Raw genomic sequence first — 57,671 nt, 5'->3', positions numbered from 1 at the left:
AGCGAGCAATGTCGGTAGCCTCGCCCTGTTCACCCTGCAGGGGGTGGTGATCTGGCCGGTCGGGCTCGCCATGGCGGTGGGCGCATTTCTCGGTGCGCAGGCCGGCTCCGCCCTGGCCGTGCGGCTCGGCGCTCGGCTGATCCGGCCGCTGCTCGTCGTCATTGCCTGCGCGATGGCCCTGCGTCTGCTGTCGAACCCGACCAACCCGTTGCGACAGGCGGTGATCGGGATGTGGAGCTGAGACGGATCGATCGCGGAAGGTGGTCGGTCCCCGCAGCGCATCGCCTCGCAAGCGTGCGACGGGGCGAGGACTCGCTTCGGTCAACCGAAACGTTTAGAACAGATCATGAACAATGAGCGCGCGCTGTCGGTCAGCGTATTGCCCATGAAGCGCGTAAGAGAGGACACCTGATGGCTTTCAAGCCAAAATCGGCCGCTGAAACCAAAGCCCGCGATCTCGGGATGGCATTGGCACGGATCGCCGAGAGCGAAGGCACGCCGGCCTCGATCGGTGTGGACAGTCTGCGGCGGGCAAGCCCGCGTCTGACGCCCCTCGCGATCGGACAAATGGTGCGCAAGCAGCGCGATGCTGTCGAAGAGACTTTGGCCGAACGGGGGTTGGCCCTGGGCGATTATGCCGATCAGGGGCCGGGGCGGGGCATGGAGTTCACGATCATCGATGCTGCCTAGGCGAGGATCGATGTCGGGCCACCGGCATCATCAGCGCGAACACCGTCGCAGCGAAGACCGCCGCAACTGGCTCGAAGGCATTACTGCCGAAGTGTTGTGAAGATTTGGCTCCCCGAGCAGGACTCGAACCTGCGACAAAGCGATTAACAGTCGCTTGCTCTACCAACTGAGCTATCGGGGATCACCCGGCCGCCTCGGCGGCGCTGGCGGGTCATTAGCCTTCGTCGATTGCCGGCGCAAGGGTCCTGGCGCAGCTTTTTTGCGAAAGATGGTCGATCCGGTCAGGCGCGACGGTTCTGTGACGGAGTCGCCGACAAGGCCGTTGCCGAGACGCCCGAGGCTCTGCTAAGGACGCCTCGCTCCGGGCCGGCCGCCCCGCCGGAGCTTCGCGTCCATCGCGAATGAGGCCTCGTGGCGGAGTGGTTACGCAGAGGACTGCAAATCCTTGCACCCCGGTTCGATTCCGGGCGAGGCCTCCAAGCTTCACAGCAAACCTGTTTCGAAGTGGCTTTGAACGGCCGTGCGAATGGCGCCGGCCGCCCCCCACGAGCTTGGCAATTGCCTTGCATTTCCCCGGACGATCCACGAAAACCCGTGCCGCTCAGGCCGGTCCCGTGCCCGCCTGATCCGGCGGCGAGGGAAAGACGGTTTCATGCTCGATTATGCGCAGGCGCGACGCCTCATGGTCGATTGTCAGCTCCGCACCTTCGACGTGAACGACAACGCCGTGCTCGACGCCTTCGACGCGGTGCCCCGGGAGCGGTTCGTGCCCGCCGGCCGGGAAAATTTCGCCTATATCGACCAGGCATTGACCTTCGCGACGGAGGGTGACGGACCGCGCGTCATGCCCGCGCCGATGATTCTGGCCCGGATGGTCCAGGCTCTGAAGATCCAGCCCGGCACCCGCGTTCTCGATGTCGGCGCCGGTTACGGTTACGCCGCTGCGATCCTGCGCCGCCTTGGCGGAGAGGTGGTCGCGCTCGAATCGGACGCAGCCCTAGCCGGTGCCGCCCGCGAGCGGCTGGGGGAGGGGGCCGAGGTTGTGCAGGGCGGCCTCGCCGACGCGGTAGCCGGAGAGCCGTTCGATGCAATTCTCGTCGAGGGTCGTGTCGAGACCCGGCCGCAAGCGCTGCTCGACCAGTTGCGCGACGATGGCCGCCTCGTCTGCGTCCTCGGGCCCGACCGCAACGCGAAGGTGACCCTGTTCGTCCGCGCAGGCGACGCTTTCGGCGCACGTCCCCTGTTCGACGCCAATCTTCCGGCGCTCAAGGCCTTCGCGACCGAGCCCGGCTTCGCGTTCTAAGGCGTTCTCCGGCGTCATTTCGACCCGCGAAACGCGCTGAAAATCGGTCGAGCCGCGCCGCTTCGTATCGGCCTCCCGCAACGGACCTCCATGCGGCAGAATGCGACGGTCGTTGCGCTGACGTCGATAAGCGGATGACGGCCGAGGGCGGCCCGCAACGCCCTCTACCGAGGCACAGCCACCATCATGGGCCGGGTGTCGCTTTTATGATTCACCCCGCCATCAATCCGGTAACGCAGAAGTGCGAGGCTCTGTCGCTCTGAGGCCAAGCTCGGCTATGCTGCGCCCCGAGGCGGGCAGGCTGTCCCGGCGCGAAAGCGCACGAGTGGCCGAGCCGACGAGCCCCGTACCTCTCTACCGGTCTCAGCCCTCGTCCGAGGGTGTCCGGCAGAGAGAAGACGGGAGCGGTGGCGCGGCGAGACGGCGTATCGAGAAACCGCAAGGGCTGATCGACGTGAGAGAACGGAACCCTGCGGCGCGGTCTTCGCTTCGGCTCGTCGGTGCTGTCGCCACGGCGCTGGCAGTCGCGAGCCCGGCCGCTGCCGAGACCCTCGAGAGCGCGCTGTCCCGCGCCTATCAGGCAAATCCGGCGCTCAATGCCGCCCGAGCGGGGCTGCGGGCGACCGATGAGGACGTGAATCGCTTCCAATCCGGATACCGCCCCAACGCGGCCATCTCTGCCGATATCGGCGTCCAACAGTTCCAGGGGCAGGTCAGCCGCATTCCAATCGGCGGACGCCAGGGATTGACGGTCCCCAGCGGCGCCGGCATCACCATCAACCAGAATCTCTTCGACGGCTTTCAGACCGACAACCGCGTCCGCGCCGCCGAATCGACGGTCCTCAGCACGCGCGAATCGCTGCGTCAGACCGAGATGAACACGCTGTTCAACGCCGCTCAGGCGTACATGAACGTGCTGTCCGACACCGCGACCCTCGAACTCCAGCGCAACAACGTCGAGGTGCTCGAAGAGCAGCTGCGCCAGACCCGCGACCGCTTCAATGTCGGCGAAGTCACCCGCACCGACGTCGCCCAGGCCGAGGCCCGCCTTGCCGGCGCCCGCTCGCAGGTTGCCACCGCGGAGGCCAACCTTCGCGCCTCCATCGGCATCTACCGCCAGATCATCGGCGTCGAGCCCCGCCAGCTCGCCCCGGGCCGGCCGCTCGACCGCTATGTGCCGGGCAACCTCGACCAAGCGATCGCCATCGGACTGCGCGAGCATCCGCAGATTCTCGCGTCCTTGCACGCCGTCGACGTGGCCGAACTCCAAGTGAAGGTCGCCGAGGGTGCGCTGGCGCCTCAGGCGCAGCTCACCGGTGCCGTTCAGCAGCGCTACGATCAACAATTCCCCGGCGATAACGGCGTCACCGCCTCGATCGTGGGCCGGGTCAACATCCCGATCTATCAAGGCGGCGCCGAGTACGCGCTGGTGCGGCAGGCCAAAGAGAATGTCGGGCAGGCACGTTTGGTGGCCGATCGCGACCGCGACACGATCCGCGCCTCGATCGTCCGGACTTGGGGCAACCTCGAAGCCTCGAAGGCGCAGGTGATCGCCTCGCAGGCGCAGGTGCAGGCCAACGAGGTCGCGTTGAACGGCGTTCGCGAGGAGGCCCGTGTCGGCCAGCGCACCACGCTCGACGTCCTCAACGCGCAGCAGGAACTGCTGAATGCGCGCGTCAACCTGATTTTGGCACAGCGCAACCGGGTGGTGAATTCCTACGACGTGGTGCAGGCGGTGGGCCGGTTGACCGTGCGCTTCACCGCGCTGCCGGTCACCCCGTACAGCCCGCGGGAGCATTTCGATCAGGTGCGCGATCTCTGGTTCGGCTTGCGTACCCCCGACGGGCGCTGAGACGCGACGGCTTTTGACCGCGGAATCCTGTTGGCGGCAGCGCGGGCCCGGTTGATGTCGGAAGAGACGATGAAATAGTTGGTTAACCATTTCGTCGTCTTGTCAATCGTCACCGAGTATCGCCCAGATGAGCGCAGCGAGTCTTAAGGTCCAGGACAAGACGCAGGAACCCTCCATGGAGGAGATCCTCGCCTCGATCCGCCGCATCATCGCCGACGATCAGGCCGCCAAGCCCGACGAGGAGCCCGAAGCCCCGGCCGCGCCGGCGCCGATCGAGGATGATGTGCTCGATCTGGCCGAAGTCGCCGAGCCAGTGCGCCGGCCCGAGCCCGTCGCGTTCGACATTCCCGAAATCGATTTTCGCGCCCCCGAGCCCGCGCCGGAGCCAGTGTTCGAACCCGAGCCTGTCTTCGCGCCCGAGCCGGTGGCGGAACCCGAGCCGCCGCGCCCGGCTGAACGGATCCGTGCGGCCGTGGAAGCCGAGGCGACGGAGCGGCTCGTTTCCCCCCGAACGGTCGAGAGCGTCGGTCAGAACTTTCAGCTTCTGGCTCAAACGGTGCTGTCGCAGAACGCCCGCACCCTGGAAGAGATTGTCCAGGAGATGCTGCGGCCGATGCTGAAAGGCTGGCTCGACGAGAACCTGCCGCAGATGGTCGAGCGCCTCGTGCGTGCGGAGATCGAGCGGGTCTCCCGGGGCCGGTAGCCGCGAGGCATGGTTGACGACGGCGGGGCCGCGGGCCGATAGCGGCGACAGCATTTTCCCGTCGCACGCCGAAACGCCCGCTCCGCCCATGATGGACAAGACCTTCGATCCCGCCGCCGTCGAGGCGCGCGTCTCCACGGCCTGGGAAGAGGCCGAGGCGTTCCGCGCCGGCCGCCCGGATCGCGCGGGTGCCGAACCCTATTGCATCATGATCCCGCCGCCGAACGTGACGGGCTCGCTGCATATGGGCCACGCCCTCAACAACACGATCCAGGACATCCTCGCCCGCTTCGAGCGGATGCGCGGCCGCGACGTGCTGTGGCAGCCCGGCATGGACCATGCCGGCATCGCCACGCAGATGGTCGTCGAACGCCGCTTGGCCGAGACGCAGCAGCCGGACCGCCGCACGCTCGGCCGTGAGGAGTTCCTGCGCCGGGTCTGGGCCTGGAAGGAGGAATCCGGCGGGACCATCATCGGGCAGCTCAAGCGGCTCGGCGCCTCCTGTGACTGGTCGCGGGAGCGGTTCACGATGGATGAGGGCCTGTCGCGGGCCGTTCTCAAGACCTTCGTCGATCTCCACGCACAGGGTCTGATCTACCGCGACAAGCGCCTCGTGAACTGGGATCCGAAGTTCCAGACCGCGATCTCCGATCTCGAAGTTCAGCAGATCGAGACCAAGGGCCATCTCTGGCACTTCGACTATCCGGTGGTCGATGAGGCCGGCGCCGAAACCGGCGCGGTCATCACGGTCGCGACGACTCGTCCCGAAACCATGCTGGGCGATACCGCTGTTGCGGTTCATCCCGAAGATGGACGCTATACGGCTCTCGTCGGAAAGCGGGTGCGCCTTCCGTTGGTCGGTCGGCTCATTCCCATCGTTGCCGATAGCTACTCCGATCCGGAGAAGGGCACCGGCGCGGTCAAGATCACCCCCGCCCACGATTTCAACGATTTCGAGGTGGGACGCCGCAACGGGCTTTCTGCCATCAACATCCTCGATGCCGAGGCCCGCATCCAGATCGCCGGCAACGCCGCGTTCCTCGAGGGTGCGGAGCCCGAGGCCGCGGCCCTGGCGCTCGATAGACTCGAGCGCGAGAAGGCCCGCAAGCAGGTGGTCGCACTCATGGAGGAGCGGGGACGCCTGCGCGCCATCGAGCCGAACACCCACGCGGTGCCGCACGGGGACCGCTCGGGCGTCGTTATCGAGCCCTACCTCACCGACCAGTGGTACGTGAACGTCAAGCCGCTGGCCGAGCGCGCCCTCCAGGCGGTGCGCGACGGGCAGACGCGGTTCGTCCCGGACAATTACGAGAAGATCTTCTTTCAATGGCTGGAGAACATCGAGCCGTGGTGCATCTCGCGCCAGCTCTGGTGGGGTCATCAGATTCCGGTCTGGTACGCGGCCGACGGCGAGTGGTTCGTTGCGACGAGCGAGGTTGAGGCTCAGGCGCAAGCGCAGGCAAAGTACGGTCGCGCGGTCGAGCTGACCCGCGATCCGGACGTGCTCGACACGTGGTTCTCCTCGGCCTTGTGGCCGTTCTCGACGCTGGGCTGGCCGGACGCGACCCCGGAACTCGCCCGCTTCTATCCGACCAACACCCTCGTCACCGGCAAGGACATCATCTTCTTCTGGGTCGCCCGGATGATGATGATGGGCCTGCAACTCACCGATCGCGCGCCCTTCGACACGGTCTACCTGCACACCCTCGTCCGGGACGAGAAGGGTGCCAAGATGTCGAAGTCGAAGGGCAACGTCGTCGATCCGGTCGATCTGATCGACCGCTTCGGCGCCGACGCGCTGCGCTTCACGCTTGCCGCGCTCGCCGCCCCCGGCCGGGACATCAAGCTGGGTCCGCAGCGGGTCGAGAGCTACCGCAACTTCGCGACCAAGCTCTGGAATGCGGCACGCTTCGCCGAGCTGAACGGCTGCGCTCTCAAGGCCGATTTCAGACCGGAACAGGCCCGGGAGACGCTGAACCGTTGGGCGTTGACCGAGGCTGCCAAGGCGGTCGCCGAGGTCGCGCAGGGCATCACCGTCTACCGTTTCAACGACGCGGCGGCGGCGGCCTATCGCTTCGTCTGGAACGTCTTCTGCGATTGGTACCTGGAGCTGGCCAAGCCCGTCCTTCAGGGTGAGGGGGTCGATCCGGCAGCACGGGCCGAAACGCAGGCCACCATCGCCTTCCTGATCGATCAGATCGCCAAGCTGCTCCACCCGTTCATGCCCTTCCTCACGGAGGAGCTCTGGGCGATCAAGGGTGAGGCGCTGCCCACACCCCGCGGGTTGCTCGCCCTCGAATCCTGGCCCGATCTCGCGGGACTCGCCGATGCGGAGGCCGAGGCCGAAATCGGCTGGCTCGTCGAATTGATCTCCGAGGTTCGCTCGGCCCGTTCCGAGACCAACGTGCCGGCTGGTGCCCAGGTGCCGCTGATTCTCATCGCCGCCGATGCCACCGTGCGGGCCCGTCTCGACCGTTGGAGCGAGACGCTGATTCGCCTCGCCCGTCTCTCCGAGATCGGTTTCGCGGACGTCGCGCCGAAGAATTCGGTGCAGCTCCTGGTGCGGGGCAGCGTGGCGGCCCTGCCGCTCGAAGGCATCGTCGATCTCGCCGCCGAGGTGGCTCGCCTGAAGAAGGAGGCCGGAAAGGCCAAGGCCGAGATCGCCAAGCTCGACGGCAAGCTCAACAACGCCGATTTCATCGCCCGCGCGCCTGAGGACGTGGTCGATGAGCAACGCGAACGCCGCGAGGCCGAGGCGGTGCGGCTTGCCAAGATGGAGGAAGCGCTGAGCCGTCTCTCCGACGCGTGAGGCGGCTTCGGCGCCTCGCCGGCGGATTCGTCGTCGGAATGGCAGGGCTTCTTGCTCTCGGAGCATTGAGCGCGGTCTGGACGGCGAAACCCGGTGATCCGGCCCTCTTTCCGCCGAGAGGAGCCGATGATGCCGTGACCGTCCTCCTCGTCAGCCACGGCTGGCATTCCGGTGTCGTGCTTCCCCGCGACGCCGTCATGGGGGAGGGGGCCGGCGCCGCCCTGCGGAACGTCGCCATCCGCTTCCGCAATTTCTCGGAACTGGAATTCGGCTGGGGTGAAGCCCGCTTCTACCGGGCGACGCCGACGCTCGCGGCCTTCGACTGGCGTCTCGCCCTTCGCGCCCTGTTCACCCCCGGTGGAAGCGAAGGCGTGATCCATGTGGTCGGCCTCGAACGCCCGGCCCGCGATTCGTTCCCCGCAGCCGATATCGTTCCGGTTCCTCTCTCGCGTGCCGGCCTCGCCCGCCTGCTGGCGCGCCTCGACGCGAGCTTTCGCCTGACCGACGGACAGCCAGTCGAGACCGGGCCGGGTTTGTACGGGCCGAGCCTGTTCTATGAGGCGGAGGGCCGGTTTTCCTTCGCCAATGTCTGCAATCATTGGGCCGCAGGCCTGCTCGACGCGGCGGGCGTCCCGACCACGCCGGTGCTGGACACGCATCCCCTCGGGCTGCTGGCGGATCTCAGATGGCGAGCGGGCGCACCCCCTCTCGCCCGCCCCGCTTTCGACTGAGCCTCCACCTGTCCAAACCGTAATCTCCGCGCCATGCGCGGGTCAGACGGGCCTCCCTAGAACCTCTCTCACGGCCCGCCGCCCCGGCGGCCGGCCCAGAATGTTCCGAGAGAGACCGTCCCATGACACTGACCGTTCGCCGCCGCGCTCTCGCCTCCGTCGCCGCGGCCGCCCTCGTGGCCGGTGGGGCCGCCGGGTTCGGGCTTACCCAGCCCGCGACCCCGGCCTTTGCCCAGGCCCTGCCCCAGACCCCGATCGCCGCGCCGCAGCACCCTCCGGGCTCGTTCGCCGACGTGGTCGACAAGGTGAAGCCCGGTGTCGTCGCCGTGAAGGTGAAGCTCAACGCCGATGCCAGCGATGACGATGACGACGACACCCCCGGCAACGGCAACCTGCAGCAGGTCCCGCCGCAGCTGCGCGAGTTCTTCAAGCGGTTCGGCCAGGGTAACCAGGGTGGTTCGCAGGGACGCAACGCTCCGCAGCAGCGTGGCGAGCGCGGCGCCGTCGGCTCCGGCTTCATCATCTCCGGCGACGGCTACGTGGTCACCAACAACCACGTCGTCGATAAGGCCAAGACCGTGCAGGTGACGCTCGACGACAATCGCACTCTCGACGCCAAAGTCATCGGTAAGGATCCGAAGACCGACTTGGCACTGCTGAAGATCACCGAAGGTGGCACCTACCCCTATGTCCAGTTCGGCAAGGGCGCTCCGCGGGTCGGCGATTGGGTGGTGGCGATCGGCAATCCGTTCGGTCTCGGCGGCACCGTGACGGCGGGGATCGTCTCGGCCCGCGGCCGCGACATCGGAGCCGGTCCCTACGACGACTTCCTGCAGATCGATGCACCGATCAACAAGGGCAATTCGGGCGGCCCGACCTTCAACGTCAACGGTGAGGTCGTGGGGGTGAACACGGCGATCGCTTCGCCGTCGGGTGGCTCGGTCGGCCTCGCCTTCGCGATCCCCGCCGAGACGGTTCAGGCGGTGGTCGACCAGCTCCGCACCGACGGCAAGGTGGTGCGCGGCTATCTCGGCGTGCAGGTTCAGCCGGTGACGAAGGACATCGCCGATGGGCTCGGTCTCGACAAGGCCAAGGGGGCTCTCGTCGATCACGCCGAGAACGGTACCCCGGCGGCCAAGGCAGGGTTGAAATCGGGTGACGTGATCGAATCGGTCAACGGCACGCCGATCAACGATGCCAAGGAACTGTCCCGCAAGATCGCTGGCCTGAAGCCCGGCACCGCGGTGAAGCTCGCCTACCTGCGCAACGGCAAGAACGACGTCGCCACCGTCGAACTCGGCACGTTGCCCACCGACGCGAAGGTCGCGAGCCGCAGCAGCGACGACGACGCCACCAGCGGTCAGCCGCGGCTCGGACTCAGCCTCGCCCCGGCCGGCGATGTCGGCCTCGGCGGCGACGGTGTGGCGGTGATGGAGGTCGATCCCTCGGGCCCGGCCGCGGCCAAGGGCATCGAGCAGGGCGACGTGATCCTGGATGTCGCCGGCACCAGCGTCTCCAAGCCCTCCGACGTGCAGGCGCAGATCCGTGCTGCGCAGGCCAATGGCCGCAAGGCGGTGCTGATGCGCGTCAAGAGCGCCAAGGGTCAGACCCGCTTCGTCGCCGTCGCGCTCTCCAGCAAGGAGGGTTGATCGCCACGAGACGGGGTCGGCGACGACCCCGTCAGCCCGCTTGATTCCTTCCTCGACTCCGCGCCCGCTCATCCCGAGCGGGCGCATTTTTGTCTGACGCCCGTCGTCGGACCCACCGGCCCGCTGACGGGTTGCCCCGTCATTCGGAGGGGATGGTCACCGCAGGAGACAGACATGGCGAGCGTCCAGGGATCGGGTACCTTCGCGATCGGCGGGGATCTGACCGTCCATCGCCTCGGCTTCGGCGCCATGCGCGTCACCGGCCCCGGCATCTGGGGCGACCCGCCTGATCGGGAGCGGGCGAAAGCGACGCTGCGGGCGATTCCGAGTTTCGGCATCGATCTGATCGACACCGCCGACAGCTACGGCCCCTTCGTCAGCGAGGATCTGATCCGCGAGACGCTCCACCCCTATGACGGACTCGTCGTCACGACAAAGGGCGGACTGACGCGCCACGGTCCCGATATCTGGCGCCCGGTCGGAAATCCGGACTATCTGCGCCAGTGCGTCCTGATGAGTCTCCGGCGTTTAGGCCTTGAGCGCATCGATCTGTGGCAATTGCACCGGATCGGCCCGGATATCCCGCGCGACGCGCAGTTCGAAGCCATTGCCCGCATGCGGGAGGAGGGTCTGATACGCCATGTCGGCCTGTCGGAAGTCTCCGTCGCCGAGATCGAGGCGGCGCGCCAATACTTCCCCGTCGCGACGGTGCAGAATCGCTACAATCTCGTCGATCGAACCAGTGAAGCGGTGCTGACTCATTGCGAAGGATTGGGCGTCGGCTTCGTCCCTTGGGCTCCCCTCGACAAGGGCGCGCTGGCGGGGCCGGAATCGGCCCTTTCCACCATCGCCGGCCGCCTCGGTGTCGGGGCAGGGGCGGTGGCCCTCGCGTGGCTTCTCAAACGCTCACCGGTGATGCTGCCGATCCCCGGTACAGGTGATCCCGATCACCTCGCGGAGAACGTCGCCGCTGCCGAAGTGTCTCTGAGCGCGGACGAGTTCGAAACCCTCGATCGGGAAGGTCAGGCTGCCCGGAAGGCCGTCTAGGGAGAAATCGACGCGACCCGCGCTGCCGGCGTGCCGTTCCGCACGCATCTTGCTTTCCAACAGGAACCCGCGGCGGCGCGACGTCTTCGGTTTCCGTTGCGGTCGCCAGACCGTTGCCCTGCCACCCTGCCAGAGACGAGGATCGAGATGTCGAAGCTCCATCGTGCGCTTCTCTGCGGAATGGTGCTGTCCTGTGGGACGCTGGCAGGGCCGTCGCAGGCACGGCCGGGCTGGGTCTCCGGCACCTGGGTCTATGCCGATCTCTGCACCATGCCGGAGGACGGTTCGCAGGCGGGCCGACGCATCACCCTCAAGCGGTCGCCGAACGGTGATGGCCTCGTCTACGAAGGGGCCGGATTGCGAGCGCCGGTCGCGACTTCGGTCACGATCGACGACGCGACCAAGGACGTTGCCTTCCGGATCGAGACCGAGACAGGTTTCGTCAGCTTCCAGGGTACGGCGGGCCCGGATGCCTTGATAGGGACCCTCGACAGCGCCGCCGGATCGCAGCCGGTGCGGCTCAAGCGTGTCCTGCGCTCGCGTGCGCATGAGGCCTGCCCCGGGGAGACGACAGGCTCGATCAACTGATACCCCTCCCACCTCGCTTCGCCCTCCGCCGGCATTGACGCCGGCGCCCCGTGGCGCGACTGAGTCCGTCAGGTCGCGTCGCGGAGGAAGCCTTGGCCGAGAGCAAGCGCAGCTATCGTATCGCCGTCATCCCCGGTGACGGCATCGGCAAGGAAGTCGTGCCGGAGGGCGTGCGCGTGCTGGAGCGGGTGGCCCAGCGCCACGGCTTTACCCTGCAGCAGGATTGGTTCGATTTCGCGAGCTGCGACTATTACGAGGCCCACGGGCGGATGATGCCCGAGGACTGGAAGGCGCAGATCGGCACGCACGATGCGATCTTCTTTGGCGCCGTCGGTATGCCGGATCGCGTGCCGGACCATATCTCGCTGTGGGGCTCGCTGATCCAATTCCGTCGCGAGTTCGACCAATACGTGAACCTGCGCCCTGTCCGCCTCATGCCGGGTGTAAAGAGCCCGCTGGCGGGCCGCGAGCCCGGCGACATCGACTTCTGGGTCGTTCGCGAGAACACCGAGGGCGAGTATTCGAATGCGGGGGGGCGTATGTTTCCCGGCACCGATCGTGAATTCGCCGTGCAGGAATCGGTCTTCACCCGCCACGGCACCGATCGTGTGCTGCGCTTCGCCTTCGAACTGGCCAAGAGCCGCCCGAAGAAACATCTGACCTCGGCGACGAAGTCCAACGGTATTTCGATCACGATGCCGTACTGGGACGAGCGGGTGCGGGCCGTGGCGGAAGCCTATCCCGGGATCCGTTGGGACCAGTACCACATCGATATTCTGACTGCGCATTTCGTGCTGAACCCGGACCGGTTCGACGTGGTGGTGGCCTCCAATCTGTTCGGTGACATCCTCTCGGATCTGGGCCCCGCCTGCACCGGGACCATCGGCATCGCACCGTCCGGCAACATCAATCCCGAGCGACGGTATCCGTCCGTGTTCGAGCCGGTTCATGGATCGGCTCCCGACATCGCGGGACAGGGCCTCGCCAATCCGATCGGGCAGATCTGGTCCGGCGCGATGATGCTGGAGCATCTCGGTGAGCGCGAGGCCGCGGCGGAGATCGTCGCGGCCATCGAGCGTGTGCTTCCGGAACAATCGCTGCGCACGCGCGACCTCGGTGGCACGGCCGACACGACGGCCTGCGGCCGGGCGGTTGAAGAGGCGATCGGCTAGGAGAGGGGATCATGCGGCCCGTCGTCATCACGGTGGCGATCACCGGTTCGGTCGCCCGCAAGGCCGATAACCCGACCGTCCCGATCACGCCGGCCGAGCAGATCGAATCGACTCAGGCCGCCTACGAAGCGGGCGCATCGCTCGCCCACATCCATGTGCGCGACGACGACGAGAGCCCCTCCCACGACCCCGACCGCTTCGCTCGGGTGCAGGAGGGGATACGCCGCCACTGCCCGGGGATGATCGTCCAGTTCTCGACGAGCGGTGCGGAGCCGGACGCCGACCTGCGCGGCGCTTGCCTCGATCATCATCCGGACATGGCCTCGCTCACGACGGGCTCGACCAATTTCGCGGGTGGCATCTACCAAAACCCTGCGTCGCTCTACACGGCGCTGGCCAACCGGATGCGCGCGAGCGGCGTTCGGCCCGAGATCGAGGTTTTCGATCTCTCGCATCTCCACAATGCCCGCCGCTTGATCGATGCGGGCCTCGCTGATGCGAGGGCGCACATTCAATTCGTGCTGGGGATTGCCGACGCCATGCCGGCTGATCCCGTGGCGCTGGACTTACTGCTCGCCGAGGCGCGGCGCTTGCTGCCGCAGGCAAGCTGGGGCGCCTTCGGCATCGGCCGCTTCCAGCGCGAAGCCATCGGTTGGGCGCTCGAGCGCGGCGCGACCGGCATTCGCACCGGACTGGAAGACAATATCCGCCTCTCGAAATCCGAACTTGCTGACGGCAACGCTTCGCTCGTCCGCTTGGCGGTCGAACTCTGTGCCGAACACGATGCGCGACCCGCTACGCCCGCGGAGGCGCGCGCTCTGTTGCATCTCGCCTGATCGCCGTCGCGCGAATGTGACGGCACGGCCATCGGAAGTCGGGTGCGTCCCGGCCATTACCCTACCAATCGGTAGGTTGAAGTGAGCCGCATGACCATCACATGCGCTCCCCCCGCTTCAGACGGGCCATTCGGTACGCCAGCGCGGTTGGTGCTTGGGGACGGTCATGGACCGGCCCTCGCGGTCGAGGATTTCACGGCGGGACCGGTGCATGACGGGCATGTCGGGGGCGGCGCGTCGCCGCCTGAATTGCGGTGCCCCTTCATCAGCGTCGGTGTCACGCCGTTTCTCGGCTTTTCGGTCCTCTACGATACACAACGCTCGGGTCTCGCGGTGCGACCCCGAGCGCCGATACCCGGCGGCCCGGTGACATTTCTCCCGCAATGACGAACATCAGCGTCGGCCTCCGGATTTGAGCGTGATGTTTGATCTTTAGCCAAACCCGTATTTCAGAAGAATAAGCATTGAGCGCAGTGACTATCGCAAGCTCTGCGTTTCCGGGCGAGTTATTGCCAAGGTTCCCCCGCCAAAAGCGCAAAAACTGAGCATTGACGGAACGCTTTCTACGCACTGGCCGTTGCGAGGCCGGTTTCCGCGCCGTGCGTGGCGTCGGGTAGAGGACAGGGACCACGATGAGCAAGTTCTTACGCAGCACGGCCACGGCGGCCATCCTCGTACTCGGTGCGGCGACCGCCTTGGCCCAGGGCGGCGGCGCTGGCGGTGGGGCTGGCGGCGGAGCCGGTGGTGGCGCGGGCGGTGGTGCTGGTGGCGGCGCAGGCGTCGGTGCTGGTGGTGCCGGCGGCGGGGCTGCCGGTGGCGGAGCCGGCGGCGCGGGCGGCGGAGCCGGTGGCGGCGCGATGCGCGGCGGTGAGGCCGGCGGCGCGGGCGGCGCCGGTGGTGCCGGCGGCGGGATGCGCGGTGGCGATTCTGGCGGTTCTAGCGGAGCCGGTGGCGCAATGCGGGGTGGTGAGCCCGGCGGTGCGGGCGGTGCGACCCGCAGCGGTGCGCCGGGCGAGAAGGGTGCACGCGGTGGTCAGAACGCCGGCGAACGCGGCGGCCAAGACGCGGCGGGTGAGCGTGGTGGCCGCGACGGTGCCGAGCGGGGCGGCAGGGACGGTGCCGAGCGCGGCGATCGCAACGGCCGCGATGGTGCCGAGCGTGGCGACCGCAACGGTCGCGATGGCGCCGAGCGCGGTGATCGCAATGGTGCCGAGCGGGGTGATCGCGGTGGCCGTGACGGCGCCGAGCGCGGTGACCGCGGTGGACGCGGCAACGTCTCCGAGGCTCGTGGCGCGACGCGGAGCTTGAATACGACGCAGCGCACCGAGTTCCGCCAGTCGATCACCAGCACCAACGTCCGGTCGGTCAGCAACGTCAATTTCTCGCTGAACGTGGGCACGGCGATTCCGCGGTCGGTCTCGCTGCACCCGCTCCCGCCGACGATCCTGACGCTGGTCCCGGCTTATCGCGGATTCCAGTTCATTCTCGTGCGGGACGACATCGTCATCATCGACCCGGACACCTACGAGATCGTCGACGTCATCCCGGGCTGATCCGACTTCAATAGCCGATCAGGGCGGCGGGGCTTCGGCTCCGCCGCCTTTTTTTATGCCGTCCACGCAGCGCATCGACAGCATCACACGGCCAAGCCGGCACTTGCAGAACAGGATAGGAACGTCTAGCCTGTTCGCGATTTGTTTTCCACGATCCGGCGGCGGCTATGCCGCACGCGACAGCAGGTGCCGCATGCTGACCCGCAAGCAACTCGAACTCCTTCAATTCATCCAGTCACGGATGCAGGAGAGCGGCGTACCTCCGTCGTTCGACGAGATGAAGGATGCTCTCGACCTGAAGTCGAAATCGGGCATCCACCGGCTCATCATGGCGCTCGAGGAGCGGGGCTTCCTGCGTCGGCTGCCGAATCGAGCGCGTGCCCTCGAAATTCTGCGGATGCCGGAGGCACCCGCCGCCAAGCCAGCTGTTCCGACAGCCGAGCTGCGCCGCTTCACGCCGAGTGTGGTCGAGGGCGGACTTGCCGGTAAGCCGGTCGCGCCGAAGGCTCCTCTGCTGCAAGCGCAGGACGGCGAGGGCCGACCGGTCATCGTGCCGGTGATGGGCCGCATCGCCGCCGGTACGCCGATCTCGGCGATCGAAAGCCAGAGTCACACGATTGCGATGTCGCCCGATTTTTTGGCCGGTGGTGAGCATTACGCCCTCGAAGTCCGCGGTGACTCGATGATCGAGGCCGGTATCCTCGACGGCGACTTGGTGGTGATCCACAAGCAGGAAACCGCCAATAACGGCGATATCATCGTGGCCCTGATCGACGACGAGGAGGCGACGCTGAAACGCCTGCGCCGTCGCGGCTCCTCGATTGCGCTCGAGGCGGCAAACCCTGCCTACGAAACCCGGGTTCTCGGACCGGACCGGGTCCGCATCCAAGGCAAGCTCGTCAGTCTCGTGCGCCGTTACTGAAGCGAGTCCATCTCCGTAACGCCGGGATCTACGGCTGATCCTGTCTCTGGTGAGGCTGGATTGGTCGCTGGCGCCACAGCGACCGGTCGAGCTTGCCAAGGCTGTGGCGTCTGACTGCTACGGGCCGTGACAATCTCGGGATGGGGTGCCCCAAGCCGGATCGCTGTCGCTCCGTGTGTTTCAAGATAATTTTTGTCGATTCTCAGGGGTGCGCGACAGTTCGGTGGCGGCCTCAATCGGCTGATGAGGATATCGGCACGGGCGCAATCTTCTTCAAAGGCGCGTTTGTCGAGCACCAGCGCGACCGTCCGTCCATCGAAGGTGGTCATCGTGCAGCCGAGTCTGTCACAACGAGGTTCGGGGCCTCCGTTGAGAGAGGCGGCCGAGCGAGCATCACCGTCGGCTTTCAACCATTGTTCGAGCACGAAGGTCGGCGGACGCCCGAGTACAGCAAGGCGTCCATCCGTCCCTCGGATCGCCGCTCCGGCGCCGTCGCGATCGATGTAGAGGTCGAAGCGCGCCGGTGTTGCAGCGGCGGCAAGGCCGATTGCTGCGGGCAAGATAGCGAGCCCGCGCAGACGTGAAACCGGCAAGGTCGCGAGCAGCAGGGCTAGCGCCAGCAGCACCAACGCGCCAGCGCCAAACGCCGGGAGTACGACCGTCGATTGGCCGAAGCCCGTGATCCATTCCGAGATGTCGAGCATCCCGCGAACGGCGAGGCCCATGACCCACCAGACCGGCCGGTCGAGGGCAAAGGGATAGGCGATCATCCCCAGGACCGCGGCGGGCATCACCGCGAGCGAGACGAGCGGAAGCGTCAGCGCATTGCCAATGAGGCCGAAGGGCTGGATGGTCTGGAAATGGTAGGTCGCGAAAGGCGCTGTCGCAAACTGAGCAACCAACGTCGTCGCGAGCGTGCCGACGCCGACAGCCAGACATCGTGAGATGATACGCAACAGCGCTGAATCGCGCTCCCGTCGAAACGACGCTCCATCGAGGAGGGGCGCACAGGCGATCAGTCCGGCCACGGCCGCAAACGACATCTGGAAGCTCGGACCAAGCAGCGCTTCAGGTTCACGGGCGAGGGCGAGGATCGCGGCGAGGGCAAGATTGCGCATGCTGAGCGCCGGCCGGTCGACCAGAACCGCGCCCAACATGACCAAGGTCATGATGAGAGCACGCTCGGCGGCGACGTCCCAGCCGGAGAAAGCGCAATAGGCGGTCACGCCGACCATCGCGGTGCCGGCCGCTATCTTCTTGATGGGGAAGGCAAGGGCAAGGATCGGTACCAGGGCGAGGCCGGCCCGGACCAACCAGAACACCACGCCGGCCGCGAGCACCATGTGCAATCCGGAAATGGAAACGACGTGATAGATACCGGCCGCCCGTAATACGCGGTTGGTCTCCTCCGTAATTAGGCCGCGCTTGCCCGTCACGAGCGCCGCCGCGACCGCGCCGGCCTGACCACCGATCGCGTCCGCGATGCGCCGAGTCAGGTGATTGCGGGCCTCGTCGATCGAGGCCGCCATTTTGAGCGCGAACGGAAGGGGGATCGTTCGCGGTGCGATCTCCACCTTGCCGCTGAGCGAGCCGACCGCACCGATGCCCCGAAAATATGCATCACGGGCAAAGTCGTAGCCACCCGGCCGGGCCGCTTCCGGGGGCGGGAGCAAGCGCGCTGTGGCGCGGATCGTATCGCCCGGCCGCACGGACTGCCCGGCCTTGTATGAAACGCGGACCCGGCGTGGCTGAGCCGCCGCGGTGAGGTCGCCGAAGCTCTCGACACGGACGATCAACCGGGCGCCGCCCTCGCGTTCCTCCAGCCCCTCGACCACGCCGACGAGTGGCGCAATCATGGTGCGGGCGAGGATCGGCCCGGCGACGGAGTTCACGCGCCAGACGCAAGCGGCGAAGCCGAGAAAGGCCGTGCCCAGTCCCAAGACAAGCGCGAGCCAGGCTGGCCGGGCCTGCAGGAGCGGAGTCAGCCCAAGGCAAAAGCCGGCCGCAACGAGCGGAGCGGCGAGCGTGGGTGTCCCGTCGGTGCCCGTGAAGTAGACGAGGATCCCGATCCCGAAGGCGACGGCAAGCCAGGGGAACAACCGCCTCTGTTCGCCTTCGCGGTCCAGTCCCAGCCGAAACTCACCGGCGGCGAGCGCCAAGAGACGGGAGGGCGTTGGGACGCGGTCGGCGAAGAGGGCGGGACGCGTCACCCGCAGCGCCCTTCCGCCGTTTCTCGCCATCCGGCCGAACTCCGCTCCCTGCGCCGTGCCGACCCGGAAAGCGCCGGTGACGAATTCTTAACGCATCCGCATCCTCGTGCTACACGCCCGCCATGGAGCGGCGACCGCCGCCCTCCCGAAATTTCAGGTTTTCAAGAACATCGATGTCGGCACCCGTCGTCACGCGCTTTGCGCCCTCGCCCACGGGCTACCTCCATATCGGCGGCGCGCGCACGGCCCTGTTCAATTGGCTCTATGCCCGCCGCTTCGGCGGACGGATGCTGCTGCGAATCGAGGACACCGATCGCGAGCGCTCGACGCAGGGCGCCATCGACGCGATTCTCGACGGCATGCGCTGGCTCGGCCTCGATTGGGACGGCGAGGTGATCTACCAATTCGCCCGCGCCGAGCGGCATCGCGCGGTTGCCGAGAGCCTGCTGGCGTCCGGCCATGCCTATCATTGCTACGCCACCGCCGAAGAGCTGACGCAGATGCGCGAGACGGCGCGCGCCGAGGGCCGGGCGCCGCGTTATGACGGCCGCTGGCGCGACCGCGATCCGTCCGAGGCGCCGGCCGGCGTGAAGCCGGTGATCCGCCTGCGCGCCCCGCTCGAGGGCGAGACCGTGGTGGATGACGGGGTGCAGGGCCGCGTCACCTGGGCCAATCGCGATCTCGACGACCTCGTACTGCTTCGTTCCGATGGAACCCCGACCTACATGCTCGCCGTCGTGGTGGACGACCACGACATGGGCGTGACGCAGATCATTCGCGGCGACGACCACCTCACCAACGCCGCGCGCCAAAGCCAGATCTATCGGGCACTCGGCTGGGACGTTCCGGCCATGGCGCATATCCCGCTGATTCACGGTGCGGACGGAGCCAAGCTCTCGAAGCGTCACGGCGCGCTCGGCGTCGAGGAATACCGCGACCGCGGCTACCTGCCCACGGCGCTCCGCAACTACCTTGTCCGTCTCGGCTGGAGCCACGGCGATCAGGAGGTCTTCTCGACGGAGGAGATGATCGCGGCGTTCGATCTGAAGGCGATCGGCCGCTCGGCGGCGCGTTTCGACTTCACCAAGCTCGAAAGCCTCAATGGCCTCTACATACGCGGCAGCGACGACGCGGCCCTCGTCGCGGCGATCGAGGCAATTCTCCCCGCACGCGGCCCGGAGCGCGGCCTGCCGACCACCCTTTCCCCCGAGCTTCGCGAAAAGCTCGTAGCCGCGATGCCGGGGCTGAAGGAGCGCGCCAAAACTCTCGTGGAGCTGCTCGACAGCGCCTATTACCTCTACGCCCCCCGTCCGCTGGTGCTCGATGCCAAAGCGGACGCCCTGCTCGCCGGTGACGCGGCGGAGCGTCTGCGGAGCTTGATCCCGGCGCTCGAAAACCTGCCGGAGTGGAACGCGTCGGCGACGGAGAGCGCCGTGCGCCGTTACGCCGAAGAGGCGGGAATCAAACTCGGCCAAATCGCCCAGCCGTTGCGAGCCGCGCTCACCGGCCGAGCGACCTCGCCGCCGGTCTTCGACGTCCTGGCGGTCCTCGGGCGCGACGAATCGTTGGCGCGCCTGCGGGATCGCGTCGCGGGCTGATTTCGAACCGCGAAGCGGTGACAAATGGGCCCGGTTCTCGCATCTGCGAAGGACGAAAGGCACCCGCCCGTTGCTGGGTCGGGGCCGATCCGCTAACCCGGTGTTCCAGTGAGCAGGCGCAGCTTTCCGCTGCGGCGCCACAACGGATCGGGAGGCGGTTCGGCTTCCGATCCGGTGTTGTCCCCGTCGCGAGAAAGGACCGCGTTCCCATGAGCGCCTCCCCCAGCACCATCATCGTGGGTGACAAACACGTCGAGCTCCCCGTCAAATCCGGTACCATCGGACCCGACGTGGTCGATATCGGCAAGCTTTACGCTCAGACCGGCAAATTCACCTTCGATCCGGGCTTTACCTCGACCGCTTCCTGCGAATCGAAGATCACCTACATCGATGGCGACGAGGGCGTGCTGCTGTATCGCGGCTATCCCATTGAGCAGCTGGCCGAGCAGGGCGACTTCCTAGAAACGGCTTATCTGATGCTGTTCGGCGAGCTGCCGACCGCCGCCCAGAAGGCCGATTTCGATTACCGGGTCACGCGCCACACCATGGTGCACGACCAGATGAACCGCTTCTTCCAGGGCTTCCGCCGCGACGCCCACCCGATGGCGGTGATGGTCGCCTGCGTCGGCGCGCTCTCGGCCTTCTACCACGACTCGACCGATATCTCGGACGAGTCGCAGCGGATGATCGCCAGCCTGCGCATGATCGCCAAGATGCCGACGCTGGCCGCCATGGCCTACAAGTACACCATTGGCCAGCCGTTCGTGTATCCGAAGAACGATCTCGACTATACGTCGAACTTTCTGCGGATGTGCTTCGCTGTGCCTTGCGAAGAGTACGTGATCAATCCGATCTACGCCCGCGCGCTCGATCGGATTTTCATCCTCCATGCCGATCACGAGCAGAACGCGTCGACTTCGACGGTGCGCCTGGCCGGCTCCTCGGGGGCCAATCCGTTCGCCTGCATCGCCGCCGGCATTGCCTGCCTGTGGGGACCGGCCCATGGCGGCGCCAACGAAGCGGCACTCAAGATGCTCATGGAGATCGGGCATCCGGAGAACGTGCAGAAATACGTCGCTAAGGCCAAGGACAAGAACGATCCTTTCCGCCTCATGGGCTTCGGCCACCGGGTCTACAAGAATTACGACCCGCGTGCTCGTATCATGCAGAAAACCACTCACGAGGTGCTCAACGAGCTCGGGATCAAGGATGACCTGCTCGAAGTGGCGGTGCAGCTCGAGCAGATCGCGCTGAAGGACGAGTACTTCATCGAGAAGAAGCTCTACCCGAACATCGACTTCTATTCGGGCATCACCCTGAAGGCCCTCGGCTTCCCGACCTCGATGTTCACCGTGCTGTTCGCCCTGGCCCGCACGGTCGGTTGGATCGCGCAATGGGCCGAGATGATCGAGGATCCGTCGCAGAAGATCGGCCGCCCGCGTCAGCTCTATGTCGGCCCGGACCGGCGCGATTACGTCGGTATCGGTCAGCGCGGCTGAGGCCTTACGGGCCGCGCCCCTGCGGCGCGGTCCCTGCTCGTCAAATCGGTTCCGCCTCCGGAACTTGGCCGCTCCTCTGACGCCTTCACCGGCATATCGGTGCGCTGGAAGCGCCGAACGCACGGAAGGAGACGGCCGTGGCGCAGCAGATACCGGTCAGCCCGCAGGCGCGAGCCGACGATCCGCGGGCGGATGCCGAACGAGGCGACCATACTCACGCGGTCGCGTCCGACCTCGCCTATCGCCGATTGGTTCTGGCCAACGTCGTCTTCGTGGGCGAGCCTGATGCGGGTGACCGGGGCTGGGTGCTGGTCGATGCCGGCATCCCCGGCTCGGCCCCTGCGATCCGCGACGCCGCCGAAGCTCGCTTCGGTCGCGATGCCCGCCCTGCGGCGATCGTCCTGACGCACGGTCACTTCGACCATGTCGGGGTTCTCGAAGATCTAGCGCGGGAGTAGGACGCGCCGGTTTTCGCCCACGCGCTGGAGCGACCCTATCTCGACGGGAGCGCGTCCTACCCGCCGCCGGATCCCAGTGTCGGTGGCGGGCTGATGGCGCGTCTCTCGCCGCTCTATCCGACAAGTCCGGTCGATGTGTCGGAACGCCTGCAAACGCTTCCCGCCGACGGAAGCGTGCCGCCGATGCCGGGTTGGCGCTGGATCCACACGCCCGGTCATTCGCCCGGTCACGTGTCGTTCTGGCGCAGGGCCGACGGCAGCCTGATCGTCGGCGACGCGTTCGTGACCACGGCGCAGGAATCGGCCTATGCCGTCGCGACTCAGGCGCCGGAAATCCACGGCCCGCCGATGTACCTGACGACCGAGTGGGATACCGCCGCATCATCTGTGCGGACGCTCGCAGCCCTCAAGCCGGAGCGCGTCATCACTGGCCATGGTCGCCCACTCGCCGGACCCGATATGCGGCGCGGCCTCGATGCCCTCGCCCGGGATTTCGAGCGCGTTGCCGTCCCGGAAAGCGGTCGCTACGTCGAGATGCCGGCCCGGGCCGAAGATGGCTCAGCCTATCGCGCGCCGTGAGATCCGTCTCAGCGACAGCGACAGCGGCAGGGGAGGGCGGTTCGTTCCCGGTCGCTGCCGGAGTTCTGCTCGGCCTCGGCCTCGGCGGGTTCTTCGATGGCATCGTCCTGCATCAGGTGCTGCAATGGCATCACATGCTCAGCTCCTAGTACCCAATCGATTCGATCGAGAACCTGCAGCGCAACACGCTGTGGGACGGCGTCTTTCACAGCGCCGCCTACGTCTTCGTCGTGCTCGGACTGTTCGTGTTGTGGCGCCGTGCCCATCGACAGCACCGACGCTGGTCATACCGGGTGCTGGTCGGCAGCCTCCTCATAGGATGGGGCTTGTTCAACCTGATCGAGGGGTCGATCGATCACCATTGGCTCGGCGTGCATCACGTCAACGAGCGGGTCGACCGGGTGCAGTGGCTGTATTGGGACCTTGGGTTCCTCGGCTGGGGCCTCGCCATGCTGCTCAGCGGTTGGTGGCTCGTCCGGCGGGGGAGGGGGCTGTGACCGCGCCGTTGCGAGTCCTGCCCTGGCTCGGGCTGGCAGCAGCCCTCGGCGTCGCGACCATGCCGGCCTGGAAAGTGTTGCTGTTGGGGGTGGAGCCGAGTCTCGAAGAGCTTCTCGCCCTGCGTTGCGCGCCGCCGTAACGGCGACGCCCCCACATGCCGGTCGCGCCCGCAGAATTCCGGTCCGCCGTCGGCAAGCGGCCCAGGATGACCGATCCCGCCGGGAAAGAGGGCCACGTTGTGAGCCAACCCATCACGAGTGAACCCACCAAACCCGGAGACGACGCCCCGCCCGGAACTCCCGGCAGCGGCGAGAATCTCTGCCGATCCTGCGCTGGCTCGGGCCGGACGGAAGCAGGCGCGTGTCCGGATTGCAAAGGCACCGGAAAGGTCACAACCGGCATCGGTGGCGGCTGAGCTTGCAGCTCACGCCTGGAACGACAGGACTGCCCGTGTTCCGGTTCGGCCCGGAGCGTAGGTGAGGGCGGAGCGCAGGTTCGAGGCCATCGCTCGGATGATCCGGGAGCCGAGCCCGGTGCCCTTCGCCTCGCCTTCGCCGGTCCAGCCGACGCCGTCATCCTCGACCGCCAGCGAGAGGGTGTCCGGATCCTGACGCTCCACCGTGACCCGGATCTCCCCCGAAGTCTCTGCCGGGTAGGCGTATTTGTAGGCGTTGGTGACGAGTTCGGTGACGACGACGCCGAGGGACACCGCCTTGTCTGTCGCGAGCCGAATCGGCTCGGCTCGGAGGCGGATGGCGTGGTCGCGCCCCGAGGCCTTCATGGCGAGCTGCAATTCCTCCACGAGGCCGCTCAGATAAGCGTCGAGTTCCACCGCCTCGACATCCTGCGAGGTGTAGAGGCGCCGATGAATGCCGGCGATGGCCGAGATGCGGTTCTGCATCTCTTCCAGGGCGTCTTTGGCGGCCGGATCCTTGACCGCACTGGTCTGCATGCGGGCGAGCGCCGCCACCAATGTCAAGGAATTGGCGACGCGATGATTGACCTCGCGCAGCAAAAGCTCGGCGCGGTCACGGGCTTCCCGAACCGCTGCCTCGGCACGCTCCTTGTCCCGCCGCAAAGCCTCCGCGCGCAAAGCCGTATCGACCGCCTCGCCCAGCAACTCGCGAAACTGGCCCTGCACATCCTTCCAAACGTAATCGACCGCTCCCGCCTTGAGGGCGGCGACCGCCACGCGGCTGTCCTCGGAGCCGGTGACGTAGACCACCGGGGGAGCGTCCGGCAGGGCGCGAATATCCGGCAGGAGATCGAGCCCGGTCTGCCCCGGCATGTGATGGTCGAGGGCCACCAGGTCGATGCCGCCCTCGCGCAGCCGTGCGAGCCCCGCACCGCAATCGAGGACGACCTCGACGGCGTAGCCACGACTCTGAAGCGCCCGTTGCACGAGGCGGCCAAGGCCCGGATCGTCATCGATGTAGAGGATGCGGCCGGCGGCCGGGGCAGGCGACCCGCTCATGAGTTCTCGGGCACTTGCATCACCGAGAAGAACAGTCCGAGCTGACGGATCGCGTTCGAGAAGCCTTCGTAGTTGACCGGCTTGGTGATGTAGACGTTGGCGCCGAGATCGTAACAGCGTTGGACTTCGCGGGCGTCGTCGGTGGTCGTCAGAACCACGACCGGCGAGCGGCGGGTATGCGGATTGGCCTTGATCCGCTCGAGAATGTCGATGCCGGTCATATCCGGAAGGTTCAGGTCGAGCAGGACGAGCAGATGACGCCGTGCGCTCGCCTCGCCGGTGCCGCCCGGCCCGAGCAGGTAGGCGAGCGCAGAGGTGCCGTCGCGGAAGGGAACGATCTCGTTGTTCACGCCCGCGCGGCGGATGTTGCGCTCGATCAGGCGGGCATGACCTTCGTCGTCCTCGATCATTACGATGCAGACGGGGTGCACGGCGGTCTCCATCGTCATTCGGCGGCGAGCCGCGTCACAGCGGCCTCCATCCGATTGCCTGTAACCGTCCCGCGGGGCAGCGTCACCGTGAACGTCGTGCCCGTACCCAGCGTCGAGGACAGCTCGATGCGGCCATCCAGCGCCCGCACCAGGGCCTTCACATGGGCAAGGCCAATTCCGTCGCCGGGTTGATCCTGCGCACCGGAGCGGCGGAACAACTCGAAGACGCGGGCATGATCCTTCGTTGCGATGCCGCGGCCATTATCCGAGACGACGAAACGCACCCGGTTGCCCGGCGCCGGCTTCGCCGCGATCTCGATGCGCCCCGGCCGGGCGGGATCGAGGTATTTCAGAGCGTTGTCGACGAGATTGCCGAAGATCTGCTCCACCGCGAGGCGGTCGGCGGCGATGGTCGGCATGCCCTGCGCCACCGTGACGATCGCGCCCCGCCGCTCGGCCTGATGGCGCTGGGCATCGACGATGCCCTGGAACAGCGCGGTCGTGTCGATGGGCTCGGCGTCGAAGCGGCGTCTTCCCTCACGGGACAGTTTGAGAATCGCCGCAATCAGACCCTCCATCTTGGTGATCGCCGCGCTGATGAAACCCAGTGCCTCGGCCATATCGGTATCGATCCGCTTGGCCTGCGGATGGTCTCCGAGCGCCGCGCGGATGTCCTCGCGGGTCGCCTCCAATTCGCTGGTGAAACCCATCACGTTGACGAGGGGCGCCCGCAAATCGTGGCTCACGATATAGGCGTAGCGCTGAATCTCCTCGTTCGACTCGCGCAACTCGGCTTCGGCCTCCCGCTGCTCGGTGATGTCGGTATGGACGCCGACCCATTCGCGGATTTCACCGTGCGGATCCAGAACGGGGATCGCCCGGATGGCGAAATGGCGCCAGGTCCCGTCCTTGGCCCGAACTCGATGCTCGTGGACGAAGGTTCGGCGCTCCGCGACCGTTCGATTCCATTCATCGATGCTCGCTTGCCGGTCGTCGGGGTGGACGGCCTCGGCCCAACCATAGCCTTCATATTCGGCGCGCGACTGGCCGGTCAGGGCCGACCATCCGGGCTGTTCCCCGGCCATGCGGCCCTGCGGGTCGTTCGTCCAGAGCACACCGCGCACGGCTTGGATCGCGGCGCGGAAGCGTTCCTCGCTCGCGCGCAGCTCGCCCCCGACTCTTTGTTGATCGACCGAGGAAGCGAGGATCGCGAGAAACAGGATGACGAAGGTGGCACCCGCGACGGCGAGCGCGAGGTTCTGCTGATCCACGCTCGTGGCAGCGACATGGGCTGCGTGCGCCCCGCCCACCTCCGCCGTCAAGGTTGCCGCCGCCATTCCGGTATAGTGCATGCCCGCCACGGCCGCGCCCATGAGGCAGGCGGCACCGAGCTTCTGCCAGGGACTGCCGGTGCGGAAGGTGAGCCAGAGGGCAGCGGTCGCCGCCGTGATCGCGATCGCGACCGAAAGGGCGACGATCGGTACACTGAAGGCGAGATTGCCGTGCACCTGCATCGCCGCCATGCCGGTGTAGTGCATCGCGGCCACCCCGATTCCCATCAGGGGGCCGCTGATGAGGATATCGCGGTCACGGGCGCCTTCCCGGGCGACGAAGGCGAGAGCGAGGCCGGTGACGCTGATGGCGATGGCAAGCGAGAGGATCGTGAGCCCGAGATGGTAGCTGGCCGGTAGCCCCATCTCGAACGCCAGCATGCCGACGAAATGCATCGACCAGATGCCACCGCCCATCGCCAGGGCAGACCCTGCGAGCCAGGCGAACCGCAGCTTCGGATCGGCGCTGCGAACCCGCCCCCCCAGGTCGAGGGCCGTGTAGGACGCGAAGACCGCGATGGCGATCGACAGGGCGACGAGCGCCGGATTGTAGCCTGTTGGGACCATCGCCATCGGGTTCGGGTGGAATTGCGAACGCCGTCCGAAGCTACAAAATCACACGCGGAGGCGCCATCGCGATCAGTGATGGCGCGAGGGTACGATCGTGTGAGAAAGGAATTTTCCGCGCGACCTGAGCTTCCTCGGATTAGGCTCGATTGTCTTGCGGCTGGAAGCGGGCACCGATCATTTCATCTTCGCGCCAGATGACACGGCAGACGGTCGCGGCCGGAAGACACGAGGCAACCAGCAGGAACACGTCGGGGATGATAGCGGCGTCCGGCAGGGTGATCCGCACACCCCCGTTCGAGACATCATGCACGAGGCAACCGACCGAGCTGTGCTCGTCAAGCGCGATCAATCCAGCCTCGCCGACACGGAGGCGCGGTTCTGCTCGCTGCTCTGCACTGGTCACCATGGTCCGTCCAAGATCGCTCATCGGCCCTCGAACTCGCAGGTCGGCGTCAAGGAGAGGCTGACGGCATGCATCGAATTGCGTGCATCTCTCACAATTCCTGTGACTGTGAGCGTATTCGTCGCGAAGTCGTGCTGAAACTGGGCCGGGGATGATCGAATTAACCGCTCACGATGCTCACACCGCGCGAGTGCGATAGAGCTGTCGATCGGTTTGTTAGGGACATGATCATGCGTCTCCCGGTTTTCACTGCCGCCGCTCTCGCCGCTCTGGGCGCGGGTGCTGTCGGAGCCCAAGCCCAGCCCTTCGAGGGACCGCCCGGACGTTATCCGCCCGGAACGATCATCCAGCGCCAGACCAACACCACGGGCAACAGCGTCGATTACGTCATCGCGCCGGGTCCGACCGGTGCCGACACCATCACCACGAATTCCGCGGCCGGTGGCAATGCCGGGCAGCCCGAGCGGGCGATCCCGCAGGGGAGCGGGGGCGGCGGTACGGGCGGCAGCGCACGCTGACGAGACGGCGATCAGCCGTGGCGTTCCGCTCCGAGACTCCGCCACCCCCGGCCGACCGCATACCCGAGGCGCCCCCCGCTTCATCCAGGCCGACAATAGCGCAGCTCAAAGCGGAGATCGATTCCGGCGCCACCGGCGACAAGATTGCAGCTCATGATCCTGGCCTTTCGCCGCTGGGTACCGATGACGAGGCGGCGGGCCGCCCCCCCGAGCCGGCCCGTGTCGCGCGGGCCCGTGAACAGGAGACCCATCCGCGTCGACGCCGAGCGGCGCGGATGAACACCGCTCATGGCCGTAATCGCTGGGTCATGCCCCTCTATGCGGGAGTCGTCGTGGCGATTGCCCTCTTAATAGGGCTTGGCCTCTGGATCCTGCCGTAGCAGATCGGCCATCGGTCGGCGGCGCTTCAACCCTTCTTCCGCAGGGGTCTGACAAACCCTCCCGCCGCGTCCTGGAAGCCGGTTGCACGGCAAAATGCCTCCAGTGTCGGTGCGTCCGGTGCCGTGAGACATTGGAGATCGTCGCAGCCGGCCATTCGCGCGGCCTGCGACGCCGACTTCAGAAGCTGGCGACCAATCCCCCGGCGGCGGTCGTCAGGCGCCACCAGCAGGGTGGTGATCTGGGCGACTGGGGCGTCGCTCGAGAGTGCCGGATACCAATGCAGGACGACGATCCCGCTCGGCGGGCCCCATTCCAGGGCGAGTAGGGCTGTCCCCGTTTGATGACGGAGAGTTTCGAGGCGTTGCGCCAAGACGGATGCAGCAACGGGATGACCGGCGTTCAGCAGCATCTCCGCGAGACCGGGCGCATCGGCGGGCGTGGCGGTGCGAATTTCCAGGCCGTAACGGCGCCCCAAGCCCAACTCCGTGTGTCTGGTGATCGGACATGCGGTTCCCGCCCTGCAGCCACCGCCAAGCCGATCTTCGGCGAATGTGCGACGATGACGAACCAAGCTCGCCCTCGACCCTCATTGGGTTAGCACGAGATCGGGGGGAGGGGGGTTCAGATCACGCGGACCCTGGGCGCGCCATCCTCGACGCGCCCGATGATGGCCGCCTCGGTGAATCCGGCAGCCCGGATCGCCACGAGATGCGCTTCCGCCCGCTCGGGACGACAGGACACGAGGAGCCCGCCCGAGGTCTGCGGATCGGTCAGCAGGTGGCAGTGCCAATCCGGCATGCCCTCCGGCAGGATGACGGACTCGCCGTAGGCCGACCAGTTGCGACGGGAGGCGCCGGTGATGAAGCCGTCGCGGGCCAGGGTTTCGGCGTGGGTCAGCAGCGGTACGGCTGCCGCTTCAATCACCACCGTCAGACCGGCCCCACGGGCCAATTCGAGCCCGTGGCCGAGAAGACCGAAGCCCGTGACGTCGGTCATGGTATGAATGTCGGATTCGCGCGCGAGTTCGGCGCCGATCCGGTTCAAGCGCGTCGTCGTGGCGATGAATTCGTCGTAGCCGCCAACGGGCAAGGCGGCCCGCTTGATTGCTGCGGAGTAGATCCCGACACCGAGGGGCTTCGTCAGGATCAAGGCGTCCCCGGACCGCGCATCGGTGTTGCGGCGGACCTCGTCGCGCCGGCAGGTGCCGATGACTGCGAGCCCGTAGATCGGCTCCGGCGTGTCGATGGAATGACCGCCGGCGACCGGAATGCCAGCTTCGGCACAGAGGCTCGCACCGCCCTTCAGGATCTGCGCGATGATTTCGGGTGCGACCTTGCCCACGGGCATGCCGAGGATGGCGAGCGCCATGATCGGCTTTCCCCCCATGGCATAGATGTCGGAGATAGCGTTGGTGGCGGCGATGCGGCCGAAATCGTAGGGGTCATCCACCATCGGCGTGAAGAAATCGGTGGTGGCGATCACGCAGGTGCCGTCATCGAGAGCCCATACGGCGGCGTCGTCCGAGGTTTCGTTGCCGACGAGGAGACGCTCGAACGGGCCGGCCAGCGGTTGGTCGGCCAGCAAGGTGCGCAGCACGCCGGGATCGAGCTTGCAGCCACACCCACCGCCATGCGCCAGCGTGCTCAGGCGAACCGATGTCGCGTCCATCTCTCGCTCCCAGCACTGGCGGCTCGATCACCAATCGACACGTTTTAGGTTGTCGACGGCCTCTTGGAAGTGCGTCTTTGGCCGCGGCTGCCCGATGGTTGCTCGTGAAATGCTGCAATCGCGCCGAGCGGCATCTGCTATCTTTGGCGTGTGAAGCTTCGCTTACTCGCCCCAGATCCGGTCTTCTCGGCACAATCGCGTGACCGATGAGCCTGAGGCGCGAGCAGGTGATTGCTGGTTTCGAAGGAAATCGAAAGGCGATGAGCAGGACGCGTCTTCGTCAACAGTGCTTCGCGGTTTTCGCGCGCAGTCGAGAGCTGTGACGGGCACAGCTCCTGAACGCGCCAAGGCCCGCGCTGTGTGAGCGCGGGCCTTGGCGTGTCGGTTCGGTGATGGTGTTGTGTTTGGTTGCGACTTGGCGGCCGACTTCCACTCGCCGACATTCGGATCGTCGTAGGGACTCTTGCCGTCGAGCGAGAACACGATCACGCCGCCGCCCATCTGGGTGTAGTTGGCGAGCTTCTTGAACGCGCCCACCGCGCCGAGACCGGCGGTCGGGTCGGCGAGATCGAACACCAGACCGACGCCCGGCCAGCCGCCGACGCCGTAGTAGATGGCGACGTATTGCGTGCCCTTGTGGGAGTAGGTCATCGGGTAGCCGATGGCGCCGGACGGGATCTTGAACTTCCAGAGAAGGTCACCCGTGTCGGAGTCGCGCGCCTTCAGGTAGCCGTCGAGCGTGCCGTAGAAGACGAGGTCACCCGCAGTGGCCATGGTGCCGCCCCACACGGCGAAGCGCTCCATCTTCTCCCACTTATAGTCGCCGGTGATCGCGTTATACGCCTTGATCTGACCGAGACCTTCGTAGTTCTGACGGTCGCCCTTCGGGCCCGGATACATGTTCAACGTCGCGCCGACGAAGAACTGACCCGCACGGTAGGGCAGCATGAAGGGCTCCCAATCCATGCAGATGTGGTTGATGCCCATGAAGAAGAGTTCACGCTTCGGATCGTACGAATCGTGACCCTGGTTGTGGTAGCCCATCGCCGAGGGGCAGATATCCTTGGCGAGGTGGTCCATCCGGGTGCCGTATTCCGGATCGCGCACCGGCTGACCGGTCTTCAGGTCGACCGACTTGAACACGTTGACCGTGTCGTCGAGCTTGTTGGCCGAGACCAGCGTGCCGTCGGTGCGGTCGAGCGTGTAGACGATGCCGTTCCGGTCGGGGTGGGTCAGCAGCTTGCGGGCCTTGCCGTCCTTGTCCTTCTGCTCGGAGAGCATCATGACGTTGACGCCGGCATAGTCCCACTCGTCGTGCGGGGTCTTCTGGTAGCCGAACTTGGCTTCACCCGTATCGGCGTCGCGGCCGAAGATGGTCATGGTCCACTTGTTGTCGCCGGGACGCATGGTCTCGTTCCACGGCGCCGGGTTGCCGGTGCCGAAATAGATCAGGTTGGTGCCCGGATCGTAGGCGTACCAGCCCCAGTTGGTGCCGCCGCCGATCTTCCAGGCATCGCCCTCCCAGGTGCCGGTGCCCAGGCCCTTCTGGCCGTAATGGGCGTTCTTGACGTTGAAGTCGTCGGCCAGCAGCAGGTCCTTGTCCGGACCCGTGGCGTAGGCGCGCCACACTTGGCCGCCGGTCTTCACGTCGTAGGCGGTGAGGTAGCCGCGCACGCCGAGTTCGGCGCCCGAGGAGCCGATGATCACCTTGTCCTTCACGACGTAGGGGGCGATGGTCAGCGTCGAACCGACCTTGATGTCCGAGTTCTCGACCTTCCACACCGTCTCGCCGGTCTCGGCATTGAGGGCCACGACGTGGCCGTCGAGCTGCGTCTTGAGGATCAGCGACGGGGTCTTGCCGTCGCCGGGCCAGTAGGCGAGGCCGCGGTTCACAAGGTCACAGCAGGCGACGGCGCGGGCGGCGGGGTTCTGCTTCGGCTTGTCCTGCCACAGGATCGTGCCCGGATCGTCGAGGCCGAGGGCGAAGGTGTTGTTCGGGAACGAGGTGTGGATGTACATCTTGCCGTCGACGACGAGCGGCGCACCCTCGTGACCGTTCAGCAGGCCGGTGGAGAAGGTCCACGACGGCTTGAGCTGCTTCACGTTGCTCTTGTTGATCTGCTTCAGGTCGCTGAAGTTGTTCGAGTCGTAATTCTTGCCGGGCATCACCCAGTTGTCGTCGCTCTTCGACAGCTCGACGAGTTTGTCGTTGGCGAAAGCCCCGCTCGACAGGGCCACCGGCGCGAGCGCCAGCATCGCCAGTGCCGAGACCGATGTCACGTATCTGCTCATCCTGCGTCTCCTCGCTCAACCGCCACGCCTTTCGGCCTCGCGGCACCACTCAGATTTCACGTCCGAGGTTTCAGGCACGCTTCGAAGTCCAGCTGCGGCCCGCGGAGATTCTCTAAGCATTTCCTTAGAGCAGCGTGGCCTTATGAAAGACTTATTAGCGCTCCTTCGCCTATAGTTTCTAGGCTTTTATTGGAGTATATGTCTTTAGTCGGTCCGACATTTCTTGTCGGGAGCATATGGCAAACTTAAGTTTGCCGTCAGGCAGTGTGTGGAGTCTCTTGACCGACATCGCTCCGCGCGCCACGACTTTGGCTCAAGAGGCCCTCGTCGACGTGGCCGAACCGGATCGGGGGGAGGCATGGTGCCCATGGGAGGCGGTGGAACGGCCTTGTGGCGGCATCACAGCCGAGCGGCCATCGTCGTGCTGGCCGGATGGACCGCCGGGTTCTCCCTCCCGCCGGCCGGAGCGACCGACGGAATACGGGGATCCGATGTGGACGCGACCGGCGCGCTCTATCCGCGGGACGGGCGTCGCGACCTGCTGGCGGAGGATCGTCTCCGCTTCCCCGGGGCGGGCGTGCTGTGGTGCCGCCGCGCCGACGGGGTGCCCCGCAAGGCGGCGGCGGCGTGGCTGATCGGTGCGCCGACCCTTGTGATGCTCAACGCTCACAACTTCCGCAATCGCCAGCTCGAGACCACGCGGGTCGTCGCGGATTGCTACTTCCAGATCGGCGGGCGCAATTACGACTTCGTGCCCGACAGCCTGCATCTCGGCGTGGCGCGGGACGCGGAGCGGCTGCACATCACCGACGACTGGGCGCTCCTGCGCCTCGTTCAGCCCGCCGAGGCGCCGACCCAGCCCCTGCCCGAGGCGCCGCCGGATCTGGCGACCGGTGACCTGACGCTGCCGGTCACCATGGTCTCGCCGGGCGGCCATGGGAATTACCGCGGCGAGAGCAGCCTGGAGACCTGCGCGATCCGCCGCGTCGACCCGCCGACGGAGGGCGGCACCCGCCGCGCCCGCCACGATTGCAACGACGGCTATGGCGGCTCCGGCTCGGGCCTGTTCGACGAGGCGGGCCGGCTCGTCGCCATGCAGAGCGCCTCGCTCTCCATGAATTCACGCCACGCCTTCGATATCGAATTCCACTACGGCTCGGCGCTCCTCCTCGAGGGGGCGCTGCTGGAGGCCCTGCGGTCCGCCGCCAAGGAGACGGGCGGCGATCCGCGCCGGAAGGCTCCCTAGGGGTCGAGCCGCATCGCCAGCCCGGCGGCGGCCATGTGGGCCTTGGCCTCGCCGACGGTGTGTTGCCCGAAATGGAAGATCGAGGCGGCGAGCACCGCGCTCGCGCCGCCATCGCGCACGCCCGCCACGAGGTCGTCGAGCCCGCCGACGCCGCCGGAGGCGATGACCGGCACGCGCACGGCATCGGCGATCGCCCGCGTCAGGGCGAGGTCGTAGCCCGAGCGGGTGCCGTCCTTGTCCATGGAGGTGACCAGCAATTCGCCCGCCCCGCCCTCGGAGATCCGATGGGCGAACGCGACCGCATCGAGGCCGGTCGGGTTGCGCCCGCCATGGGTGAAGATCTCCCAGCGCGCCGGCTCCCCGGCGGCGGAGACGCGCTTGGCGTCGATCGCCACGACGATGCACTGGTCGCCGAACTTCTCCGCCGCCTCCGCCACGAGTTCGGGGTTCTTCACCGCCGCCGTGTTGATGCCGACCTTGTCGGCGCCGGCCAGCAGCAGGGTGCGCACGTCGGCGACGGTGCGCACGCCCCCGCCCACGGTGAGCGGCATGAAGCAGGCCTCCGCGGTGCGGCTCACCACGTCGAGCAGGGTGCCGCGGGCCTCGTGGCTCGCGGTGATGTCGAGGAAGCAGAGCTCGTCGGCCCCGGCGGCGTCGTAGGCCTTGGCCGACTCGACCGGGTCGCCCGCATCGCGCAGTTCGAGGAACTGCACGCCCTTCACGACGCGTCCGTCCTTCACGTCGAGGCAGGGGATGATGCGGGTCTTGAGCACGGGCGGCCTGCTGTTTCGGGGCGGCGGGAGCGGTTGACCGCCCGTCAGGACGCTTCGGCCGCGCGGGCGATGGCGGCGAGCGCCTCGGCCGGGTCGATCCGGCCATCATAGAGGGCGCGTCCGGTGATGGCCCCGGCCAGCACCGCGCAATCGGGCTCGAGCAGGCGGTCCACGTCGGCCATGGAAGCGAGCCCGCCCGAAGCGATGACCGGGATACGCACGGCCTGCGCCAGCGCCAGGGTCATCTCGATGTTGAGGCCCTTCAGGATGCCGTCGCGGGCGATGTCGGTGTAGATGATCGCGGCGACGCCCGCATCCTCGAAGCGGCGGCCGAGATCCTCCGCGGTCATGCTGGAGGTCTGGGCCCAGCCCTCCACCGCCACCCGCCCGTCCTTGGCGTCGATGCCGACGGCGATGCGGCCGGGATGGCGGCGGGCCGCCTCGCGGACGAAGGCGGGGTCGCGCACGGCGGCGGTGCCGATGATGACGCGGCTCACCCCCTTCTCGATCCAGCCTTCGAGGGTGCGCATCTCGCGCACGCCGCCGCCGAGCTGCACCGGCATCCGCACCCGCGCCAGGATCGCCTCGACCGCCTCGGCGTTGCGCGGCGCGCCGGCGAAGGCGCCGTCGAGATCGACCACGTGCAGCCAGGGGAAACCCTGGCGCTCGAAGGTGGCGGCCTGGTCGGCGGGGTCGTCGTTGAAGACCTTGGCCTGGGCCATGTCCCCCTGCACGAGGCGGACGCAGCGCCCTTCCTTGAGGTCGATGGCCGGAAACAGGATCACGCGTCAGCTCGTGTCGTTGGAGAAATTGGGGGGCGGGTCAGGGGCGCCAGCGCAGGAAATTGGCGATGAGCGCCAGACCGAGCCGCTGGCTCTTCTCGGGGTGGAACTGCGTGCCGGCCATGTTGTCCCGCGCCACCATCGCGGTGACGCGCCCGCCATACTCGGCATGCGCCACCACGTCCGCCGGCTCGGCGGGCGTCAGGGCGAAACTGTGGACGAAATAGGCGTGCAGGCCCTCGCCGCCGGTCGCGATCCCGTCGAGCAAGGCATGGGCGCGGTCGGCCACCAGCGTGTTCCAGCCCATATGCGGGATCTTGAGCGCCGGGTCGGCCGGCACGATCGGGCCGACATCGCCGGGAATCCAGCCGAGCCCCGCCGTCTCCTCGTATTCGAGGCCGCGGCTCGCCATGAGTTGCATGCCGACGCAGATGCCGAGGAAGGGCCGGCCGTCGCGACGCACGGCCTGGGTCAGCGCCTCGACCATGCCGGGCACCGCGTCCAGGCCGCGGCGGCAATCGGCATAGGCACCGACGCCCGGCAGCACGATCCGGTCGGCCGAGGCCACGGCCTCGGGCACATCGGTGAGGAGGATGCGGGTGTCGTCCTGCCCCGCCTCGCGGGCGGCCCGTTCGAAGGCCTTCACCGCCGAGTGGAGGTTGCCCGAGCCGTAATCGATGATCGCGACGGTTTGCCCGTTCCCTGGTCCGCTCACCGCGCGCCCTCGTGTGCCGGAAAGAAGCCGAGCGCCGTCTCCTCGTCGCGGCGCGGGGCGGTGCGCGCGGCCGAGGGGACCGGGCGCTGGGCCGAGTCACGGTCGAGCCAGCGGGCCGCGAGCTTCATCTCCGCCTCCTCCTGCGAGGCCGCGAGCACGGCGTCGCGGGCGGGCAGGCCGCGGCGGCCATAGGTCCAGCGGCGCAGGGACGAGGCCTCCAGCCCGATCAGGAGGCCGGCCAGCAGGGTCACGATCAGACCCGCCGCCGGCGGCAGACCGAGCGCCTCGCCGGCCAAGCGCAGGCCGACGAGGCCGGCGAGCACGAGGAAGGCGGCGAGCCAGAGACGGTGCCAGGCGAACCACAGCACCGTGAAGGCGAAGGCGCGGCTCGAGAATCCGTCGCGCACGAGCTGCGCCCGATCGAGAGCGTGCACGTCGCCGCGGACGGCGCCCTCGGGCACGTGCAGCGTGTAGGTTCGCATCCGCATGGTCCGACCCTTCAGAGCGCTTGCCGACGAGGTGGAGGCCGGTTCGTCGAAGAAAAGCGCATCGCGACGAAAACAGAAAGCCACCGAGCCGCTTGCATCGGCGTGGCGGCTCAGAGCGAGCCCTTGGTGGAGGGAACGCGCCCGTCCTCGCGTGGATCGACCGCCACCGCCTTCCGCAAGGCGCGGGCCAGACCCTTGAACAGGCTCTCGGCGATGTGGTGGGCGTTCTCGCCGTAGAGCGTCTCGACATGCAGGGTGATGCCGGCGTTCATCGCGAAGGCCTGGAAGAACTCGCGCACCAGTTCGGTGTCGAACTGCCCGATCTTCTCCACGCGGAACGTGGTCCGGAAGACCAGGAACGGACGCCCGGAAATGTCGACGGCGACCCGGCTCAGGGTCTCGTCCATCGGCAGGTGGAGATCGGCGTAGCGGTTGATCCCGCGCTTGTCGCCGAGCGCCCGCGCGAAGGCCTGACCGAGCGCGATGCCGGCATCCTCGGTGGTGTGGTGCTGATCGACGTGGAGGTCGCCCGTCACCTTGATCTCGGCGTCGAACAGGGCGTGGCGCGCGAACAGCTCCAGCATGTGGTCGAGGAAGCCGACACCGGTCGCGATCGCGGCCTTGCCGGTCCCGTCGAGGTCGAGCGTGACGGAGACGTCGGTCTCCGCCGTGCGGCGGCTGATGCTGGCGTTGCGCATCGTCTGTTCGAGAATTGCCCTGGATGTCGGTCGACGGATCGATCCGTCAGGCCCGCCTTGTAGTGTGGTTCCGCCCCTCGGGGAAAGGGCGTCGTCGCATGCCCCGCCATCGGAAACGCCCGCCCGCGTCATCACCCGGTCATGCGGCGGCGCGAGCGTTCCGCAATCATCGTTGCCGCAAGAGGCCGCCATGCTGTCCCGCCGATCCGTGCTCGCCGGCAGCGCCGCGCTTTTCACCGCGCCCGCGCGGGCCGAGCCGCGCCCGCTGCGCTTCGGCGTGATCGCCGATCCGCAATATGCCGATGCGCCGCCGAACACCGCGATGGGTCGCTACTACGCCGAGAGCCTGGGCAAGCTCGCCGCCGCGGTGGAGGTGCTGAACGCGCAGGATCTCCGCTTCGTCGTGACCCTCGGCGACGTGATCGACCGCGACTTCGCGAGCTTCGATCGCATCCTGCCGATCTATCGGACCTTGCGGCACGAGACCCGCTTCGTGCTCGGGAACCACGATTTCGAGGTCGGCGCGCAGGATCTCGACCGGGTGGTCGGCCGGCTCGGCATGACGGGGACATATTACGATTTCGCCGTGGCGGGCCTGCGCTTCGTCGTCCTCGACGGCAACGACGTGTCGCTCTTCGCCCCGCCCCAGGGGGACCCGCGGTGGCAGCTCGCCCAGGACCGCCTCGCGCGGGCGAAGGCGGCGGACCTGCCGAACGCCAAGCCGTGGAACGGATCCTTCGGCCCGGCGCAGGTCGCTTGGCTGGAGCGAACGCTGGCCGCGGCGCAGGCGGCGGGCGAGCGGGTCGTCGTCCTGAACCATTATCCGGTCCTGCCGGAGAATCCGCACAACCAGTGGGATTCGGGCGAGGTCGTCGCGCTGCTCGCCCGCTTTCCCAACGTCGTCGCCTATTTCAACGGGCACAACCACGCGGGCAATTACGGGCAGGCCCACGGCATCCATTTCGTCAATTTCCGGGGGATGGTGGACACGCCCGACACATCGGCCTTCGCCGTCGTCGAAATCCTGACCGATCGGATCGACATCCGCGGCTACGGCCGGGAGCCGAGCCGCTCGCTTCCACTGCGGGCGGTCTGATCCGGCTCTCCGCTCGAGCGAGGCCCAAATCCGCATCCCGTACAGATCAAGCGGAATTGTCATGACGGCTTTGGTCCGAGCGGACCGACGACCCGGTCTCGGCCTGCCGGAGGTCCGACATCCGTTGCTCGGGACGGAAGAATGGCGGCCAAAGGTCCTCCGACCTAGCGAACTTCCACATCAGTCGCGGCGATCCGTCAGCATCGCCGCCGCGCGGCCCTTGACCGGGGCGCCGCCCCTGATCAGGGTCCGCTGAGCCGGCATCCGACCCTTCGATGCGGCAGCGGACGGGCCCAAGCGCCGGACTCTATGACACAGTTCACCCTCGACGACCTTGCCGCCCTGGTGGACAGCCGAGCCGGCCAGCCCCCCGACAGCTCCTACACGGCAAAGCTTCTCGCCGAGGGGCCGGCCAAGGCGGCCAAGAAGCTCGGGGAGGAGGCGGTGGAGGCGGCGATCGCCGCCGTGCAGGGCGACCACAAGGCCCTCGTCTCGGAGGCCGCGGACGTCCTTTATCACCTGCTCGTGACCCTGAAGGCGGGGGGCGTTCCGCTCTCCGACGTGATGGCCGAGTTGCAGCGCCGCACGGCACAGAGCGGTCTGGCCGAGAAGGCGGCGCGGAGGCACACGTGATCGGGGCCCCGATCCCGTCGTCCGGGATCGAGCCCGAGGAGCGGCAGAACCCGGTGACCGGCGAGGGACCGGGGCGCCTCTCCCCCTACCGGATCTTCTCCCGCGACGAGTGGGCCCAACTGCGTGCCGACACGCCGCTGACGCTCACCGCCGAGGATATCGGCCGGCTGCAATCGCTCAACGATCCGATCTCCATCGAGGAGGTCGTGGCGATCTACCTGCCGCTCTCGCGCCTGCTCTCGCTCTACGTCGCCGCCACCCAGGGCCTGTTCAAGGCGACCCAGCGCTTCCTGCTGGCGGAGCGCGAGGCCAAGGTCCCCTACATCATCGGGCTCGCCGGTTCCGTCGCCGTCGGCAAATCGACCACGGCCCGGGTGCTGAAGGCCCTGCTGGCCCGCTGGCCCAACACGCCGAAGGTCGATCTCATCACCACCGACGGGTTCCTGCACCCCAATGCCGAGCTTCAGCGCATGGGGGCGATGGAGCGCAAGGGTTTCCCGGAGAGCTACGACAGCACGGCGCTGCTGCGCTTCCTGGCGGACATCAAGGCCGGGCATCGGCGGGTCGCCGCCCCGGTCTATTCCCACCTCGTCTACGACGTGGTGCCCGGCGAGGAGCAGGTGATCGAATCGCCCGACATTCTCATCGTCGAGGGGCTGAACGTGCTGCAGCCCGCCCGCCTGCCGCGGGACGGCACGGCGATCCCCTTCGTCTCGGACTTCTTCGACTTCTCGATTTATCTCGACGGGCACGAGGACGACCTGCACCGCTGGTACGTCAACCGCTTCCTGCGCCTGCGCCAGACCGCGTTCCGCGATCCCCTCTCCTATTTCCGCAAATATGCCGAGGTGACCGAGGCGGAGGCGCTCGAGATCGCCGACCGGCTCTGGACGTCGATCAACCTGCCCAACCTGCGCGACAATATCCTGCCGACGCGCCAGCGTGCGAGCTTGATCCTGGCCAAGGGCGCGAGCCATCGCATCGAGAGTGTCGCCCTGCGGCGGCTGTAACGGCGGAGCCCGCGACTCCGGTCGGGGCCGGTTGCATCGGCGCTTGGTATAATGAATGACGGCGCCGATGCCGGGTTCGGCGCGGGCGGCCTTCGGGCCGCCGTTTTCTTGCCCGAGGGGACCGAAATGGACGCCAATTTCTGGGCCGCCCTCGCGGGCATCATCTGGATCGATCTCCTGCTCTCGGGGGACAACGCCGTCGTGATCGCGATGGTGTGCTCGCGGCTGCCCCCGGCGCAGCGACGGATGGGCATCATCCTCGGCGCCTCCGCGGCGGTGGGCCTGCGCATCATCTTCGCGTTCTGCGTGGCGTGGCTGATGGCGGTGCCGGGCCTGAGCCTGATCGGCGGCCTGTTCCTACTCTGGGTCGCGGCCAAGCTCGTGATCGATCACGGCGCGGAGGACGAGGAGGCGAAGGCCAGCACGACGCTGCTCGGCGCCGTCACCACCATCGCCATCGCCGATGCCGGCATGAGCCTCGACAACGTGCTGGCCATCGCCGCTTTGTCCCACGGCAACATCTACCTCATGGCCTTCGGCGTGCTGCTGTCGATCCCGATCGTCATCGCCGGCAGCGCGCTGATCTCGGGCCTCCTCGCGCGCTTCCCCATCCTCATCTGGGCCGGCGCCGCCCTGCTCGGCTGGGTCGCGGGCAGCATCATCGCCTCGGACAGCTACGTGAAGGCCTATGTGCCGATGGACGAGCACGCCCTGCACTACGCCTTCGCCGCCGCCGGCCTCGCCATCACCGTGGCCCTCGGCCTGCTGATCCGGCTGCGTCACGCCCGCACCGCCCGGGCCTGAGACGCGCCGGCGCGGGGCCGGGGGCGACGCGTCGCCCCCGGCCCCGTCGTCGCGAGAGCCATGGGCGGCCCGTCCGCGGCCGTCCGAGCGCTCGGCCCGGACCCCTCCCGTCGAGCGGGGGGGCATCCGCCGGGCCCGGCATGGAGGCGCAACCGAGCCGCAGGGCTGGCCGTCGAAAAGTTGCGAAGGGCTGTTGAACGGCTCAAGCATGCTTGAGGCGTGAGCGTCGAAATGTGTCGGGTACCATCGCCGCCCGATTCCAGCGCATCCACGGTTCACGAGACGCCGATGGCGCTGCCCCGGTCCGCAACGGTGCGAGGCCTGGACGGCCTAGGATCAGTAGGATGCCGCAGCGGTGATGGCTTCAGGCGCTTCACGCGTCCTGAGGGACGGGCGATCGGCGATCAGGTGATCGAAGCAATCGCTCGAAGACCGCCAAGCAACAATCGGTCATTCGGTGATTTTCGAAGCACATCTCTCCGTCTCGATGAGAAAGAGAGTGGTGCGGCCAAGAGGACTCGAACCTCCACCCCTCGCGGGACTAGCACCTCAAGCTAGCGCGTCTACCAATTCCGCCATGGCCGCCCTTGCCGCCGGTCCGTCTGGCGGGCCGGCATTTCGTGTGGGCGGCGCAGCGGATAACAGAAGCTTGGGGCCGGCACAAGCGCCGGATCGCTTCTTTGTCCGCAAGCCGCCCGTTCGGCCGATCAGGCCACGGGGTCGGCCTCCTCCAGCACCGGCACCGCCCCCTCGCCGATGGTCACGCCGGGCGTGCGCACGACCTCCGCCTTGCGGATCAATTCCGTCACCTCCACCGAGATGCGGTTGCCCGTCACCACGATCTGCCCGCGGGCGATCGGGTGGTCGTTGGCGAGGATCTCGACCATATCGCTGTCGGTGGCGTCGAGTTCGATCACGGCGCCGCGGCCCATGCGCAGCAGCATGTGCAGCGGCATCTGGCTGCGCCCCAGCACGACCTTGAGATCGACCTTCAGTTCGTCCAGGACCGCCACGCGCGCATGCTCCAGCTCGACCGCTCGGCGAATCCTTCACGAGGGATGGTGAAGCCTTGGTAAACGACGCCCCCGTTCCCCCCTCCCCCCGGCTCGCGACGGCGCCCGCCGCCTTCCTGCCGCGGGCCGGTGCTCCGCCCGTGATGTGGCGCGTCTCGGATGCGCCTGTGCCCTACGACGAGGCCGTGGCCGCCATGGAGGCGCGGGCGGCGGCCATCGCCCTGGGCGAGGCGGACGAACTGATCTGGCTGCTCGAGCACCCGCCGCTCTACACCGCAGGCACCTCGGCGAAGGCGGCCGATCTCGTCGAGCCGGAACGTTTCCCGGTCCATCAGACGGGGCGGGGCGGGCAATACACCTATCACGGGCCGGGCCAGCGCATCGCCTACGTGATGCTCGACCTCAACCGCCGCCGGCCGGATCTCAGGGCCTACGTGGCGAGCCTGGAGGCGTGGCTGATCGCGACGCTGGATGCGTTCAACGTTCGTGCGGAGCGGCGCGAGGACCGCGTCGGCGTCTGGGTCCGCCGGCCCGAGAAGGGACCGCATGTCGAGGACAAGATCGCGGCGATCGGCATCCGGGTGCGGCGCTGGGTGAGCCTGCACGGGCTCAGTCTCAACGTCGAGCCGGACTTGTCGCATTTTTCCGGCATCGTGCCCTGCGGCGTGCGCGAGCACGGCGTCACCAGCCTCGCCGATCTCGGACGCATCGTGAGCCTGCCCGAGGTCGACATGGCCCTGCGCGCGGCCTTCGAGCCGATCTTCGGCGAGACGCGGGACGAAGCATAGATCCGGGATCGCAAAGGGATCATCCCTTTGCCGGGGTATCGGGGCAGAGCCCCGGTTTCCCTCCAAAGCCAGGGCTCCGCCCTGGACCCGCGAAAGGACGTGTCCTTTCGAAACCTCGCATTCAGGCGTCGGCGGTGGCCGAGGGCACCGTTGCGACCAGCGGGAGGGCCGGGGTCCTGCGGCGCAGCCGCAGCGCCAGTCGCAGCACCGGCAGGACGAGACGGGCGAGGCGGATCTGGCCGGGCAGCTGGCGCGGCATCAGCGGGCGATAGGCGAGGCGCGGGCTGGCGCGGTCCACCGCGGCGACGATCTCGCCGACCCGCGGCAGGGCGGCGATGCGGCGGGCCTCCGCATCGGGGATGGCGAGGCGGCGCGCCCAGGCGAGATCGTGGGCCAACCGGCCCTGCCCGTGCAGGCGGCGCAGGCGCGCGCGCCAGGCGTAGCGGTGCAGCGCGCGGGGCACCGCCTCCATTCGCGCGTCGCAGAGCGCGTCCGGCTCCTCGCAGCGGGAGCGGATCGTGTCGGCCACGCCCCCCGCTGCCCGGCCGGTGAGACGGGCGGAGATCCACACCATCACGGCCCGGTCGTGGCGAACACGGAATCCCTGCTCCAAGAGCGCGGCGACGAAGGCGCCGTCCTCGCCCAGGGGAATCTCCGGCATGCCGCCGACCGCCCCATAGGCCGAGCGGCGGACGGCGAGGGAGGCGCCGATGGTGGTGCGGTGGCATGGCCACGGATCGGACGGATCGGGATCGATGCGCGCTTCCATCTCGGTGATGAGCGCGTCGTAGGCATCCTCCAGCCGGCCGCGGGCGGGCAGCGAGGGCGGCAGCAGCGCCGCTTCTTCCGGGATCAGCTCGACCCGGCCGGCGACCGCATCGGCGCCCGCATCCAGGGCGGCGAGATTGGCGGCGACCCAGTCCGGCGGCACGCGGCTGTCGGCGTCGGTGGTCAGGAGCGTGCCCGACGCTCCCACCTCGTCGAGCCAAGCGGCGGCGGCGTCCATCGCAGCCCGGCGGGCCCAGCCGGCATGGGCGCCCGCATAGGTCCGCTCGATCACCCGCACCGGGAGCGTGAGGCGAGGCAGAAGGTCGGCGACGATGTCCGGCGTGCCGTCGCTGCAATTGTTGAGGAACAGCACGAGCCCGAGACGCCCCGGCGCGAGGCCGGTCTGCGCATCGATCGCCCGCAGGCAGGCCACGATCCGTTCGGCCTCGTTGCGGACGGGCACGGCGATGACGGTGTCGAGAGCGGAGGGCACGGAGGGGCTCCGAGAGGATCGGCCGAGGGCGACCGGCTTCCGGCGAATCGCCGATGGTCGTGCGGCGGTTCTAGCCGCGCTCGATGAACCGGGGCTGAGGGACTTTGCCGCGGAAACGGCCAGGCCGCGCCCCGGTTTCATGGTTACCCCGGTCCCGCCGCTTCCGCGCCTCCGGGCGAAAAGCTCGCCCTCCCCTCGCCGCTCCATCGCACCGCGCGCGGTGGCGGCCCCGCATGGATGCCGCGACCATGATCCTCCTTTACGGCGCCGTCCTCATCGCCGGCATCGCCAACGCGATCCAGCCCGGGCAGACCACACAACTCGCCAAGTCGCTCGGAGAGCCCTTCACTGCGGGGCTCATCTCGATGTTCGTCGGCACCCTCGGCATGTTCACCATCGGCTTGATCTCGGGACATCTCACGGTGCCGAGCGCGCAGCAGGCGAGTCAGGCGCCCTGGTGGGCCTGGATCGGCGGCTTGGTCGGCGTCGGTCTCCTGATCGCGCAGCTCTTCGTGGCGCAGCGGGTGGGGGCGGCGCCGTTCCTGGCCATCCTCGTGACCGCGGGCGTCGTCACCTCGATCGCCCTCGACCATTTCGGTCTCGTCGGCTTCGAGGTTCATGCGGCCGGGCCGATGCGTCTCGTCGGCGGCGGCCTGATGATCGCAGGCGTCATGCTCGTCGCCCTGTCCTGAAGCCGCTGCAGACGCAGCCGCTGGCTTTCCCGTCGCGGTCGATCGCCAGGTCGAGCGGTCAGACCGCCCTCTCGCTGGTCCGCTCCCAAGCGGCGCGGCCCGAAGCGCCCGCCGCACCGTTCCCTCCCGCGCGAGGCGGACGGCGTACCCTCAGTCGAAGGGGTCGGACGGGACAATTTCCAGTCCGGTCAGAGTTGCGCTTCGAAACGACCGCAGAGGCGATCACAACATCGTATAGGCGGGCTCATGGCCTGGCCGGGAACGCGTGAGGCCATCCGCACGCTTGCGCCGGGATTTCTATGACAGACGAAAGAGATCGTCGTCGGACCGGCGGTTCGGGCGCGAAGCACCAGCGCCTTTCGGAAACCCGACCGACTCGGCTCATCTGCGTTGAAAACTCGTTTCCATCCGACTCCAGCAAGTTTCCGCGCCGTGCAGCGTTCGGGCTTCACTTGCGGGAAGAGATTTCCTGAGGCTATCGTGTGGTTGTGTTCCGGCCTTGCCCGCCGACGGATCGCCGACCGGCGGGACGCTTCGCGGGTGTTCGGCCTGGGCCTTCGGAAATGCCGGCCTTCACCGCTCGGACCCACCCGCGTGTCGCTCGCACCCCTCTTCGACGCTGGCCCCGGAACGGCCGGCGAGCAGGTTCAGTCCGTGCTGCAGGCGGTACGCCGCCATCTGGCGATGGATGTCGGGTTCGTGTCCGAATTCGTCAGCGGACGCCGCGTCTTCCGCTTTACAGACGGCCAAGCGTCCGGCCATCCGATCACGGTCGGCGCGTCCGATCCGCTGGACAAGAGCTTCTGCTACTACGTGGCCCGCGGCATGATGCCGGAACTGATGCACGATGCCGGCGAGGATCCGACCGCACTCCAGCTGCCGGTCACCCACGATCTTCCGGTGGGGGCCCATCTCAGCGTGCCCCTGCGGCATTCCGATGGGACGACCTACGGCTCCGTCTGCTGTTTCAGCTTCACCCCCGATCGTTCGCTCACCACCCGCGATCTCGGCCTGCTGCGGCTCTGCGCGGATCTCGTGGGGACCATCCTGCAACGGGAACGCTGTGCCGCTTCCGAATGGGAGATGCGGCGCGCACGCTTGAACGCGGTGATCGAAGGCGGCGCCATCCAGATCGCCTATCAGCCCATCTACAGCCTCCGCGATGGCCGATTGAAGGCCTTCGAAGCCCTCGCGCGATTCCCGGATGAGCCGATGCGCGGGCCGGAGGCGTGGTTCGCAGAGGCCGCCCAGTTCGGTCTCGACGAAGCCCTGGAATTCCTGGCCGCCGAACGCGCCCTAGCCGCATTCGCTTGGCTCGATCCCGGGCTCAAGCTCACGGTCAACCTGTCGCCGGCGCGGATCGTGAGCCCGCGCTTCCCCGAATTGTTCGCGGACGCGCCGCTCGACCGTATCGTGCTCGAGCTGACCGAGCATGCGGGCGTCGAATCCTACGATTGGCTGCGGCAGGCGCTGGCGCCCCTGCGGGCGCAGGGGCTGCGGCTCGCCATCGACGATGTCGGGGCCGGGCATTCGACCTTCCGGCACGTGCTCGAACTGTCGCCGGAATACATCAAGCTCGATATGAGCCTGATCCGCGCCATCGACCGTGATACGGCCCGGCGGGCGCTCGCCGAATCCATCACCGCCTACGGTCGTCGCACCGGCTGCGAGGTCGTGGCCGAGGGGATCGAGACGCCGGCCGAGTTCGCGGCGCTCCGCGACATCGGTGTGACCTGTGCCCAGGGCTACCTGCTCGGCCGCCCCGTCGCGATCGAGGAGGCGGTGCGCGTGCCGGAAACCGCGCTCTTCCCGGACGAAGCGGCCTGAGCGGGGCCGACGCCGGAGGGGCGGAGGCGATGTGCGCCTCCACCCTTCCGAAACCCGTGCGGGGGTATTACTAAAGGGTTCTCCTGCCGGATCGTCCCCGCTTGCCCGTCGCCCTCTCCGGCGACTCGAAGGGGACGTTTCCAGGCGGGTCCAGCAACTGTCAGACACGTCTCGCCATGACCGCGCCGCGCACTCTCTACGACAAGATCTGGGACGACCACGTCGTCGATGTTCAGCCGGACGGCTCCGCCCTCCTCTACATCGACCGGCACCTCGTGCACGAAGTGACGAGCCCCCAGGCCTTCGAGGGACTTCGCGTGGCCGGCCGCAAGGTCCGCGCCCCGGGCAAGACGCTCGCGGTCGTCGATCACAACGTCCAGACCTCGGACCGCTCCAAGGGCATCGAGGATCCGGAAAGCCGCACGCAGCTCGAGGCGCTCGCCGAGAACGTGCGCGACTTCGGCATCGAATTCTATGACGCCCTCGACCGGCGCCAGGGCATCGTCCACATCATCGGGCCGGAGCAGGGCTTCACCCTGCCCGGGCAAACGATCGTCTGCGGCGATTCCCACACCTCGACCCACGGCGCCTTCGGGGCCCTCGCCCACGGCATCGGCACCTCGGAGGTCGAGCACGTGCTCGCCACCCAGACACTGATCCAGCGCAAGGCCCGCAACATGCGGGTGACCGTCGACGGCACCCTGCCGCCGGGCGTGACCGCCAAGGACATCATCCTGGCGATCATCGGCGAGATCGGCACCGCGGGCGGCACCGGCCACGTCATCGAATATGCCGGCGAGGCGATCCGCGCCCTCTCGATGGAGGGGCGGATGACGATCTGCAACATGTCGATCGAGGGCGGCGCCCGCGCCGGCATGGTCGCTCCCGATGCGATCACCTACGAATATGTTCAGGGCCGGCCAAAGGCTCCGAAGGGCGCGGCATTCGACGCGGCGCGGCGCTACTGGGAGAGCCTCGCCACCGACGAGGGGGCGCATTTCGACCGCGAGGTGCGGCTGGACGCGGCCAATCTCCCGCCCATCGTCTCCTGGGGGACGAGCCCGGAGGACGTGGTCTCGATCTCCGGCACGGTTCCGGATCCGTCCGCCATCGCCGACGAGAACAAGCGCCAGTCCAAGGAGAAAGCCCTGGAATATATGGGCCTGATTCCGGGTACGCGCATCACCGACCTGACGCTCGACCGAGTGTTCATCGGCTCGTGCACGAACGGGCGGATCGAGGATCTGCGCGCTGTCGCGCAGATCGTCGAAGGCCGGAAGGTCCACGAGGGGGTCTCGGCGATGGTGGTGCCGGGCTCCGGCCTGGTGAAGGCGCAGGCCGAGGCCGAAGGGATCGACCGCATCCTGAAGGATGCGGGCTTCGACTGGCGCGAGCCGGGCTGCTCGATGTGTCTCGGGATGAATCCCGACAAGCTCCGGCCGGGCGAGCGCTGCGCCTCGACCTCGAACCGCAACTTCGAGGGCCGCCAGGGACCGCGCGGGCGTACCCACCTCGTCTCCCCGGCCATGGCCGCTGCGGCGGCCGTCGCCGGCCGCTTCGTCGATATCCGCGACTGGCGCGGCTGAGAACGCCCCGCGCCGATTGCAGGGTGACCCTCGGCGCCGAGGGGACGCCTGAAGACGAATGGGCGTGCCGCGCGGGGCCTCGACTGTTCTTCCCGCGCGGCATGCCGTTGGGTGAGAGCCACGCGCGTCTGCCGTCCCGGCGCAGCGGTTCAGCTTTTTGCAAACCGACGCGAAACAGCGATTGACGCCTCGGCCGCCGCCCCCTAAACGAACCCCATCGCCGGTCGGACACGACCCGGCGCCCAGGTGGCGGAATTGGTAGACGCGCTGGTTTCAGGTACCAGTCTCGCAAGAGGTGAAGGTTCGAGTCCTTTCCTGGGCACCATCAGCGGCCTAAAGCGCTGATCCGCAACAAGCATTAGATATCAAAGGCATTTTCGGTTGGCTCGCTGTACAACAGCGCGGTACAACATGCCTTTGCTGATGCCTCGTCCGATGAAGCGTCCCAACTCCACCTATCACCAACTCGTTCAGCGCATCCCGGCTGACGTGGCTGCCAAAGTGCGTGGCCTGACACTGGCGATCCCGGTGGGTGATACCATTGCGACCATCCTTGTGACCCCTACCCGCAAGGACATCCGCACCTCCCTCCGCACACGAGATCCCCAGGAAGCAAAGGCACGGCAGGCCGTTGCAGTCGCCTACTTGGAGGGTGTCTGGGAGTCCGCACGAAAGGGTCCGAAGCGGCTTAGCCACAAGGAGACGTTAGCTCTCGCGGGTGAAATCTACCAAGCCTGGGCCGATGCCTTCGAGGATGATCCTGGCCCAACGGAGCGGTGGGTAAGGGCCGAGGCAGCCAACATTCGCGCCAACCTCGGTCAGTATGACGGGGCCTCCCTGATGATCCTGTCCCCTAATGAGCGACGGGCTCGCAGCGTTGAAGAACGGGTTGGTGGTTTCGCTGATGTAGCACTCGCCAAGCGTGGCCTTGTGATCGATGCTGGCAGCCGTGCCCGCCTCAACGACGAGGTTCTAAAGGCACTCCGGCAAGCCACGGTCCTTCATCTGCGTAGGGCAGAAGGGGACTACTCTCCCGACCCTCAGGCCAATCGCTTCCCCACATTCCCTGTAACGCCCAACGACACTAAGGCAGTCAGCCTCCTGAGCTTGTTCGATGGCTGGGCCAAAGAGCGGAAGCCGTCAGAGAGTACGGTGGCTCAATGGCGCAAGCACATTCAGACGTTCATTGCCTTCATGGGGAAAGACGATGCCGGTCAAGTGACGAAGGCCGATGTGGTCCGATGGAAGGATGCCCTCGTAGACGCTGGTGGGGCCCCGAAGACGATCAACGACTCCAAGCTTGCCGCACTGAAGGCAGCCTACGAATGGGGAGTGAGTAACGTCCGTGTCGCAATGAACCCTGCCACAGGCGTCTCAGTAGCTCATAAAAAGCGAGCCGGTGAGCAGATGCAGGGCTTCACCGATGCTGAGGCTGAGGCAATCCTGAGTGCCGCTGCAAAGGAGACCAAGCCTCACCTCCGCTGGATACCGTTGCTGTGTGCTGCTTCCGGCGCTCGGGTTGGTGAGATTGCTCAGCTTCGGGGACAGGATGTCGTAGTGACGGACGGTATCCCAACCATCCGGATCACTGCTGACGCTGGTTCCGTGAAGACACTCGGCTCAGAGCGTACCATTCCAATCCATTCTGCCGTAATCAAAGATGGCTTCCTAGAGTTTACCAGGGGCAACCAGGGGCCACTCTTCTTCGATCCAACAAAGCGCAAGGCCGGGGCTAAGAAACCTCAGCACAAGATCGTCGCTAAGTACGTGGCAACATGGGTTGGGGAATTGGGTCTCACTGGTGTTGGACGGGAAAACCGGAAAGACCCATCTCACGCATGGCGTCACCGGTTCAAGACGCTTGCCCGTGCGGCCGGTATCAGCGACAGTGTAGCCGATGCGATTGTCGGCCATGCACCTGACAGCGTATCCAAGGCTTATGGGACGGTGACGCTGGCAACGATGAGGGACGCCATAGAGCGCATACCGCTGTCGCTGAACCGTTAATCACGCACTCCACGGCTCTGCCTCTGCTGATCCCCATGGAACCACCGGGTAGCCACAGCGGTACCCAATCATGTTCTTTTTCTTATCAAACCGGCTGGACTGTATCGGCTCGATTTCTATTTCCGTGCTGCTCACGGTCATTCTTGTTGGGATCTTCCAAGGTTTTTGACACAAGTGTCAGCCAAATTAACCAGCGTTGACTATCAAGATTGATGTATCTGTGAGACCGCAGCCTGTGGACAGGGTGCCTAAATCCTATGGCAGCGGATGACTAGGAAAAAAGTACAGGCAATACTACGGATTGAGATTTGACCGATTGGATTTAGCATGCCCCTAGCAATCGTAACGATACCAACTTCCACGGGATCGAAAGAGATCAGTTTCGACGCTGGGCGCTCCTATATATTTGTCGGACCAAACGGTGCTGGAAAAACTCGTCTCGGAGTTTACGTTGAAGAAATATTGAAGGGAGAGCGCAGTCGGCGCATTGCTGCGCATCGCTCTTTGACTATTAACGATAAGATAACGGCAATCAATTTTGATCGTGCCATGCAAGGCCTGAAGTACGGCAGAGAAGACGGAAATGAACTCTATCGACACATGGTGCGATGGAGTCAGAAGCCCGCCGTCGCCTTACTCGACGATTTCGATTTCTTGATGCAAGCGCTTTTTGCTGAGCAAAGTAGGACTGCAGTTCAGCATTTAAACAAACACAGAACCAATTCAGCAGAAACACCTCCCGAAACTCTAATGTCAAAGCTAATAGGTATTTGGGGAGCGTTGCTGCCTCATCGACATCTTGAGTCATTAGAACTGAGCATTGAGGTGCAGCCCGGCAAATTCGGTCAATTTCTATCTCCAGCATACCCTGCATCAGAGATGAGCGATGGAGAGAGAGTTATATTTTATCTGATTGGACAGTGTCTATTGACGCCGCCTAACTCCGTTTTGATTATTGATGAGCCCGAACTTCACATTCACAAAGCTGTAATCAGTCGATTATGGGATGCTATAGAGGCGCAAAGGCCTGATTGCTCGTTTTTGTATATAACACATGATCTCGATTTTGTATTGGCAAGGCCTGCCGCCGCAAAATTTGTTGTCCGGGCTTACAATCCTCCGAATTGGGACATTGAGTTGCTTCCTGAAAATACAGGCCTGCCTGAAAGAGTGGCGTCTGAACTAGTAGGTACTAGGCAGCCCGTCCTATTTGTGGAAGGTGACCGCGGCAGCTTAGATACAACAATATATCGCCATGTCTTCTCTGATTTCTTGATCGAACCAATCGGCTCCTGCGAATCGGTGATACATTCCGTCGCCTCATTCAAGCGCAATGGCACACTTCACAGATTGGGTTCAGTTCGTGGATGCGTTGATGCCGATGCCCGTGACGCAACTGAGATAGATCATCTACGAAGCCTCGACGTCTATGCGTTGCCTTTGGCTGAGGTGGAGAGCCTGCTGCTCTTACCTCCCGTGTTTGAAGAGATAGCTAAAACATTGGAGTTTTCTGACGCTGATGCTAAGTCCCGGCTAAATCAACTCACATCTGATGTCATGACTCAAGCCTTAGCTGAACTGGACATGGCGTCGGTTAGGTTTGCAGGGCGTCGCTTAGATGCCGAACTGAAAAAACTTGCGCCTTCTGCACAGACAATTGAAGATCTAACGGATAGGTACCAATCGGCTGTTGCAAGTGTTAATCCGACTGCGCTGGCAAAAAGCTATAAAGACAAGTTATCGACTAGTATTGAAAAGCAGGACTTAGCAGGAGTTCTAGCCCTGTATGATAATAAAGGGTTGCTTTCAATGGCAGCTCGGCACCTTGGAATGAAGGGCCGCAAAGAGCTTGCTGAGTATGTGAGCCGGCTTCTGCCTGCGGCTAGAGGTCAAGCGATGCTCGAAGCGATCAAAAGCGCCCTGCCCAAAATCCCTTTGTAAGAGTACCAGTAGGCTTAGCTTTGTTATAATCTCTCATAGTCCCTTGGTGGACGTTTGTGAGGCGGGCCGCATAACGCTAGACCACAGTGTCGTTTCGTGGTGCGGGCATAGAATGTCTCTATTGCACCAACAGCAGCTAACTCAGCCATGGCCTTTTTTGCTTGGCTTTCAGTCATCCGCGTCATCAAACTGACGATGCCGACCTGTACGCGGCGTGGGTGCTGTGAGGCTAGGTATTGCCAGACATCCCATGCTCGCTGTCGGTCACTCCTGTGATCCGGAGTGCCGAATAGCCACTTCATTAAACCCATGGCGCGACCTCGCATCAATCAACCCAACAGAGCCGATGCGAAACGGGAGAGCAAGCGCAATGAGCGGTTATGCACCTGCTCTCCCGCCACGTTGCCGTCGTAGTGTAATGATTACCGGTAGGGCTGGAACGTCTTATCCTTCTTACCGAGGATGATGTCTCCCTTTAGCCTCTCCCGCTGCTCTCGCTGGTGATACAGTTCCACCTCCTCGCGAAGGAGACGCTGGAAGGCGAGTTGCCGGTATCCATCGATAATTCTGCCCGTTACCTCAGCCTTAGATCCGTCCTGAGATTTTGTCCCGTAGGAGAGTTGTGGATTGTTCACAACATACTGGTCCAACATCTCAACGGCATCGGTTTCGCTGTAGTACCGCTGAAGCCGGTCATAGATTGTCTCTTTTTTATCCTCCGTCCTCAAAGTTCTCAGGTCACCATTACCGAACCATTCCTCATTTTCGGTAGGCATCGCAAAATTCCTACCTGTGGCAATCTGAATGGCATTTAGTTCCCTCAGAACCCGAAGTTCTTTTGGTGACCGGCCTTCCTCCCGTTGTTCCTTCGTTGTGAAGTTCAACCCGATCAAAGCACTCACCGGATTGGCGATGGTCCGCACCTTCCCCAACTGGTCATACTGTTTCGAAACGAGCGGATCGGATGGATTGACCTTGGCTTGGATGTACTGCTCCCAAGACACAGGATCAGCCATCACCGGATGTTCCTGCATGTTTGCCTTGGAAACCACAGAGGGGATAGCAAGTTGAAGCTTCTGTCCCACAAAGCGTTGCAGGGCGTTCTCTTTGCTCTCCGGGTCGGTCATGATCTGGATCATTTGAACGATCTGATCCACGCCGCCCATTAGGTTTGCGTCTTTGATAGCCTGAGTGACTGACACCGTTGCTGCGGAGATGTGTCCGCCTACCAGCTTCAACTCATGTCCGACATATTCCCCCTGAGCCTTCCGATATTGGATCATAGAGAGTGCATCGAGTGCATTGACCATGATCTTGAACGGTGTGGCGAAGGGATCGAGGTTCCTGAATGAGAAGGTAGACCCATCAGCGAATTTCAGGGTGTAAGGTTCCCACTCCTTCCCATCTTGGAGACTCCGCTTCTGCTGGAAGTCGGTTGGTCCTCCCCCGGTGATCCTGCCTTGGGCGTAGAGCATTGCCACGGAGCCAGCGAAGGCCATCGACAGCAACGATTCCCCCTGTGCCCGCATCTGCCTGACAGGACCGTTCAGCCCCCTCAGGTCACTCAGGATGCTCGAATTACCGGTAACGGCATGGGACAGCAGGTTGAGACCTGGGGTGAGCCGGATGCCTTCCTCAAAGACCCGTACAGGGGTCCTGAAGAAGAGCTGCCCCATCACCCTCATCCAGGGGTTTTCGTTGACCCATGCTTCGTATCGCAGGGCTAGGTTGGACGCCCCGTTCTCCCCGCTGAACTTACGTTTGAACAGGATGTCATCAGCGTAGTCCCGCCCTGCCCTATCGGTTGCCTCGCGTAGGAGATCGCCGTTCTTGTTCAGTTCGGTCTTCACCCATTGATCGAGGCGTTCTCCGTTTAAGCCCCTCGATTCCCCTTGGTGCTTCAGGAAGGACAGGGTGTTCACCGGGTCAGGCTTAGAAGCGAACGAATGATCGACAGCCTGCTTCACCCGAGCGTCAATGAAGGCTTCAGCCTCAGCTCCCTTCAGTCCCTTCGCAGCAGCAACCTCAACGGCATCAGCAGTAGCCTGCCCAACCACAAAGCCCCGGTAGTTCACCTGTGCGAAGAACTCATCCGTGGTTCCGAGGATACGGGGGAAGGTTCGGATTAGCCGTCCTGTGAGACCCGGTATCACCGTGTCGTTCTCTAGGACCCGGTTACCCTCCAACGACAGAAGGGAACGTTCGTACTTGAAGGCTGCCTGTGCTGCCCTGAGTGCTGTGCTGGTGTTGGCGAACATGGCCCCGTAGGTCGATGTCATCCTCCGCAGTTCGACCTTGGAGAGTGGATCTTTGGCGACGTAGTGAAGGAACGGGGTGTAGGCCGTCTTCAGGACCGCTGGCAGGGTGTTCGCTACAATCGTTGCAGGAGAGAAGACCGTAGAGATGATGTACTCATTCAACCCTTTCAGCCCGGTCTTTGCTGCACTCTGAGCCTTACCAATGACACCCTTGTTGATCAGTTCCTTTTCTAGAAGACCATCAACGATCTCACTCCGCTTACCGAGGGACAACAAGGCACCGGAGATGTCATTGTCCTCAAACCGAGTTTCAATCTCATCAGACAGGGCCTTGATCTTTTCTCCTTTCTGGATGTTGCCGAGGTAGGTTTCGTATTTGTCGTAGTATTCAGCCTGTGCAACGAGACGCTGTTCCGGGGTAGCTGGCTCCGGATTGATGCCTTTATCTCGAAGGATACTCTCGACTGTCAGCCCACGATTCTCATTGGTGTTGAAGACCTGATTGTTGGCCCTCTCTCCCAACCGTGTGCCGCTCATGGAAGACAAATCGGTATCAGCAGCCTTGATGATCGACCGCATGACGTCGATTTCGTTCAACCGTTCGAAGGCTTGAAGGTCACCCTCTCGGGCCATTTCCAACGCCTTGGTCCCCTCCTGATCCAGAGCCTTTGTCGCCTTCATCAGGGTTGAGCCGACAAGCTGCTCCTGCTCAGCCGTCGATGCCCAGCGTCGTAGTTCCTCGACCGATTGCGCTACCTCCCGAGGTGACTTGCTCAGCAGCAGTTCAACGGGGTGCTGCACTGCCTCCTCAATGAGACCAGGGATGCGAGGGAAATCCCGGACACCGGTAGGCTCACCGGCTACACCACGGATGGCATCAATGACGTCATTGGTGGGTAGAGAAGGCTGACTGAGGGGAGAAGGAGACGCCTCCACCACCTGTTCCGGAAGGGTGACTTCAACCGTTCCATCAACCTGCTTCAACGCCGGGATTGGCTCCGCTCCAACCGGTTGGACAGAGGTACCATCAGGGCTACCGTTGGGAATGCCGGTATGGGTTGCCGTTTCCCGTGCTGCCGTAGCGTCACCAGGGGCCAAGGAAGGGGTTTCGGGTAGTTGGGTAGCCTCCCGTTGAAGAAGCGTCTCTGTGGCGTCTACGGCACCTCTTCCCAGCGCATTCCCAGCACCCTTGATCAGACCATGGGCACCAGCGCCAAGGACACCACCAGCGACGCCACCGAGGGCAGCAGCACCGAGAGCCTTCCCGGTGTCGAACTCGGTTTGACCTCCGGCATTGATCTTCGCTGACTGCTGAACGCTATCCTGAACCCCAGTCCATAGAGCGCCTTCAACACCTGCCTGGACACCGGTCTTGAGAAGGGACTTGATGCCCTCCTTCGTCATCACCTTCCCTGCTGTGGAACCCGCCATACCGATGCCGAGGGTGGAGAGCCCAACGTAGGTAGAAGGATCGGTAAGGAGGCCCTTCGCTGCACGACCGACGCCACCCCATGAGACACCGAGTTTGTCGTAGGTTTCCATCAGGTGGAGGAAGGCACGCTTCTCATCGACATCGGCACTCCTCATCCGGTTGGCATTAACGGCCATCATCGGGAGGTTGTAGTTGAACCATCCCATTTGATTGACGCCGTAATCAGCAGCCTCGGCATCGGTACCGGCGAAGGGTTTTCCCTCCCGCTTGGCGTAGGTGACCTTGGAAGCGTGAATCCAATCAGGATCGTGTTGAAGGGAGTCTGTGGTGATGGAGTCGGGGTTGGGCGACGACGGAAATGGATCGGGATTGTTCAGCTTATGCTGTAGGTATGCTCCCCTCTCCGCTTCCGTCATATCATTCGGCAGCATGTAGCTACGCCCATGAATGATGTAATTCGTATAACCGCCGTCGCCAGGACTGGAAGGTTGCGGTTGGTTTGGTTGCTCCGGCAGAGACCCGATATGCGCCCCTGAGCTTTGAGGATAAGTAGCACTGCTAGGTTCAGCAGTTCCCTCCCGCTGTACACGTTGTTCCTCCAGGATTTGCCGGAAGATTTCGTCTTGTGTCTCCTTGGGGATGGAATCGGAGATAAAGACGTCCTGATTTCCAACTCGAACGTCGGGCATGATGATTTTCCTTTGTTTCGGTGATGATGTTGATGGATGGTTGAAGCTATGTGCGACTGTTCCCGCACGGCTCCACCAGCGGCTTTCAGGTGAAAGGCAGGCAATCGTAGCCTGATAACCAGAACGGCCGCTGGCGGTCTCTACGGTGTTGCTGGAAACGCTATTTAGAAGGCAGACTGTAAGTGCTGCTCTTCTCTCTTTTCGATGATAGACCGGATGAAGGCAGTCTGCCTGAACTTCGTAAATCGTGGTCCAAACCGCTTATTCTCGATGACGGTGAGTTTGGCTGCTTCACCGATGGTGGACCGAAGTGAGACGTAGCCCTGCCCCGCATGACGGAGAGTGAGAACGGTGTCTGCGGGATATCCTTGGCTGAGGAGAACCCTTGCCCCATCGAAAAAGGGAAGACGGGAAGTGCAGAGGAGTGTTTCGTCGTAGTGGGCTTGGTATACCCCAGGTCGGCCGGTGACGGGGGTGATGATGATTTCCATAGGTCGTGGTTCACTGGAACGGCATGGCGCCGCTGTGTCGGATAGGGATTGGATTGTGGTTGGATGGTCTTAGACGGGACTGCCGAAGGCTCGGATGTGGCCTTACGGGCCCCTATAAAGGATGGTTAGGTTGGTGTTATTATTTGTTAGTATATAACAGGTCACTCAGTCCCTGCTTCCTTGATTGATAGATCAATATTCAACCCAGTGTGATGGAAGAAGGTGTTCCTCATAATCGTATTAGCCTCTGGTATTCTCGATTTAGGAACCATAACTGCATCGTGCAGGGGTAGTGCTACGATCCCTTTCTCCATCAACTTGATCATGACATCTATTAGGATCTCACTTTCTAGAAACTGGAGATGATGACCTATTCCCGACTCGAAGTATGGCGATATGTCAGGATGGTTATCCCTGAGCATGTCAGCCAGTTCCGTCACACATTGGCCGGGCGGTAGTGTTCGTGCCGTACCTTTTGGCTTCCTGCTAATAGGTTTCTCGATAAACAATAGCGTGTTCAGCAGCTTTTTGAATCCCTCTCTATAGTTCTTTTCTGATGGATGACCGGCAAACTGTGGAATAGCATAAATGTCACTCTGCTTTGGCTTGGCTCCCGCGATGCTATAAAGGATGCGAGGAGCTATTTGTCTGTAATCCATCTCCCATGCAGGTTCTCCTTCGATCATAATACCTTTTCTGTACCTCCTCTTGAGGTTCTGCCAGAATCCGCCGAATAGCCTGCCGCCTGAGTCGAACCGATTTCTAGTGAAAATTCGCCTTAAATATCGATCTGATAAGTCAACCTGGGTCTCATTTTCTTTCTGAGCTGGATGGTATTCGATCCTACCACCTGCGATCCATTCATTGATGATCTGAAGCTCGGCGCGGTAGGCATGCGTTCGGTCTGTGTCTGGATATTCAATTGGAACTGAGTTGTCCCAATATCCGTTCTTTGTGGATTTTAGTACGATGCACTCTCTTTGTGGCCTACACCGAATATCCTTTGGCTTGATGTTATGCTTGTCCATCAGGACAAACAGACCTTCACCCGGATAAATCTTCGTTATCTGGTGACGGCTGGCACTCCAATCTTCATACCCAATTTCCTGTCGTATAATAGAAAGAGGACCCGCCGCCATCGTATCCAGGATGTCTGGCAGTGTCTTCCCAATGAACTCTGGTTTGTACCGAGACTTGACGGTGTTTAATCTTTTAGAGCGAGAGATTGCCGCGCCATTAGTCTCACCGGAGAAAATGTAGTGAAGCATGTCGCACGCGATGGCTGACACGGCTAGTTCGTGATTCTCCGAGTGTCTTTTCTGCCGCGCTCTTCCTCTCATTCCATATTGGACTTCGTAGGAGTCAATTTGCTTGATGATATCTTCTATCAAGTTCGCAGCGGCTTTAGTGGTCGGCACCCGCCATGGATCAAAGAAGCGATCACGTTCACATTTCTCCGGATCATAATCGTTGTTGTAGTCAGGATCTGAAAAAGTGAATTTTGGTGAGTTAGCTAATGAGGAAATGAGATGATGAGATTGGTGCTGCATCGTCGTAGTGGTTGATGTCATATATTGATGATTCTCTGAGGTGAATGGGACAGTCTCCGTATTACAGAGACCGTAAACCCCCAACACGAACACGGACATACACAGTTGCTTCTGTGAAATAACCTC

Annotated in this window: 47 protein-coding genes, 4 tRNA genes and 3 pseudogenes (1 of these 54 running past the window's edge); 35 read left to right on the top strand and 19 right to left on the bottom strand. The window is 65.0% G+C overall.

From position 1 onward, the window contains the following. Both OWC43_RS18520 and OWC43_RS18515 read left to right on the top strand, forming a co-directional pair. Positions 1–241, top strand: partial view of a TSUP family transporter gene (locus OWC43_RS18520; RefSeq protein WP_393957741.1) — the end only. 548 nt of this gene lie to the left of the window's left edge; the window shows 241 of its 789 coding nt (coding positions 549–789); its start codon lies beyond the left edge, outside the window; its stop codon occupies positions 239–241. A gap of 170 nt (positions 242–411) precedes the next feature. Beyond that, entirely contained in the window at positions 412–690 is a 279-nt protein-coding gene (locus OWC43_RS18515) for an adenylosuccinate synthase (protein WP_137827914.1), read from the top strand. A 105-nt stretch (positions 691–795) separates the two neighbouring features. Here OWC43_RS18515 and OWC43_RS18510 read toward each other — a convergent pair. Next, positions 796–871 (bottom strand) — tRNA-Asn (locus OWC43_RS18510). Between the two features lie 224 nt (positions 872–1,095). Here OWC43_RS18510 and OWC43_RS18505 point away from each other — a divergent pair. The 14 genes from OWC43_RS18505 to lexA all read left to right on the top strand — a co-directional run bounded on the left by OWC43_RS18505 (position 1,096) and on the right by lexA (position 15,855). Then, positions 1,096–1,169: transfer RNA gene (locus tag OWC43_RS18505), tRNA-Cys, on the top strand. A gap of 173 nt (positions 1,170–1,342) precedes the next feature. Continuing rightward, positions 1,343–1,993, top strand: a complete 651-nt coding sequence (locus OWC43_RS18500) for a protein-L-isoaspartate O-methyltransferase (RefSeq protein WP_393957740.1) — start codon at positions 1,343–1,345, stop codon at positions 1,991–1,993. A gap of 454 nt (positions 1,994–2,447) precedes the next feature. Beyond that, a complete protein-coding gene (locus OWC43_RS18495) occupies positions 2,448–3,845 on the top strand; it encodes a TolC family outer membrane protein (protein ID WP_238307892.1) in 1,398 nt (465 codons plus the stop codon). A 127-nt stretch (positions 3,846–3,972) separates the two neighbouring features. Continuing rightward, positions 3,973–4,548, top strand: coding sequence for a PopZ family protein (locus OWC43_RS18490; RefSeq protein WP_393957739.1), 576 nt, complete (start codon positions 3,973–3,975; stop codon positions 4,546–4,548). An 88-nt stretch (positions 4,549–4,636) separates the two neighbouring features. After that, the gene (locus OWC43_RS18485) at positions 4,637–7,357 is read left to right on the top strand and encodes a valine--tRNA ligase (RefSeq protein ID WP_393957738.1); all 2,721 of its coding nucleotides are present in this window, start codon (positions 4,637–4,639) and stop codon (positions 7,355–7,357) included. Then, positions 7,354–8,088, top strand: coding sequence for a DUF2459 domain-containing protein (locus OWC43_RS18480; RefSeq protein ID WP_393957737.1), 735 nt, complete (start codon positions 7,354–7,356; stop codon positions 8,086–8,088). Before OWC43_RS18485 ends, OWC43_RS18480 begins: the two co-directional genes overlap by 4 nt. A 122-nt stretch (positions 8,089–8,210) precedes the next feature. After that, positions 8,211–9,737 (top strand): Do family serine endopeptidase, encoded by a 1,527-nt coding sequence (locus OWC43_RS18475; protein WP_393957736.1) that lies wholly within the window; start codon positions 8,211–8,213, stop codon positions 9,735–9,737. Positions 9,738–9,911: 174 nt separating this feature from the next. After that, on the top strand, positions 9,912–10,784 hold the full coding sequence (locus tag OWC43_RS18470; RefSeq protein WP_393957735.1) for an aldo/keto reductase: 873 nt from the start codon (positions 9,912–9,914) through the stop codon (positions 10,782–10,784). 180 nt (positions 10,785–10,964) lie between these two features. Then, positions 10,965–11,372: a hypothetical protein gene (locus OWC43_RS18465; protein WP_393958591.1), complete on the top strand. Its 408-nt coding sequence runs from the start codon at positions 10,965–10,967 to the stop codon at positions 11,370–11,372. 92 nt (positions 11,373–11,464) lie between these two features. Further along, positions 11,465–12,544: a tartrate dehydrogenase gene (locus OWC43_RS18460; RefSeq protein ID WP_393957734.1), complete on the top strand. Its 1,080-nt coding sequence runs from the start codon at positions 11,465–11,467 to the stop codon at positions 12,542–12,544. Positions 12,545–12,555: 11 nt separating this feature from the next. Further along, the gene (locus OWC43_RS18455; RefSeq protein ID WP_393957733.1) at positions 12,556–13,380 is read left to right on the top strand and encodes a 3-keto-5-aminohexanoate cleavage protein; all 825 of its coding nucleotides are present in this window, start codon (positions 12,556–12,558) and stop codon (positions 13,378–13,380) included. A 681-nt stretch (positions 13,381–14,061) separates the two neighbouring features. Continuing rightward, positions 14,062–14,688 carry a hypothetical protein gene (locus OWC43_RS18450; RefSeq protein WP_393957732.1) on the top strand — a complete coding sequence of 209 codons (627 nt, stop codon included), beginning with the start codon at positions 14,062–14,064 and terminating at the stop codon, positions 14,686–14,688. Then, positions 14,685–14,933, top strand: a complete 249-nt coding sequence (locus OWC43_RS18445; protein ID WP_393957731.1) for a DUF1236 domain-containing protein — start codon at positions 14,685–14,687, stop codon at positions 14,931–14,933. The genes OWC43_RS18450 and OWC43_RS18445 overlap by 4 nt, the downstream gene beginning before the upstream one ends. Positions 14,934–15,126: 193 nt before the next feature. Further along, positions 15,127–15,855 carry a transcriptional repressor LexA gene (gene lexA, locus OWC43_RS18440; protein ID WP_393958590.1) on the top strand — a complete coding sequence of 243 codons (729 nt, stop codon included), beginning with the start codon at positions 15,127–15,129 and terminating at the stop codon, positions 15,853–15,855. On the opposite strand, the gene OWC43_RS18435 is transcribed toward lexA, so the two are convergent. Next, a complete protein-coding gene (locus tag OWC43_RS18435; RefSeq protein ID WP_393957730.1) occupies positions 15,849–18,095 on the bottom strand; it encodes a ComEC/Rec2 family competence protein in 2,247 nt (748 codons plus the stop codon). The two genes, lexA and OWC43_RS18435, sit on opposite strands and share 7 nt — an antisense overlap. Positions 18,096–18,238: 143 nt before the next feature. Between OWC43_RS18435 and gltX the strand changes: the two genes are divergently transcribed. From gltX to OWC43_RS18410, 5 genes and pseudogenes are all read left to right on the top strand, one after another. Continuing rightward, positions 18,239–19,663: a glutamate--tRNA ligase gene (gene gltX, locus OWC43_RS18430; RefSeq protein ID WP_393957729.1), complete on the top strand. Its 1,425-nt coding sequence runs from the start codon at positions 18,239–18,241 to the stop codon at positions 19,661–19,663. Positions 19,664–19,872: 209 nt separating this feature from the next. Then, positions 19,873–21,162, top strand: a complete 1,290-nt coding sequence (gene gltA / locus OWC43_RS18425; protein ID WP_137827927.1) for a citrate synthase — start codon at positions 19,873–19,875, stop codon at positions 21,160–21,162. A 137-nt stretch (positions 21,163–21,299) separates the two neighbouring features. Continuing rightward, a pseudogene (locus OWC43_RS18420) lies at positions 21,300–22,199 on the top strand (MBL fold metallo-hydrolase). Continuing rightward, positions 22,196–22,696, top strand: a pseudogene (locus tag OWC43_RS18415) (DUF2243 domain-containing protein). Before OWC43_RS18420 ends, OWC43_RS18415 begins: the two co-directional pseudogenes overlap by 4 nt. A 206-nt stretch (positions 22,697–22,902) precedes the next feature. Next, a complete protein-coding gene (locus tag OWC43_RS18410; RefSeq protein ID WP_393957728.1) occupies positions 22,903–23,112 on the top strand; it encodes a hypothetical protein in 210 nt (69 codons plus the stop codon). A 9-nt stretch (positions 23,113–23,121) separates the two neighbouring features. On the opposite strand, the gene OWC43_RS18405 is transcribed toward OWC43_RS18410, so the two are convergent. The 4 genes from OWC43_RS18405 to OWC43_RS18390 all read right to left on the bottom strand — a co-directional run bounded on the left by OWC43_RS18405 (position 23,122) and on the right by OWC43_RS18390 (position 26,930). Next, a complete protein-coding gene (locus OWC43_RS18405) occupies positions 23,122–24,171 on the bottom strand; it encodes a sensor histidine kinase (RefSeq protein ID WP_393957727.1) in 1,050 nt (349 codons plus the stop codon). After that, a complete protein-coding gene (locus OWC43_RS18400; protein ID WP_393957726.1) occupies positions 24,168–24,620 on the bottom strand; it encodes a response regulator in 453 nt (150 codons plus the stop codon). The genes OWC43_RS18405 and OWC43_RS18400 overlap by 4 nt, the downstream gene beginning before the upstream one ends. Further along, positions 24,617–26,500, bottom strand: coding sequence for an MHYT domain-containing protein (locus tag OWC43_RS18395; RefSeq protein WP_393958589.1), 1,884 nt, complete (start codon positions 26,498–26,500; stop codon positions 24,617–24,619). Before OWC43_RS18395 ends, OWC43_RS18400 begins: the two co-directional genes overlap by 4 nt. Positions 26,501–26,639: 139 nt before the next feature. Continuing rightward, positions 26,640–26,930, bottom strand: coding sequence for a PilZ domain-containing protein (locus OWC43_RS18390; protein WP_393957725.1), 291 nt, complete (start codon positions 26,928–26,930; stop codon positions 26,640–26,642). 206 nt (positions 26,931–27,136) lie between these two features. Between OWC43_RS18390 and OWC43_RS18385 the strand changes: the two genes are divergently transcribed. After that, the gene (locus OWC43_RS18385; protein ID WP_137827933.1) at positions 27,137–27,424 is read left to right on the top strand and encodes a hypothetical protein; all 288 of its coding nucleotides are present in this window, start codon (positions 27,137–27,139) and stop codon (positions 27,422–27,424) included. A gap of 17 nt (positions 27,425–27,441) precedes the next feature. Next, positions 27,442–27,804 (top strand): hypothetical protein, encoded by a 363-nt coding sequence (locus tag OWC43_RS18380; RefSeq protein WP_393957724.1) that lies wholly within the window; start codon positions 27,442–27,444, stop codon positions 27,802–27,804. 26 nt (positions 27,805–27,830) lie between these two features. On the opposite strand, the gene OWC43_RS18375 is transcribed toward OWC43_RS18380, so the two are convergent. The 3 genes and pseudogenes from OWC43_RS18375 to OWC43_RS18365 all read right to left on the bottom strand — a co-directional run. Then, positions 27,831–28,280: a GNAT family N-acetyltransferase gene (locus tag OWC43_RS18375; protein WP_393957723.1), complete on the bottom strand. Its 450-nt coding sequence runs from the start codon at positions 28,278–28,280 to the stop codon at positions 27,831–27,833. 146 nt (positions 28,281–28,426) lie between these two features. Continuing rightward, positions 28,427–29,473 carry a selenide, water dikinase SelD gene (selD, locus tag OWC43_RS18370; protein WP_393957722.1) on the bottom strand — a complete coding sequence of 349 codons (1,047 nt, stop codon included), beginning with the start codon at positions 29,471–29,473 and terminating at the stop codon, positions 28,427–28,429. Between the two features lie 414 nt (positions 29,474–29,887). Further along, positions 29,888–31,765: pseudogene (locus OWC43_RS18365) on the bottom strand (methanol/ethanol family PQQ-dependent dehydrogenase); the annotation flags it as partial. 367 nt (positions 31,766–32,132) lie between these two features. On the opposite strand from OWC43_RS18365, the gene OWC43_RS18360 reads away from it, so the two are divergent. Beyond that, positions 32,133–33,011, top strand: coding sequence for a serine protease (locus tag OWC43_RS18360; protein ID WP_393958588.1), 879 nt, complete (start codon positions 32,133–32,135; stop codon positions 33,009–33,011). On the opposite strand, the gene hisF is transcribed toward OWC43_RS18360, so the two are convergent. From hisF to hisB, 5 genes are all read right to left on the bottom strand, one after another. Then, complete coding sequence (gene hisF / locus OWC43_RS18355; protein WP_137831522.1) at positions 33,008–33,784, bottom strand: imidazole glycerol phosphate synthase subunit HisF; 777 nt, start codon at positions 33,782–33,784, stop codon at positions 33,008–33,010. The two genes, OWC43_RS18360 and hisF, sit on opposite strands and share 4 nt — an antisense overlap. Before the next feature lie 44 nt (positions 33,785–33,828). After that, a complete protein-coding gene (gene hisA, locus OWC43_RS18350; RefSeq protein WP_137831523.1) occupies positions 33,829–34,569 on the bottom strand; it encodes a 1-(5-phosphoribosyl)-5-[(5-phosphoribosylamino)methylideneamino]imidazole-4-carboxamide isomerase in 741 nt (246 codons plus the stop codon). Between the two features lie 37 nt (positions 34,570–34,606). Next, on the bottom strand, positions 34,607–35,281 hold the full coding sequence (hisH, locus tag OWC43_RS18345) for an imidazole glycerol phosphate synthase subunit HisH (RefSeq protein ID WP_137831524.1): 675 nt from the start codon (positions 35,279–35,281) through the stop codon (positions 34,607–34,609). Then, positions 35,278–35,763 carry a DUF2628 domain-containing protein gene (locus OWC43_RS18340; RefSeq protein ID WP_393957721.1) on the bottom strand — a complete coding sequence of 162 codons (486 nt, stop codon included), beginning with the start codon at positions 35,761–35,763 and terminating at the stop codon, positions 35,278–35,280. The genes hisH and OWC43_RS18340 overlap by 4 nt, the downstream gene beginning before the upstream one ends. A gap of 116 nt (positions 35,764–35,879) precedes the next feature. Next, positions 35,880–36,467, bottom strand: a complete 588-nt coding sequence (hisB, locus tag OWC43_RS18335; RefSeq protein ID WP_137831526.1) for an imidazoleglycerol-phosphate dehydratase HisB — start codon at positions 36,465–36,467, stop codon at positions 35,880–35,882. Positions 36,468–36,657: 190 nt separating this feature from the next. Here hisB and OWC43_RS18330 point away from each other — a divergent pair, with 190 nt between their 5' ends. The 4 genes from OWC43_RS18330 (at position 36,658) to OWC43_RS18315 (ending at position 40,010) form a co-directional block, all read left to right on the top strand. Continuing rightward, entirely contained in the window at positions 36,658–37,563 is a 906-nt protein-coding gene (locus OWC43_RS18330; protein WP_393957720.1) for a metallophosphoesterase, read from the top strand. 309 nt (positions 37,564–37,872) lie between these two features. Continuing rightward, entirely contained in the window at positions 37,873–38,196 is a 324-nt protein-coding gene (locus OWC43_RS18325) for a phosphoribosyl-ATP diphosphatase (protein ID WP_137831528.1), read from the top strand. Further along, positions 38,193–39,206 carry a type I pantothenate kinase gene (coaA, locus tag OWC43_RS18320; RefSeq protein ID WP_137831529.1) on the top strand — a complete coding sequence of 338 codons (1,014 nt, stop codon included), beginning with the start codon at positions 38,193–38,195 and terminating at the stop codon, positions 39,204–39,206. Before OWC43_RS18325 ends, coaA begins: the two co-directional genes overlap by 4 nt. 126 nt (positions 39,207–39,332) lie before the next feature. Then, on the top strand, positions 39,333–40,010 hold the full coding sequence (locus tag OWC43_RS18315; protein ID WP_393957719.1) for a TerC family protein: 678 nt from the start codon (positions 39,333–39,335) through the stop codon (positions 40,008–40,010). A 500-nt stretch (positions 40,011–40,510) separates the two neighbouring features. On the opposite strand, the gene OWC43_RS18310 is transcribed toward OWC43_RS18315, so the two are convergent. Continuing rightward, positions 40,511–40,595 (bottom strand) — tRNA-Leu (locus tag OWC43_RS18310). Between the two features lie 122 nt (positions 40,596–40,717). Further along, complete coding sequence (locus OWC43_RS18305) at positions 40,718–41,023, bottom strand: FliM/FliN family flagellar motor switch protein (RefSeq protein WP_393957717.1); 306 nt, start codon at positions 41,021–41,023, stop codon at positions 40,718–40,720. A gap of 143 nt (positions 41,024–41,166) precedes the next feature. Between OWC43_RS18305 and lipB the strand changes: the two genes are divergently transcribed. Then, positions 41,167–41,811 (top strand): lipoyl(octanoyl) transferase LipB, encoded by a 645-nt coding sequence (gene lipB, locus OWC43_RS18300; RefSeq protein ID WP_393958587.1) that lies wholly within the window; start codon positions 41,167–41,169, stop codon positions 41,809–41,811. Between the two features lie 121 nt (positions 41,812–41,932). On the opposite strand, the gene OWC43_RS18295 is transcribed toward lipB, so the two are convergent. Next, positions 41,933–43,072, bottom strand: coding sequence for a glycosyltransferase (locus OWC43_RS18295; RefSeq protein ID WP_393957716.1), 1,140 nt, complete (start codon positions 43,070–43,072; stop codon positions 41,933–41,935). Between the two features lie 248 nt (positions 43,073–43,320). Here OWC43_RS18295 and OWC43_RS18290 point away from each other — a divergent pair, with 248 nt between their 5' ends. The 6 genes from OWC43_RS18290 (at position 43,321) to OWC43_RS18265 (ending at position 51,125) form a co-directional block, all read left to right on the top strand. Then, positions 43,321–43,764 carry a DMT family transporter gene (locus OWC43_RS18290; protein ID WP_137831062.1) on the top strand — a complete coding sequence of 148 codons (444 nt, stop codon included), beginning with the start codon at positions 43,321–43,323 and terminating at the stop codon, positions 43,762–43,764. A gap of 594 nt (positions 43,765–44,358) precedes the next feature. Continuing rightward, positions 44,359–45,591: an EAL domain-containing protein gene (locus OWC43_RS18285; RefSeq protein ID WP_238307987.1), complete on the top strand. Its 1,233-nt coding sequence runs from the start codon at positions 44,359–44,361 to the stop codon at positions 45,589–45,591. 176 nt (positions 45,592–45,767) lie between these two features. Then, complete coding sequence (gene leuC / locus OWC43_RS18280; RefSeq protein ID WP_137831060.1) at positions 45,768–47,177, top strand: 3-isopropylmalate dehydratase large subunit; 1,410 nt, start codon at positions 45,768–45,770, stop codon at positions 47,175–47,177. Between the two features lie 240 nt (positions 47,178–47,417). Beyond that, positions 47,418–47,502, top strand: a tRNA-Leu gene (locus OWC43_RS18275). A gap of 110 nt (positions 47,503–47,612) precedes the next feature. Beyond that, positions 47,613–49,184 (top strand): DUF6538 domain-containing protein, encoded by a 1,572-nt coding sequence (locus OWC43_RS18270; RefSeq protein WP_393957714.1) that lies wholly within the window; start codon positions 47,613–47,615, stop codon positions 49,182–49,184. Positions 49,185–49,511: 327 nt separating this feature from the next. Continuing rightward, the gene (locus OWC43_RS18265) at positions 49,512–51,125 is read left to right on the top strand and encodes an AAA family ATPase (RefSeq protein WP_393957713.1); all 1,614 of its coding nucleotides are present in this window, start codon (positions 49,512–49,514) and stop codon (positions 51,123–51,125) included. A 422-nt stretch (positions 51,126–51,547) separates the two neighbouring features. Here OWC43_RS18265 and OWC43_RS18260 read toward each other — a convergent pair whose 3' ends face one another. After that, positions 51,548–55,231: a hypothetical protein gene (locus OWC43_RS18260; protein WP_393957712.1), complete on the bottom strand. Its 3,684-nt coding sequence runs from the start codon at positions 55,229–55,231 to the stop codon at positions 51,548–51,550. Positions 55,232–56,156: 925 nt separating this feature from the next. Beyond that, positions 56,157–57,644 carry a hypothetical protein gene (locus tag OWC43_RS18255; RefSeq protein ID WP_393957711.1) on the bottom strand — a complete coding sequence of 496 codons (1,488 nt, stop codon included), beginning with the start codon at positions 57,642–57,644 and terminating at the stop codon, positions 56,157–56,159. Between the last annotated feature and the right edge of the window lie 27 nt (positions 57,645–57,671).

The sequence above is a fragment of the Methylorubrum sp. POS3 genome, assembly GCF_043352485.1.
Taxonomy (GTDB): domain Bacteria; phylum Pseudomonadota; class Alphaproteobacteria; order Rhizobiales; family Beijerinckiaceae; genus Methylobacterium; species Methylobacterium suomiense.
The sequence above is the reverse complement of the archived record's forward strand: the minus strand, read 5'-3'. Positions and strand labels throughout refer to the sequence as shown.

Excerpts from the sequence above, each read along its gene's own strand:
- OWC43_RS18515 (WP_137827914.1), top strand. The coding sequence starts at position 412 with ATGGCTTTCAAGCCAAAATCGGCCGCTGAAACCAAAGCCCGCGATCTC.
- OWC43_RS18500 (WP_393957740.1), top strand. The coding sequence starts at position 1,343 with ATGCTCGATTATGCGCAGGCGCGACGCCTCATGGTCGATTGTCAGCTC.
- OWC43_RS18490 (WP_393957739.1), top strand. The coding sequence starts at position 3,973 with ATGAGCGCAGCGAGTCTTAAGGTCCAGGACAAGACGCAGGAACCCTCC.
- OWC43_RS18485 (WP_393957738.1), top strand. The coding sequence starts at position 4,637 with ATGATGGACAAGACCTTCGATCCCGCCGCCGTCGAGGCGCGCGTCTCC.
- OWC43_RS18475 (WP_393957736.1), top strand. The coding sequence starts at position 8,211 with ATGACACTGACCGTTCGCCGCCGCGCTCTCGCCTCCGTCGCCGCGGCC.
- OWC43_RS18470 (WP_393957735.1), top strand. The coding sequence starts at position 9,912 with ATGGCGAGCGTCCAGGGATCGGGTACCTTCGCGATCGGCGGGGATCTG.
- OWC43_RS18465 (WP_393958591.1), top strand. The coding sequence starts at position 10,965 with ATGGTGCTGTCCTGTGGGACGCTGGCAGGGCCGTCGCAGGCACGGCCG.
- OWC43_RS18455 (WP_393957733.1), top strand. The coding sequence starts at position 12,556 with ATGCGGCCCGTCGTCATCACGGTGGCGATCACCGGTTCGGTCGCCCGC.
- lexA (WP_393958590.1), top strand. The coding sequence starts at position 15,127 with ATGCTGACCCGCAAGCAACTCGAACTCCTTCAATTCATCCAGTCACGG.
- OWC43_RS18435 (WP_393957730.1), bottom strand. The coding sequence starts at position 18,095 with ATGGCGAGAAACGGCGGAAGGGCGCTGCGGGTGACGCGTCCCGCCCTC.
- gltX (WP_393957729.1), top strand. The coding sequence starts at position 18,239 with ATGTCGGCACCCGTCGTCACGCGCTTTGCGCCCTCGCCCACGGGCTAC.
- gltA (WP_137827927.1), top strand. The coding sequence starts at position 19,873 with ATGAGCGCCTCCCCCAGCACCATCATCGTGGGTGACAAACACGTCGAG.
- OWC43_RS18410 (WP_393957728.1), top strand. The coding sequence starts at position 22,903 with ATGACCGATCCCGCCGGGAAAGAGGGCCACGTTGTGAGCCAACCCATC.
- OWC43_RS18405 (WP_393957727.1), bottom strand. The coding sequence starts at position 24,171 with ATGAGCGGGTCGCCTGCCCCGGCCGCCGGCCGCATCCTCTACATCGAT.
- OWC43_RS18400 (WP_393957726.1), bottom strand. The coding sequence starts at position 24,620 with ATGACGATGGAGACCGCCGTGCACCCCGTCTGCATCGTAATGATCGAG.
- OWC43_RS18395 (WP_393958589.1), bottom strand. The coding sequence starts at position 26,500 with ATGGTCCCAACAGGCTACAATCCGGCGCTCGTCGCCCTGTCGATCGCC.
- OWC43_RS18390 (WP_393957725.1), bottom strand. The coding sequence starts at position 26,930 with ATGAGCGATCTTGGACGGACCATGGTGACCAGTGCAGAGCAGCGAGCA.
- OWC43_RS18385 (WP_137827933.1), top strand. The coding sequence starts at position 27,137 with ATGCGTCTCCCGGTTTTCACTGCCGCCGCTCTCGCCGCTCTGGGCGCG.
- selD (WP_393957722.1), bottom strand. The coding sequence starts at position 29,473 with ATGGACGCGACATCGGTTCGCCTGAGCACGCTGGCGCATGGCGGTGGG.
- OWC43_RS18360 (WP_393958588.1), top strand. The coding sequence starts at position 32,133 with ATGGGAGGCGGTGGAACGGCCTTGTGGCGGCATCACAGCCGAGCGGCC.
- OWC43_RS18340 (WP_393957721.1), bottom strand. The coding sequence starts at position 35,763 with ATGCGAACCTACACGCTGCACGTGCCCGAGGGCGCCGTCCGCGGCGAC.
- hisB (WP_137831526.1), bottom strand. The coding sequence starts at position 36,467 with ATGCGCAACGCCAGCATCAGCCGCCGCACGGCGGAGACCGACGTCTCC.
- OWC43_RS18330 (WP_393957720.1), top strand. The coding sequence starts at position 36,658 with ATGCTGTCCCGCCGATCCGTGCTCGCCGGCAGCGCCGCGCTTTTCACC.
- OWC43_RS18325 (WP_137831528.1), top strand. The coding sequence starts at position 37,873 with ATGACACAGTTCACCCTCGACGACCTTGCCGCCCTGGTGGACAGCCGA.
- OWC43_RS18315 (WP_393957719.1), top strand. The coding sequence starts at position 39,333 with ATGGACGCCAATTTCTGGGCCGCCCTCGCGGGCATCATCTGGATCGAT.
- lipB (WP_393958587.1), top strand. The coding sequence starts at position 41,167 with ATGTGGCGCGTCTCGGATGCGCCTGTGCCCTACGACGAGGCCGTGGCC.
- OWC43_RS18290 (WP_137831062.1), top strand. The coding sequence starts at position 43,321 with ATGATCCTCCTTTACGGCGCCGTCCTCATCGCCGGCATCGCCAACGCG.
- leuC (WP_137831060.1), top strand. The coding sequence starts at position 45,768 with ATGACCGCGCCGCGCACTCTCTACGACAAGATCTGGGACGACCACGTC.
- OWC43_RS18270 (WP_393957714.1), top strand. The coding sequence starts at position 47,613 with ATGAAGCGTCCCAACTCCACCTATCACCAACTCGTTCAGCGCATCCCG.
- OWC43_RS18265 (WP_393957713.1), top strand. The coding sequence starts at position 49,512 with ATGCCCCTAGCAATCGTAACGATACCAACTTCCACGGGATCGAAAGAG.
- OWC43_RS18260 (WP_393957712.1), bottom strand. The coding sequence starts at position 55,231 with ATGACGGAAGCGGAGAGGGGAGCATACCTACAGCATAAGCTGAACAAT.
- OWC43_RS18255 (WP_393957711.1), bottom strand. The coding sequence starts at position 57,644 with ATGTCCGTGTTCGTGTTGGGGGTTTACGGTCTCTGTAATACGGAGACT.